Source organism: Chromobacterium sp. W521 (assembly GCF_052805975.1).
Genome location: NZ_JBRBAF010000006.1, coordinates 282,801 through 340,471, shown reverse-complemented (window position 1 = coordinate 340,471; position 57,671 = coordinate 282,801). Strand labels below are relative to the sequence as shown.

Sequence of the window (57,671 nt, the reverse complement as noted above, 5' to 3'; positions counted from 1 at the left end):
GCCGCTCAATTAACTATCGAGAACTACAGCCCAGGAACAGCAAAAAACATTGCTGGACAGGTTGAAAAAATTGCGAAATTCCTGGGCGAGCATCAATTAACTTTATTACCTGTTTACGACTGGAAGAACCCTGTAAGGCACAGGCAGAATTCAACTCGGGTTGGACAAGAGTTCGATGAGAAACGAGCCAAAAAAATGCCATCAACTGCTGCATTAGATTCCTTACCAAAGGCATTTAGGTTGGCAGAAGAAACTCCTTTCGTGCTTGTTTCATCCATTGCTGCCATACTGTGTTCGGCACCTGACCGAATAAATGAGATTCTGCTCCTTCCAATTTTTTGCGAAGCCCACCAAAGAGCAGCTGATGGCCCTGAAGCGTACGGCCTTCGGTGGTGGCCTGCAAAAGGGGCAGAGCCGATGGTCAAATGGATTGTTCCATCTATGGTAGAGGTAGTTGCCGAAGCATTGAAAAAAATTCGGAGGTGTACAGAGCGAGCTCGAGAGGTTGCTCGGTGGTATGAAAATAATCCGCATAAAGTCTATCTATTGCCAGAATATGAACATCTACGAGCAAAACCTTTACTGACAAATAGAGAGGTTGGCTTTATCCTTTTTGGCAAAGAGACGAACCGAAGCGTCATTAATGAGTGGTACAAAAAAAAGGGCATCAAAACTGTTGTTATTAAAGGAAAGCATTACGCTCAATTTGACGACATTGAACGCTTTGTGGTTTCGCAATTACCCCGTGGGTTTCCTTGGCTGAATGCCGAACTCGGTCTGAAATTTAGTGATGCGCTTTGCGTCTCACTTAAAAATGACTTAGCTACAGACAAAGCCTCTTGGGTGGGTATCATCCAAGGAATTAGTGTCAATCAAGTGAATAATCGGCTTGGCCCCAAACCAGGAAGCCATCACATAACCATTTTTGAGCGTTACGGATTTACTGAACCGGATGGTAGCCCAATAAAGGTTACCACACATCAGTTTCGCCATTATTTGAATACATTGGCACAGGCAGGAGGATTGAGCCAACTGGATATTGCCAAATGGTCGGGACGAAAAGATATTCGGCAGAATGCAACTTACGACCATGTCTCGGCGGATGAGCTAGTGCTCAAGATTCGAAATGCTCTAGGCGATGACCGCCAGATGTATGGCCCCTTGGCCAAACTCCCCCCGCGCACAGTCATCCGACGTGATGAGTTTGCGCGACTAAAAGTACCGACGGCACATACTACTGAGTTCGGCGTATGCATCCACGACTACACCATGGCACCGTGTCAGCTGCATGCAGACTGTCTCAACTGCAATGAACAGGTATGCATTAAAGGGGATGAAGTACGGACAGCCAGGCTGCGTGCCGAACTGGAGACCGCGAAAGAGAACCTCGAGACCGCACAGCAAGCTCATGGAAACGGCTTTTTCGGAGCTAGTCGTTGGGCGGAACATCATCAGTTAACCATCGAACGGCTTAGTCAGCTGTGCGCCATCCTAGACGACCCTCAGGTTCCTGTGGGTGCAGTCATCCAGTTATCAAACCTGCCCACGGCATCGCGGATTGAACATGCAGTAGAGACGAGAGCTGCGGTGGAGCATAAGCAAGTAGCGCCATCTCCCTCAACCACTTCGATGGACGCGATGCGCAACCTACTGGCTGGAATGGGGAACGTAAATGGCTAAGCAGCCCAAACCGCGGGCCAAGAACCTGGACGACGCCAGCATCGAGGCCATAGTCGGAATACTGGATGGATGGGATAACAAGCTGACTTGGGAGTTGCTGATTGAAGCCATCGAACTACGGTTGCGGGTTCGGTACACCCGCCAGGCCCTCAGTCAGCACACACGAATTAAGCAGGCCTTCCAATTAACGAAAGAACGCATCGCAGGCTCACCTCCGCACAAAGATGTTGCTCCAAAGGCACTTAGTGCTACAGAGACCCAGGCTCTCCTGGAGAGGTACAACCGACTGGAAGCGGAAAATGCGCGATTGAAGCTCGAAAATGAGCGCTTGCTGGAGCAATTCGTAGTGTGGGCGTACAACGCGAGCACTCGGGGCCTGGATGCTGCATTCCTTGGGAAACCCCTGCCTAGAGTTGACCGGGACCAGACACAGTTACTACGGCGGGCAGGCGGTAAATCGCGGGGCTAAACCACGAGAGGTATCTCTAGGCTTAGTCTGACATAGAACCGACTGAGTCGTACCAGCGATGCAACGATGAACCGTTGCCTGGGGAATTACATCCAGCTTGCGCTGTTCTCTGCATTCGGCCTACTCAGCAGTTGCATGGATTTGCGCACCTGGCCCTGCACGATGTCCGAAGAGGTTGTGGAGTGGTGAACCCGATAGGCCATAGCCGGCCAACTGCCGCCTCAAATCCATTTGGCATAACAACCATTCAAGCGACAACTTCACTATGAAACCTACCGAACAGCCAATGCGAATTCCTTGGCCACAGCCGACCTTGAGCCCCTGACCAGACTCGGGCGGCAATGCACCGGTCATCCCACGCTCAGCCAAAACAACCGTTGAAGCGAGACAAGGCGCAAGATTTTACTATATTATTCCGATGTACTTAAGAGGTTAGGTTGCGACAGCGGCGTATCAACCAAACAGCGAGAGCGCCGAGCGCAGCACATGATAAGTAAAACAAGCATCAACGTACGCAATCCGGATAGCCCGTAGCACATGTTGCCACATAACAGCACCGCCTTTTCAAGGCTCGTCAAATCAGTTGGAACCTTGAGGGGCGCTGGGGCCACCTCATCCGAAATCACTAAAAGCATCCTCGCACGCTGGATGCAGCAGTCCTTCCCAGACCTTAGACTCGAAAGCACTCCACCAGTGCATTTCTTCGAGGCCTCTGTTATCGAGTTTGCGGAGTGGTTAAGCAAATCCGACTTAATAACCGGAGCGTTCTGGTTGAGTTCGGCATACGCAGCCTTGCTTCCGAAAGAAAAACGCAAGAGCAGCGCCATGTATTTCACTCCTCCGCGGTTATAAGCCGCTACGAAACAGGTGTAATCGAACCCCCGTTTGGCATGGCCGTGAGGTTGGCAGAAGCACTGCATCTGCCCACTGCATACTTTTATTGTGAAGACGATGAGCTTGCCAAGCTGGTACTGGCTTGGGGTCTACTGTCGAAAAATGAACGTAAACATATCCAGGCAGCCGTTGACACTTTGATGGCCGGCAAACATGGCGAATAATGCATTTGAAATGCGCATACCTCTCCATGGTATCTGTTTTGATGGGGAAGCCAAGCTGTAAACAACTCTGTGTTTTTCTGATAAAAGTTTTCATTTTCTCAAAAAAATATCAAAAAAACTCATAAATACAATGGGTTAGTTTCTTGTTTACATTTTTGTTCCGCTTAAACCTTCTGATCCTCCCGGGTCAACTGTCGCACAAGACCGAAATGCATGGCGCCCTCAGCAAAGGGCGTCGAAATTTCGGTCTTTTTCTTTGCGCATTAAATTCAACTCAACGCAGGCGTCAACTGGATGGGGTTGAGCAGCCCATGCGCCGTTCTTGCCCGCCCGTCACACCACCTCCCTTTTGTCGCGCCGCGGCATGACCGCCCCGCCCGCCTTTCCAGCCCGCAGCAATTTTGCTGCGCTGCACCGTTTGCCACAGAGCTGCCACAGCCTTTAAAAGCGTGCATTGAGCAAGGTTAATGTTTTTTCAGCCGTCTCAAAATGTGCGTTTGCACAAATGAGACAAATCCCTCTTGCCGACATATGTCGAGTGAATTTTACTGTGTAAACTTCATGCCGTATTGATATAATTCCCCCGTATTATCAAAAAGACATATTCGACCTGTCTTATACGACATGTGCAGGGCAACCATGAAAAACGCCATAACGCGCACCTACCACACCCGCCCACGCCAATCCACGGCGTCGCCGACAGATCCCCCCTCCCCGCGCCCATCTGCCGCCAGTAAACCGAGCCATGTACTAAGGCGGCTAACAAACCCCTGATGCTGCGTTGCGCCGACTTGCCGTACTCAAGTACTGCCTGCGTCGGCGCGCCTTGCCCCAGCCCTAAAACTGATTTTTGTTAGCCGCTCTAGAGAGCCTGTTCAAAGCCTGCTGCGCTTCGTGGAGCGTTGCACGGTGAGTACAAGCTCAACATGCTCATGTACCACTCGACTATTCCGCTTTTTCGCTCGTTTTCGCCTTGTCTCGCTCTTGCTCGCGAGACTTTGAACAGGCTCTAAACCCGCCGCAATAGCGAAACACGCGCTTTTTCTGTCTTTGTAGCCACACCCGTATCTGCCATTGACTCAATTTTAAACAAATTAAATCAACTGTAAATACAATATATTGGAAACATCATGCTAGAAGATAAATCAATCTGCCCGCTGAGCGCCGCTCAGCAAGAAGTCTGCCTGGCCATCGGTCAAGAAGGCCGCAACCTTCATTACCACCTGTGCGATGTGATCGAATTCAACGGCGATTTGCAAACGCCCTTGCTGGAACAAGCCATCAGAACCGTGTGCCAACAGGTGGACACCCTGCGCGCCACTTTCGAAACGGACCCGTCCACCGGGCAATACCGGCAACGCCTCCGCCCCCAATTGCACGACGACTATTTTTCCTGGCACGACCTGTCCGCCAAACCGGATCCGGAGCAGGCCTACTCGGCCATGCTGGAAGAACTGCTGGCCGACGATATGGACCTGGCCGGGCAACCGCTGATCCGCTATCTGATCGTCAAGCTGGCCGACCGTCGTCATCGCATGATAGAGCTGGGCTCCCACCTGGTGGTGGACGGCTTCGGCCACGCCATCTTGTTCAAACACATTACCGACTGCTATGTCCGGCTGGCGCGCGGAGAAGCCATCGAGCCGCTGCCGGCGCAGCCGCTAAGTCAGGCGTTCGAAGCGGAGCAGGCCTATCGCCAGAGCGAGTCCTATCTCAAGGACCAATCCTATTGGCGCCAGTACTGCCTGGATCTTCCCGACCCCACCCAGCTGGTGCCGGGCGAAGCTCCCCTACGCAAACTGAACCGGCTACGCAAGGTCTTCTCCGGCGCGGCGGTGGACGGGCTGCGGGAAACCGCTTCCCTGCATCGGCTCCGCCTGTCCAGCGTGCTGCTGGCGGCCTGCGCCACCTATCTTCACAGAATGACCGGACAAAGCGAGCTGGCGGTGGGCATGCCGGTGGCCGCCCGCCAATTGAAAGCCTTGCGCGAGATTCCGGCCATGGTGGCCAACATCCTGCCGCTGCGCATCTCGTTTACGCCGGAATCCACGGTGTTGTCCGTCGCGGCGGACATCCAACGCCAGTTGCGGCGTCATCTGTTGCACCAGGGCTACCGCTCGGAAGCCATGATCCGCGACCTGTACGCGGAGCGCGGCCACAAGCCGCTGTTCAACACTCTGCTCAATATCGTGGCCTATGACCAGGAAGTGGACTTCGACGGCTGCGAAGCCACGGTTCAGAACGTCGCCAACGGCCCCGCCGACCATCTCGGCATAGACATCTTCGACCGCAACGCCGACGGCCGGCTGGAGATAGGCTTCAACGCCAACGCCGATCTTTACCCGCTCGAGGCGCTGGAGCTGCATTACGCGCGGATGACTTTGTTGCTGGAGCGTTTCGTCGACGCGCCGGAAACCTTCGCCTCAGACTACCAATTGCTGCTGCCCGGCGAGCTCGAGCGCTGCTATCCGCTGCCGGCGCGCGCCGACGCGCCGCCTGTCTTCGCCGACGCCTTCGCCGCCTCCGCGCGGAGCCACGGCCACCTGCCGGCCCTGCGCCAGGGCGAACGCGAACTCAGCTACGCCGAGCTGGACGACCGCGCCGACCGTCTGGCCAGCCTGCTGCTGACGCGCGGCGTGCGACCCGGCGACGACGTCGCCGTCATCGTATCGCGCAGCATCGAATGGGCGGTTGCGGCGGTGGCGCTGTTCAAACTCGGCGCCGGTTATGTGCCGGTTGACCCCGATCTGCCGGAAGCCCGCATCGAATACATTCTGGCCGACGCCTCGCCGGCCGCGGTCATCGTCGCCGCCGGCGGCGCCGTCAAAACCGAGCTTGCGCCGGAGAAACTGCTCTATCTGGACGCCGAGGCGCTGGACGCGCTGCCGCCTGCCGCTCTCCCGCTCCCTCGCGTGCCCCCCTCCGCGCCGGGCTATCTGATCTACACATCGGGCTCCACCGGCAAGCCCAAGGGCGTGGAAGTGACTCACCGCAACCTGGTGCCCATCGCGGATACCGCCATCCGGGCGGCGGGGTTGCAAGCCGGCCAGCGCGTGCTGCAATTCATCGCGGCCGGTTTCGACATGTCGGTTCTGGAAATCATGATGACGCTGCTGGCCGGCGCCACCCTGGTCCTCTGCGATAAAGTCTCCAGTGCGCCCGGCAAGCCGCTAGCCGCGCTGGTGAAACGGGAAAACATCAAACTGCTGGTGATGACGCCCAGCCTGCTGGCCTATCACCAGACCGAGGACTTCCCTCGGGACACCGTCCTGATGCTAGGCGGAGAGCCGTGCACCCCGGCGCTGCTGGCGCGCTTTTCCCACTGCCGTCTGCTCAATGTCTACGGTCCGACCGAAACCTCCTTCGCCACCTCGATCAACGCCGACTACGGCGACGGCGACCTGTCCATCGGCCCCGCCACAGCCAATACCCGGCTCTACGTGGTGGACCCGCGGCAACGGCTGCTGCCGCCCGGCGCCTGGGGAGACTTGTTCATCGGCGGACCCGGCGTGGCCCGCGGTTACCGCAACAGTCCGGAGCTGACGGCCAAAGGCTTCGTCCCCGATCTGCTGGACCCCGCCGACACCATGTACCGAGCCGGCGACCGCGTATTCTTTGACCACGCCGGCCGCATTCACTATCAGGGCCGCCAGGACAACCAGATCAAGCTGCGCGGGCTGCGCATCGAGCTGGACGAAATCAAAAACGCCCTGCTAGGCTGCGGCGGCGTAGAGGACGCCGTGGCCTTGCTGCGCGATCTGCCGCACGGCCCGGCCATCGTCGGCTATGTGGCCAACCAGCAGTTGGAGCTGGACAGCGAGGGGCTGAAACAGGCGCTAAGCCGTCAATTGCCCCATCACATGATCCCCAGCGTCATCATGGTGGTGCCGGCCTTTCCGCTCACGCCCAACGGCAAGCTGGCCACCAGCGAACTACCCACGCCGACGCTGCAGGACGACGGCGAGCAAGCGCCGCCGCGCACCCCGGAAGAAGAAATCATGTGCCGGCTGTTCGCGACAGCGCTGGAATGCGGGGAGGTCTACGCCAATCAGAATTTCTTCGCGCTGGGCGGGCATTCGCTGCTGGGTCTGCAGCTGATCAACACTATCAGGGAAACCTTCGGCGTCTCTCTGGGCATCGCCGACTTCCTGGCAGCCCCCACTCCGCGCCAACTGGCTCAGCGGCTGGAGCGGCCAGCCGCTTTCAGCGATCCCTTCGACGCCATGTTGCCGCTGCGCGTTCAGGGCGGCCGGCCCCCGCTGTTCTGCATCCATCCGGGCGGCGGCATCGCCTGGCCCTATGCCGGCCTGCTGCCCTTCCTGCCGGAGGATCAGCCGCTGTACGCCATCCAGTCTCCGATACTGCGCGACCCGGACCGCGTCATTGAATCGCTGGATGAGTTGGCGGAGGAATACCGGCAGCGCATCCAGGCGGTGCAGCCGCGCGGGCCGTACCAACTGGCCGGCTGGTCGGTGGGCGGCAACCTGGCGCTGCGCCTGGCCGCCATGCTGCAGGCCGACGGCCATGAGGTCAGCTTCCTGTGCATGTTCGACAGCTACCCGCTGCAAGGCGGGCCGGCTTCTCTGAAGCTGGACGACGCCACCATCATCACCCGGATGACGCGCGCCATCGTCGGCGCGCCGCGCGCCGGCATCAAGGGGCTGAAGAGCGCCATGGAGGAAGTGCTGGGCGGCAGCCAGGTTGGCGATGAGTTTCTGACCCGCCTGGTGAACGACTCCAAGCTGATGCTGGAGCTGCTCGCCCGCTGCCGCTATCAACGCTACGACGGCGACTTGATCTTCATCCGCGCCACCACCGACATCCTGCGCCCCGAGGATCAGCAGCCGTCGCTGTGGCAGCCTTACATCTCCGGCAAGCTGATCGAGTATGAAGTGAACGCGCCGCATGAATGTCTGCTGCAGCGCCAGTATCTGGAACAGTTCGGCGCTCAATTCGCCGCCGAACTACAACGGCGGACCTCGCTCGGCGTCGGCCAGGCTCAGGCGCAGCCGGCGTAGTCCCCCAGTATCAGCCTTGGCCCGCGGCAAGCCGCGGGCTTTTTCATTCCAACGAGGGCAGAGCGCCGCGTGCGGGGAACGGCTGCTAGCCGACTGCGCGCTTCACCGTCCAGCCGTGCTGCTTGAGCAGCCCAACCACCTGCTCGCAGTGATCGCCCTGGATCTCGATCACACCGTCCTTGACCGTGCCGCCGCTGCCGCAGGCGTTTTTCAGCTGCTTGCCCAGTTGCGCCAACTCCAGCGCGTTCAGCGGCGCGCCCTGGATCACGGTGACCGCCTTGCCGTTGCGGCCCTTGGTTTCTCTGCGCACCCGCACCACGCCGTCGCCGGCCGGCGTCTCTTGCTTGCCGCATTGGCATTGGGCAACGGCGAAGCCGCACTGCGGACACATGCGGCCGTGTTCGGTGGAGTACACCAAGCCGCCGGAAACATTGCGCGATTTCATGATTTCAAACCCTGGGCCATTGACGAAACGGCCTGCATCGTCGCGGTTTTGCCCGGTTTTGGCAAGCCCGTGCCGCTACCCCTGCATCAAAAGCGCTGGCAAACCCATCAGTCTTTTGGCATATTTAAAAACCACCCCAGCCCCTCCCAGACCATGGACCAACTCTACCGCGACCCGGCGCCGGAACGCGCCGAACTGGATGCCCAGCCCGGCGTCACCGTGCTGGAATTCGGCGCGCCCTGGTGCGGCCATTGCCAGGCGGCCCAGCCCTTGATTCAACAAGCGTTGTCGGAATGCCCCGGCGTCCGTCATCTGCAAATCGAAGACGGGCCGGGCCGCCGCTTGGGGCGCAGCTACCGCGTCAAGCTGTGGCCTACGCTGATTTTCCTGCGCCACGGCCAGGAAGCCGCCCGGTTGACCCGGCCCGCCACCGCGGCGGCCGTCAGCGACGCGCTGCGGCAATGCTTGCCGCCCGAAGCGCCTGTTTACGATATCGCGAGCTAAGAGCCTGTTCAAAGTCTCGCGAGCAAGGGCGAGACAAGGCGAAAACGGCTGAGAAAGCAGAGTGTATATGAGCATTTCAAAGATACGGTTCAACGCCGTATCGCCGACGCGCAGCAGATCGTGAACAGGTCCTGAAGCAAAGCCGGCCTCTCCCCCACCACCAGGAGTCTCTCTGATGAAAACCCTGCTGCCCTACATCAACTTCCACGGCCAGTGCGAACAGGCGCTGGCCTTCTACCGCCAATGCTTCAACGGCGAGATTGTGGCGCTGATGCGCTTTGGCGACGCGGACTTCCCCAGCCCGGACGAAGCCAAGAACAAGATTCTTCACGCGGAGTTCAAAGCCGAAGGCGTTCATTTCATGGCCTCCGACGGCATGCCGGGCCGCACGCCCGTTCTGGGAGAAAACATCACGCTGAACTTCATGCTGGACAGCGAAGCGGAGCAGACGGCGATCTTCGAAGCCCTGGCTCAAGGCGGCCAGATCAACGAACCGCTGCACGACGCCTTCTGGGGGGCCCGCTTCGGCATGCTGGTCGACCGCTTCGGCATACGCTGGATGAGCAACTGTCCGAAGCCGAGTTAAGCCTCCGCTCAATGCGGGCCGCGAGGCGGCAAGCGCGGCCCTTCGAACGTGTTTACGATCTCGCGAGCCAGAGCGAGACAAGGAGAAAACGGCTGAGAAAGCGGAGTGTACGCACGGTACATGAGCATTTCGAAGCGGGACTCACCCTGTCACGTCTCACAACACGCAGCAGATCGTAAACAGGTTCTTAAGCCGCTCGGCAACCATCCTCGCGCCGCTCCTTCCACATTTATCTATACAAACATAGCTATGCTAAAATAGCAGAATGCCACACCTGACCGTGACACCGGAAGCCGCTTCCCGGCTGCGCCTGCAGCTGATGGCCTTGACGCGCCGGCTGCGCCTGGAAGCGCAGGACGACGAACTGCCGTTCGCCCAACTCTCATTGCTCGCCTGCATCGAACGTGCCGACGGCGCAGCAACGCCGTCGGCGCTGGCTCGCGCGGAAAAGCTGCGCAGCTCCAATCTGGCCAGCCTGCTGCGCGAGCTCGAGACCGGGGGGCTGATTCTGCGCGCGGCCGATCCCGAAGACGGCCGCAAGGTCCGGATCCGTCTGAGCGAAGCCGGCCACAGCGTCCTTGAGGCTCACCGCCTGCGCAAAGACGATTGGCTGCGCGCCGCGCTGGCCGGGCTGCCGCCGCAACGCCTGGAGCTGCTGCTTGCCGCCGGCGAGGTACTGGCGGAGTTGGCCGCCGCTGAACCGCCGACCGCGCGCCAGCCTTGATCAATACATAATTAGAGCCGCTAACAAAACCTCACAGAGAACCTGAGCCAAGGCGCGCCGACGCAGAAAACGAAGTTTCTGCGAAGCTACAGTACAAGTGGTACGACAAGGAGGCGCAACGCAGGATCAGGGGTTTTGTTAGCGGGTCTTAAGGAGCTCAGCGATGAACACCGCTTTTATTGGTTTGGACTACATCCACGACATCATGGTCGACGGCGGCAAGGTTGCCCGCTGCGCCGAGCACGCACGCCGACGCGGCGTCATCGCCGCCGCCAACCAGGCCATTGCCGAGGCGCGCCGCCGCGGCTGGCTGGTGGTACAGGTGAAAGTGGGCTTCTCGCCCTCCTATGTGGAGCAAGCCAAAAACTCGCCGCTGTTTGGCCGCGCGCACGAATTCGGCGCGCTGGACCTGTCCGGCCCCGGCACCGCCTTCCATCCGGATTTGGACGTGAGGCCGGAAGACGCCATCGTGATCAAGCCCCGCGTCAGCGCGTTTTACGCCACCTCGCTGGAAGCCGTGCTGCGCGCCCACCGCATTGAACGCCTGATCCTGTCCGGGGTCAGCAGTACCTGGGCGGTGCAGGCCGCCGCGCGCGACGCTCACGACCGCGATTATCAGGTACTAGTGCTGGAAGACGGCTGCGCCGCCGCCAGCGAAGAAGAGCATCGAACCTCGATGCGTCAGTTGGAGACGATAGCGCGCATCATTCGCCTGGATGAGCTGGCCGCGCTATAAGAGCCTGTTCAAAGTCCCGCGAGCCAGAGCGAGACAAGGCGAAAACGAGCGAAAAAGCGGAATGGTCAAGGGGTAGATGAGCATTTTGAGGGTGTACTCACCGTGTAACGCTCCGCAACGCGCAGCTGATCGTAAACAGGCTCCAAGTCCCGATCAATACAAATAAATGCCCTGCTGCTCCGGCGCCGGCGCGGCCACGTCCTCGCCCTGCATCTCGCGCAGCGAGGCCTCAATGCCGTGGCACAGCGCGGACAACGGCAGGTCGTTGCCCTCCTTGCCAAACGGCTCTTCCAGCTCCTCGCCTATCACTTCCAAGGCCAGATAGGTGTAGGCGATGAAGACGGCGATCGCCGGCGTCAGCCAGCCTATGCTGGTGACCAGGCCGGCCGGCAGCAACAAGCTGTACACGGTGACGGTGCGGTTGAGCAACACCCGGTAAGTGAAAGGGATGGGCGTGGAGGCGATGCGCTCGCAGCCGCCCAGCACTTCGGACAAGGAGTTCAGATTGCGGTCCAGCGCATGCCATTGCATATCGCTCAACGCGCCGTCGCGGCGCATGCGCGCGGTCAATTGTCCCAACCAGGCCAGGATCAACGCCGGCTTGAAGCGTCCCGCCAACGCCTTGTCCAGGATCTCCTCCGGCAGCAGCCGCCGCAAATGCGCGTCGGCGTCGTCGCCGCGCAGCTGCGCCTTCAGCGCGTAAGCGAAGGCGCAACAGCCGTCTATCAAGCGCCGCGCGTCGGCGTTGTCCGGCGCCAGCGACAAGGCCTGCCGCGCCAGCGAGCGGTTGACGATCAGCAAGCTGCCCCATAGCTTGCGCGCTTCCCAGAAACGTTCGTAGCTGACCGAGTTGCGAAAGCCCAGAAAGATGGCCAGCGACACCCCCATCAGGGTGAAGGCGGGAATGCTGAGCGCCGAATCCGCGTGCTCGCTCAACCACCAGCCGCGCACAGCGGCGGCGGCGATGGAAATGAAGAAAACCAGCAACAGGCGCGGCATGATGCGCGGCAACACCGAACCGTGCCAGACAAACAGCAAGCGCAGCCAGGAAGAGGTGGATCTAACAATCATGGTGGGAATATGACGAAGTAAGAACGTGTTTACGATCTCGCGAGCTAAGGCGAGACAAGGCGAAAACCGCTGAGAAAGCGGAATGTACACACGGTGCATGAGCATTTCGAAGGGGTTTTCAACGCCGTATCGCCAACGCGCAGCTGATCGTAAACAGGTTCTAAAATGGTTGACCGGCCTACATGATAGGGCAGCTTGCCCCTGCGCCGCCATGTTTGCGCCGGATTCAGAGCAAGTGGGGCGCCAGCGCCTCCGCCAGCCAATCCATGAATACCCGCGCGCGGCGCGGCAGGTTGCGTCGATGGGCATACAGCAAGGTCACCGGCATCGGCGCGGCGCGGAATTCCGGCAAGACTTCCACCAGTTCGCCTCTGTCCAGCAAATGACGCACGCCGGACTCCGGCGCCTGGATCAGTCCCAAGCCGGCCAGGCAGGCCGCCTGGTAGGCGTCGGCGTTGTTGACGATGACGCTGCCCCTCATGGCCAGCCAATGGCTGCCGCTATCGTCCCGCCATTCCCAGCCGGCCGGGCGCGCCCCCAGGGTGGAGACATAATGGACCAACCGGTGCCGCGCCAGGTCCTCCAGGCCGGCCGGCGTGCCATGGCGCGCCAGATAAGCCGGGCTGGCGCAATTGAGCTGCCGGAAGCGTCCCAGCGGCCGCGCCACCAGGCTGGAGTCGCTGAGCTCCCCCACCCGCAACACGCAATCGAAGCCCTCGCGCACGATGTCCACCTTGCGATCGGTGCTGCTCAACTCCAGCTCCAGCCTCGGGTGGCGTTGCAGAAACTCGTCCAGGCGCGGCAACACCTGGTAACGCGCCACGCCGCTGGGCATATCCACCCGCAGCCGCCCGCTCAGCGCCTCTTCGCCGCGCTGAAACATGCCCTGCAGCTCGTCCATCTCCGCCAGCACATCCTTGCAGCGTTCGTAAAAAGCCTGGCCGTCCTGGGTCATCTGCACTTTGCGTGTGGTCCGATGCAACAAGCGCGCGCCCAGCCAGGCTTCAGCCTGTTTAACCGCCACCGAGATGCTGGCCTTGGGCAGGCCCAGGCTGTCCGCCGCCTGGGTGAAGCTGGATAGCTCGGCTACCCGGACAAAAATCTGCATTGCTTCCAGCTTGTTCATCTCCACCGCCAATTGTTATGAATATACGAACACTATAATTAAATAACCTATATTTGTTTATTGAAAACCACACAATAAACTGAGCTCATCGGGTCCAAACCTGCACCCGCCCCTACAGGAGATTCCCATGAGCAAGAAGATCGCAGTCATCACCGGCGGCAGCCGCGGCCTGGGCAAAAGCGCGGCCCTGCACCTGGCGCGCCAGGGCGTGGACGTAGTCCTCACTTATCAAAGCCGCGCCGCCGACGCCGAGGCGGTGGTTGCCGAAATCCGGGCCTTGGGCGGCAAGGCCGCCGCGCTGCCGCTGGACGTCGGCCAGAGCGCAAGCTTCGGCGCCTTTGCCGCCCAGTTGCGCCAGACGCTGAGCGAACAATGGCAGCGCGCCGACTTCGACTTCCTGGTCAACAATGCCGGCATCGGCATTCACGCCGCCTTCGCCGACACCAGCGAGGCGCAGTTCGACCAATTGATGAACATCCAGCTCAAAGGACCGTTCTTCCTGACCCAGACACTGCTGCCGCTGATCGCCGACGGCGGCCGCATTCTCAACGTCTCCACCGGCCTGACCCGCTTCGCCCTGCCCGGCTACGCCGCCTACGCGGCGATGAAGGGCGGCGTGGAAGTGCTGACCCGCTACCTGGCCAAGGAACTGGGTCCTCGCGGCATCGCGGTCAACGTCATCGCCCCCGGCGCGATTGAAACCGATTTCGGCGGCGGCCTGGTGCGCGACAACGAGCAGGTCAATGCCCATATCGCCGCGCAAACCGCGCTGGGCCGCGTCGGCCGGCCAGACGACATCGGCGGCGCCATCGCCACCCTGCTCAGCGACGGCGCGGCCTGGGTCAACGGCCAACGCGTGGAAGCCTCCGGCGGCATGTTTCTGTAAAAGTCCGCCCCATATCGGCGCATGCCAAACGGCGGCGTCAGGTTTTGTCAGTCGGCCAAGTGGAAGTACTTAGCGCGCGATCCGTCCCCCCGCGCAAGCCTTGCCAGGCAAGGCTTGCGCGGGGGGACGCCGCGGCACGCCAACCCCGCATTACGCATTCGACATGGCGGCGGCTTGCCCCCTTCTCCGGCAGGAACTAATTTTCGATTATTCCCTGTCCCGGAAAGTAGCCGCCACATGCGCGCAGGCCTAAACCGCACTCTGTCCGCCGTCAGCGGGCTGGGCCTGCGAACTCAATTACTGCTGTTCGCACTGGCCTGCCTCCTTCCCGCCGCCGTGCTGATTGGCATCGGCGCCTATGAATCCGCCCGCGATCTGCGCGACGCCGCGCAAATGCAAACCCGCATCGTGGCCAACCAAGTGGATCAAACCCTGGCGGACAAGATCGTCGAACTGGAACGGCTGCTGGCGCAACTGAGCCAACGGCCGCCGCTGCGCCGGCTCAACCCCGCCGAATGCGCCGACGCCTATCACGATCTCACGCTGAGTTTTCCCTCCATCACCCAGCTAACGCTCAGCAACGCCGCGGGGCAGCCGGTCTGCCGCCATGCGCAAAACCCCGCCATGCACGCGCCCCCGCCCAACCATGGATGGTTCTCCCGCGCGCTGGACGCCCCAGGGCTGATGCTCAGCGAACCGCTGCAAGAGCCCGCTACCCGGCGCTGGATCATCATGCCCAGTTATCCAGTGCGCGATGAACAAGGCCGCCGCGTGGGGCTGCTGACACTGCAACTGGATCTGCTGGCGCTGCAGTCGCACGTGCTGCCGGCCACGCTGGACCGCAAACTGACCATCGCGGTGCTCAGTTCGCAAGCGGCCTTTTTGCTGCGCTATCCGGACCCCTCGCTCTGGCACGGCAAAGCCTCGTCCAATGTCGTCCGCACCATCTCGCGCATCCGCGGCAACGCCTCCGGCTTCGAACTGGGCGTCGGCCGCGACGGCGTGTCGCGCCTCTACTCCTATCGCAAGTTCTCCCAAGCCGACTGGCTGATCATCGCCGCCTTGCCGGAACAGGATGTCTTCGCGTCTTACTACAACCGCCTGCGCTGGGGCGCCGCCAGCAGCATCGCCACCTTGCTGCTCTGCGGCTTGCTGGCGCAAAGCTTCAGCCGCGCGCTGACCCGCCCTGCAAGACAGCTGGCGGAGACGGCGCAAGCCGTGGCCAGCGGCGCCTCGCAGGCGCGGGCGCAGGAACTGGGGCCGCGCGAACTGCGCACGGTGTCTCGCCAGTTCAATCACATGCTGGACCAGCTGCAAGCTCACGAAGCCGCCATCCGCCTCAGCGAAATGCAACGCGCCGGCATCATCGACACTGCGATGGACGCCATCGTCACCATCGACGCCGATTTGAACATCATCTTGTTCAATCCCGCCGCGGAACGAGCCTTCGGCTACCGCGCCGAGCAAGTGCTGGGTCAACGGGTCGACATGCTGGTGCCGGAATCCTTTCGTTCCCACCACGCGCGGCTGATCCGCGATTTCGGCCGGAACGGCCCGATCAGCCGCCGTCTTGCGCCGGCCGGCGGGGTACGCGGCCTGCGCGCCGACGGCAGCGAGTTCTATGCGGAAGCCTCGGTATCCCAGCTTGAGGTGGGCGGCCAGAAATACTACACCGCCATCATGCGCGACATCACCGAGCGCCTGAAAACGGAACAGAAGCTCAAACGCCACAGCCAACAACTGGAGTCGCTGCGCGATATGGGGCTCACCCTGCTGTCCGCCGCCAGCCCGAAGCAAACCGCGCAGGAAGCGCTGCGCATGCTGGCGCGACTGGTGCCGTTCTGGGGCGCGTCAGCCACGGTGTTCGACTGGCGACACGAGGAGATCATCTTTTTGGCGTTGGAATGCGACGCCAAAGACGAAATCCCGATCGACAGCCGCTTCCCCTTCTCCAGCTTTGGTTTAAGCGACCTGGAGCAGCTCAAACGCGGCGAGCCCAGCTTCATGCACGACATCGCCACGCAGGCGCAACCGCCCGCGCTGGTCAAATGGCTGCGCAGCCACGGCGTGCGCGCCTATCTGCGGCTGCCGCTGATGGCGGAAGGACAGTTGCTGGGGTCCCTGAACCTCGCTTTTCAGACCATCGCCCGCCACGACTTTGAACATCTGGAGGTTTCGCGGGCCTTCGCCCAGCAACTAGCCATCACCCTGCAGCACTCCTTGCTGCGGCTGCGCATAGAACGGCTCAACCGCGTCTACGCCATCCTCAGCGGCATCAATATGCTGATCGTGCGCTGCCACGACCGCCAGGAACTGTTCCAGGAAACCTGCCGCATCGCCACCCATAGCGGCGCGTTCAAAATGGTCTGGATCAGCTTGATGGACCAGAGCGACGGCCAACACCGCCTCGCCGCGCTGCAAGGGCAAGCGGAACCGTCGCCCGACCCAGAGGCGCTGCTGCAGTTGTCCGCCGTCGCCATCAACAGCGGCTGCAACCTCGTCTGCAATCAGCTTGGCGCGCCGCTGCCCTACACGGCGCGCGAACAATTGCTGGCGCAAGGCATCCGTTCGCTGGCCTGCCTGCCCTTGCCGCTGCCCGGACAACACGCCGCCTCGTTGACGCTGTGCTCCAACGAGGCCAACGTCTTCGATCACGAAGAAATGCAGCTGCTATCCGAACTGGCCGGCGACATCGCTTTCGCGCTGGACCACATCGAAAAAGAGGAACGGCTGCATTTCCTGTCCTACTACGACGAGTTGACCGGCCTGGCCAACCGCAGCCTGTTCCACGAGCGCCTGGCGCAGCAAATCAGCTCCAGCCATCATGAACAACGCCGTCTGGCGGTGATCTTCCTCGACATTGAGCACTTCAAATCCATCAACGACGTCTATGGCCGCTGGGCCGGCGACCAAGTGCTGCGCCTGCTGGCGGCGCGGCTGGAATCGTTTACCGAGGAAGCCCGGCTGCTGGCCTGCGTCAAGATAGACCGTTTCGCGCTGATGATCCCCGAGGTCAAAAGCGAGGAGGACATCGCGCGACAAGTCATGCAATTGCAAGAACGCTGCGTCGCCCAGCCCATCGCCATCCTGGACAAGCAGCTGCGCGTTTCCGCCAAATTCGGCATCGCCACCTTTCCGGAAGACGGCGACAACGCGGAAAGCCTGCTGGAGAAGGCGGAAGCCGCGCTCAAGCTGGCGCAAAACACCAATGAGCGCTATTTGTTCTACCGCCAGGAGATGAGCGAACGCGCCGCCGTGACGCTGGAGCTGGAAAATCGGCTGCGTTTGGCTCTGGAGCGACAGGAGTTCGTGCTTCACTACCAGCCCAAAGTGGACGCGGTGTCGCGGCAGATCATAGGCGTGGAAGCGCTGTTGCGCTGGCAAAGCCCGGAGCGCGGCCTGGTATCGCCGGCGCAGTTCATCCCTTTGCTGGAAGAAACCGGCCTGATTCTGGAGGTGGGCGCCTGGGCGCTGCGGCAAGCCGCGCGCGACCATCTGCGCTGGCAGCAAGCCGGCTATCCGGCGCCGCGCATCGCGGTCAATGTTTCGCCGCTGCAATTACGGCAGGCCGATTTCTCCGAACAGCTGCAAAAAGCCCTGAGCGCAGGCGCCGCCGTGCCGGGCATCGACATCGAAATCACTGAAACCGTGGTGCTGGACAACCTGGATACTTGCGGCGAAACGCTGCGCCGCATCCGCGACATGCTGGTGGGCATTTCCATCGACGATTTCGGCACCGGCTACTCCTCGCTGTCCTACCTGGCCAAGCTGCCAACCCAGGAGCTGAAGATCGACCAGTCCTTCGTGCGCGCAATGCTGGAGGATCCGGACGCGATGACTTTGACCGGCGCCATCATTGCGCTGGCCCATTCCCTGCAGCTCAAAGTGGTGGCGGAAGGCGTGGAAACCGATGAACAAGCCACCGCCTTGACTTATATGTTCTGCGATACCCTGCAAGGGTACCTATTTTGCAGGCCTCTGCCGGCCGCGGAATTGGAGCGCCGCTTCTGGCTGGAGCGGCCCGACCCGCGCGCGCCGCTGCTCAATATCGTGCAAGAGCCCGCCGTCACGCCGGCCGCCGGCTAAGAACCTGTTTACAATCTGCTGCGCGTCGGCGATACGGGGTTAAAAACCGCTTCGATTCGAAATGCTCATGTCCCATGTACACGCTCTGCTTTTTCAGCCGTTTTCGTCTTGTCTCGCCCTTGCTCGCGAGATCGTAAACAGCTTCTAAGCACGCAAAAAAGGGAGGCCTCGGCCTCCCTTCATCCCCGTTTGGGCCGCGCTGCGCGCGCCCTCGTTCTTCAGCTTACTTGGCTGCGGAAGCCGCGGCTTTCTTGTGGGTTTTCTTGGCGGCGTGCTGCTTGTGCTGAGCCGGCTTCTTGGCGGCCTTGGCCGGAGCGGAGGCTTCCGCCTTGGCGGCTTGAGCCTTTTGAGCCGGAGCCGAAGCAGCCTGCTTGTGGGCTTTCTTGGCGGCGTGCTTCTTGTGCTGAGCCGGCTTCTTGGCGGCCTTGGCCGGGGCGGAGGCTTCCGCCTTGGCGGCTTGCGCTTTCTGCGCCGGGGCGGAAGCGTGCTTCTTCACAGCCTTGTGCTGCGCTTTCTTGGCGGCGGGCGCGGCTTTGGCAACCGGGGCGGAAGCCGGCTTGGCGGCTTCGGCGGCGAAGCCGGCGGCGGAGCTCAGGGCGAAAGCGGCGGACAGTACGATCAGGCTCAGTTTTTTCATGGTGACATTCTCCAGTCGGGTCAGGGGGGCGTCCGTCTGCTCAAGTGCTGCCGTGACGCCGGGGCTTTGGTGTTTCCTTGCTGCGTATCCTAGGCGTCCCGGCTCGCCCCCGTCTGTGAGTCAGTTGTAAAGGCATGTAACGCAAAGTAGCCTTCCTACTGAGTCTGCACCTCAAGCTCGCTGATCCGATACTCTCCATCCAGCCAGGCCACCACCTCCCGCGCGCAGGGATGATCCACCGCCGCGTAACGCGCGCGCAGCGCTACGGCGCGCTCGCCCAGCTGATCCAGCCCCACGTCTTGCAAGGTCAGCAAATCCCGCCACAACATGTCGGCCAGCTCCTCCCCGGCCACCACCTGAGCGGCGCGGCGCATCGAAGCGCCGTATTGATAGCGCGGCCCCAGCCTGTAGCTGTCCGCCAGCGTCAACGCGGGAATCAGGCTGAGCGCGGCTTGCTGCGCCGGATTGATCCCGTGCGCGGCCAGCAGCTCGGCGTTGGCCGCGGACCGGCCGGTGAAACCGCGCACATGCAGGTATTGCGACATCCGCGCGCCGTCGTTCACCGGGTAGTTGTCCCACAGCACCGGCTTGCGGCCCAGCCATTTGCCCACTTGCAGCAAATGTCCAGGCGAGATTTCACGGGAGCACACCTCCTCGCCGGTCCAGAAAATGTCGATGTCCGGCGCCAGCCACTGGCCCAGTTGCTGCAGATAACCGGCGGGACGCTGGCCGAACACCCGGTCCAGTACCGGGTCGCTGGAGTAGTAGCTGGGGCAAACCAGCAAGCGTTCCACTTCGCAGCGCTGGCGCACCCAGGCGACGATCTCCGCCTGGCGCTCCGCCAGATCAGGCAGATCGCCGCGCATATCGTCGAACAGGATGGCCAATTGGCGGATGCCGATGCGCTGCATTTGCTCCAGCTTGCGCGCCAGCGCCCGGCGGGCCTCGTCGTTGAAGTTCAGATACGCTTCGTAGGGGCTGAGCCCCATGCCGAAGCTGACTTCCTGCCGCTGGCAATGAACGGCGAACGCCGCTAACCGCGCCTCCTGCTCCGCCGGGTAGTCCTGTTGCCACTCGCGGCGCAGATACGCGTCCGCTTTCGGCGCGTACAGATAGAAACGATAGCCGTGCGCCGCCAGCGTGGTGACCAACAGCTCGCGCTGCGCCCAATTCCATGGCTTGCCGTAGAAGCCTTCGATAATGCCTAAAGGGATATTCATTTAGTGAAACCTTCCGCGTCCTCGATGCATCGGGGCCAGGCTGGCTCTTCGCGCCCGACCGGCAGCCGGGCTGGCCCGCCAGTCATCGGAAAATGATGACTTCATGCTATTGATTGACTCAATAAGCAGCGTCAAGTTGCATTAAAAGTCGAGAACATGCCTCGCTTATGCCATAGCCGGCAATGCGTCCAATGCCGCGCACAAGGCGGTCAGTTCGCGGCCCAAGGTCTGGATGCGGGCCGGGGTCGCGTCTTCGGCCCGCCCTTGTCTCAAAGCGGCTTCCAGCGCGGCGGCCTCGGCCTGAACGCGGATCAGCCCCAAGGACCCTGCGGCCCCTTTCAGCGAGTGGGCGATGCGGCACGCCTCCTCGCTTTCTTCCGCGCGCGCCGCGTCCTCCAACTTGGCCGCGTCGTGGCGATGAAGGTCCGCGAACTTGCGCAGCAAACGTTCAAAACGCTCCAGATCGTTCCCAACGGTGCGCAGGCCCGCCGCCAGATCCACACCGGGCAGGCCCATCAACTGCTCGCGTCGCCCGGCGACCGGCGGCGGATCGGGCGGCATGATCCCAGGCTGCGCAAGCGACGGCAGCCATTTCAACAGCAATCCGAACAGTTGCTCCGGGTCCACCGGCTTTGCCACGAAGTCATTCATGCCGGCAGCCAGACAGCGTTGGCGGTCCTCTTCGAAAGCGTTGGCGGTCATGCCCAGGATAGGGATGTGCTCCCAGCGCGGCAAAGCCCGGATCCGACGCGTCGCCTCCAATCCGTCCAGTTCCGGCATCTGCACGTCCATCAGCACCAGATCGTATACTCCGGCGGCGGCGCGCTCCACGGCCTCCCGGCCGTTGCGCGCCAGCTCGGCCTTCAGACCAACGCTGTCCAACAGCCAGAGCGCCACTTCCTGATTGATGAGGTCGTCCTCCACTACCAGCACCCTCGCGTCCGCGCGCAGCCGTAATTCGGCCTCAACCTTGTCAGGCTCCACGCTAGCCGGCTCGGCGGCAACGCTGTCCCCCTCCGTCAGCCAGGCGGTCAGCCAAAACACGCTGCCGTGCCCCTCTTGGCTTTCCGCGCCCACTTCGCCGCCCATCAATGCGGCCAGGCGCTGGGTAATCGCCAAACCCAGGCCGGTGCCGCCGTATTTGCGGGTGGTGGAATCGTCCGCCTGCTGAAACGCCTGAAACAGGCTGGCCAGTTTGTCGGCGGGAATGCCGATGCCGGTGTCGCGCACCTCGAAACGCAGCAGCAGGCGCTCGCCCTCGCTCCGCAACAGCCGCGCACGCATGGTGATCGTTCCCCGCTCGGTGAATTTGACCGCGTTGCCCGCGTAATTGAGCAAAGCCTGGCGCAAGCGGGTGGAATCGCCACGCAGACACGGCGACACGCCGGCGTAATCGATCTCCACGCGCAAACCCTTGGCCTGCGCCGGCTCGTCGATCAGAGAACGCACATGATCGAACAGCGCGCCGATGGAAAAGTCGGTCCGCTCCAGCGACAACTTGCCGGCTTCGATCTTGGACAGGTCCAGAATGTCGTTGATGATGCCAAGCAGATGCCCGCTGGCCACCAGCACTTTTTCCAGCTTGGCCTGCTGCTCCGGCCGCGGCTGGGTGCGCATCAGCAAATGGGTGAAACCAATGATGGCGTTCAAGGGCGTGCGGATTTCATGGCTCATATTGGCGACGAAGGCGCTCTTGGCCAGATTGGCCGCCTCCGCGTCTTCCTTGGCGCGCACCAGGGCCTGCTCGGTCTCCTTGCGCCGGGTGATGTCGGTGACGAAGCCGATGATTTTGTCCGAGCCTCCCGGCCTGTCCGGCAGGTAGTACGCCGTCATTTCCACTGCCACCAGCCGCCCGTCCCGGGTTCGTTGCTGGGTTTCGAACTGCGCCCGGCTTTGCTGCCGCAGGCGCTCCACGGTGTGCGCGTAGATTTCGGGCGTGGTATTGGGCACGATGTCCGATACGTTCAGCCTCAACATCTCATCGACGCCGTAGCCCAGCAGCTCCGCCGCGTAACGGTTGACGTAGATCAGCCGTCCGCTCGCCGCATCCACCCAGTGGATGCCGATGCCCACGCTGTCCATGGCGAACTGGGTGGTTTGCAGCTTGGCGCTGGTGGCGCGCACCTCCGCGGTGCGCACCGCCACCAGTTCTTCCAGGTGATGACGGTGCTGATCCAGCTCCATGGCCAGCCGCTTTTTCTGGGTGATATCCTCTTGCAAGGACAGGTAATGACTGATCCTGCCGTCCGGTTGACGGATAGGCGAGATGTGGGCGAAGTCGACGTAATCGCTGCCGTCCTTGCGCCGGTTGAACAGCTCGCCTTTCCATGGCTGACCGGCCCGCAGCGCGCTCCACAGCTCCGCATAGGTGTCCGCTGGAGTCAGGCCGGACTTGAGCAGATTGGGCGTCTGCCCCATCACCTCTTCCCGGCTGTAACCGGTATTGCGGACAAACGCTTCGTTGACGTATTCAATTCGCGTTTCCAGATCGGTGATGACGATGCTCTCCGGACTCTGCTCCACCGCCATGGACAGCTGGCGAATCCGCTCCGCCGCCTGCCGCCGCAAGGTAATGTCGCGGAAAGCGCCGTAGACGCCGCCATCCGGCAGGCGGATCGCGTTCACCTCCACCGGCACCTCGGCGCCGTCCTTGCGCCGCAGCAGCATCTCGGCGCTCAACTGCTCGTTGGACAGCAAGCGCTGGAACAAAGACTGCGCATTATCCGCCGCGGAGCCCGCGCTGAAATCGCCCACCCGCATCGCCAGGATTTCCGGCTCGTCATAACCCAGCAACTGACAGGCCTGCAGGTTGGCGTATTGATAGCGCCCCTCCGCATCCGCCACCAACACGGCATCGGCGGCATGATCCAACACGCTGCGATAGCGCGCTTCGGCGCTGGCCAAGGCCTGGGTTTTTTCGCGCAGCGGCCGCAAATCGTTATAGGTGCCGAAAAAGCCGCAGAACGTGCCGGACAGATCGTGCATGGCGGTGACGCAGGCGTAAACCGGAATGATTTCGCCGTTGCTGGCGACGCGCGCCTGCTCGCCGGTCCAGCGGCCCTGCTGTTTCACCTGCTGCTCCAGCGCCGCCCGCTCCTCCCGGCTAACCGGATCGTCCGGAATAAAGCGTGAGATCGAGGTGCCCAGCAGTTCGCCAATCGAATACCCCATCAATTCGCCAAACGCGGCGTTGACGTACAGGATATTCTTGGATGCATCGGTCATCACCACCGGCTGCGCCGACTGATCCAGCGCCTCCGCCAACTGGTGACGCTCTTCTTCAACGGATTTGCGCGCGGAGATGTCCTCGGTGAAGATCACAATGCCGCCGATGGCGCCGTCTCGCGCGTGCCATGGCCGCACTTCCCAACACAGCCACTGCGCCGCGCCGTTCTGACGCAGAAAGCGGTCTTCCTCTTCGCGCACCACCTCCCCGGCCAGCGCCCGGCGATGAATTTCCCGCCAAGCGTCGGGGATCTCCGGGAATACCTCGTAGTGGGATCGGCCGATGATGTCCTGGCCGTCCAGTTGGTAATCGTCCAGCCAGCGACGGCTGGCCGCCAGATAACGCATATTGCGATCGAACATCGCCAGCGCCGCCGGGGCGTGTTCGATGAACAGCGATAGTCTTTCCTCGCTTTCCAACAGAGCGGTTTCCATGGCTTTTCGGTCGGACACGTCCTGCATTGCGCCCCGCACCGACACTACCTTCCCGCCCGCCAACACCGGTCTCCCGGACACTCTCACCCACTTGCGCCGGCCAGTGGCGCTGAGCAATTGCAGCTCCAGATCATAGGGCTCCGCCTCCGTCACGACGCGGCGCACCGCTTCCTCTATCCGCCGGCGATCCTCCCCATGGAAAAAATCCAACCCAATGCAGGTGTTGGCCGGAGCATCCGCCGGCAGGTCATGGATGCGGGCCACTTCCGAGGTCCAGCCGCAGTCCCCGCTTGCGGGATCAAACCACCAGCCGCCCACCCGGGCGATGGCGCTCATTTCCTGCAGCAATTGCTCGCGCTTCCCCTGCTCCGCTTCGGCGCGCTTGCGCGCGCTGATGTCCGACGCGATGCCGCACACCGCGTAGGCGCGCCCCTCGGCGTCGAACAAGGGAAATTTGTACACCAAGTAAGTATGCGGGCCATCGTCGTGCGGCACGGTTTCCTCGTATTCGCGCGCCTGACCGGTGTTCAGCACTTCCAGATCGGCCTCGCGCAACTTGGCCACCACATCGGGCGGGAACAAGTCCTCGTCGCGCAGACCGCGCATGGCCTCTACGCTGATATGGAACAAATCGGGATAGCGTTGATTGACCAGCAGATAGCGGCCATGCATGTCCTTGACGAAGATGACCGCGGTGGAGTTGTTGATGATGGCGTGCAATAAAGCTTGCTGGCGCGCCAGTTCATTCTCCGCCCATCGCGAGCGGCGACTGATGAGACGCTGGCTGAACAGGCTAAACATCAAGCCGCACAAGGCGAACAAGGCAATGGAGGCGGCATCGGACGTCCGGATAATGACGAAGCTCCACTGTGGGGGCATGAACAGATACCAGACCAGCAAAGTCGACAAGACGGTGGCGACCAGACCGCCGGTCAGCCCGCCCAGCATGGCGGATACGAAGACCGCTGGATAGAACAGGAACCAGACGTATGGGTGGATCCAGTCCCAAAACCGCCACTGCGCGGCCAAGGCCAGCAAGGGCACCAGAACCCCCACCCCCCACGCGCGCCATGGCAGGGAGGCGAGGAAAGCCCGGAATAGAGCTTTTCCCGCCTCTTGTTTTAAATCCGTCAATTCTGGGCCTCGACTCGAAAGCTGGCTTGGTTTTGTCAGTTCTCACGATAGACCATGCCCCCTACGCAGGACAAACCGCCTACTGCCGACGCAAGCGTCTGGTCTCCCCCTCGGCATCGCGCCATTGCAGCGTTCCGCCCTCAATCAACAGAGTCTCCGGCAGCACGGCGCTGCGCGCCAGTTGCGGCGTCTGCGCCTCCACGGTCAGCGGATAGGCGATTGGCACGCCGTAGCGGCGCGGGCTGCGCGCATAGCAGCCGTGCTCGTTGTAAAACAACTCCAGCCAAGCGCCATCTCCACTCTCATAACGCCCCGGAACGAACAACTGCTCGTCCGGCTGCTGCCGCCCCGGCGCCGGCAAGGCTTCCCACTCCTCTCCGCTGGCGATGCGGGCCAAATCCCGTCCCAGGCGCTCCACCGGCGAGCCGAAGGCATTGGCCAACACCACCACGCCGCCCCCGCCGGGCAAGACGCTCATGAAGGAGAAAAAGCCGTTGACGTCGCCAAAGTGCTGGGCCAGCCGCAACTGGCGGCCGGCCAGCACCCAGTCCTCCCCGTAAAACCCGTAGGCGTACTCCAAAGCGCTCACATCCAGCATCAGCGCGGCCAGCCTGGCCGGCAAGGCCTCGCCCCGCTGCAGCGCCTCCAGCCAACGGCACAGATCACCCGCGCTGGAGGCCAGATCGTAGACGCCCCACGCCACCGACATGTCCATTGGCTCCGCGTAGCGCCACGGCGCTCCGGGATGCAGGCCGCGCGCGGCCTGCGGCAGAATGACGCGGCCATCGTCGACGAAAGTGCGCTCCAGACCCAGCGGCCGAAACAGGTACTGCTGCCGATAGCTGGAGAAATCCTGATCCGCCACCCGCTCCACAATGGCCGCCAATAATAAATAGCCGGTATTGCTGTATGCGTGGGCAATGCCGGGCGGGCAAGCCGGCGGCAAAGCGTGCGCCCAATCAAGCAGTTCCTGCGGCCGATGCGCCAACCGCATCCGCGTCGGCCAATACTCCGCCGCGCTGGTGAAGTTGGCGGTGCCGGCGCTGTGATTCAGCAATTGATGCAGGCTGATGCCCGCCGCATTGGGAAAGTCGGGAAAAAACCGCTCCAGGCTGTCGCTCAGCTCCAGCCGCCCCTGTGCCACCTGCTGCAGTACCGCGGCGGCGGTAAAGCTCTTGCTCAACGAGCCGATGCGAAACACCGTGTCCGGCTCGTTGGCCACCGCCAAACCCGGATCGGCCATGCCGCCGGCCACCGCCACCCGCTCGCCGTCGGCCAGGCAGACGGCGGCCACGCCGTGCAGGCAGCCCGCCGCGTTCCAAGAACGCAGATACGTTTGCAACGCGGCCACCGTGCTCATGCCCATGCCCACCCCCTCTGTTCAGGATCGTTTCGACGACAAGCAGCGTCTCTCCGCCTCATCATCACTATGGTTTGTTTCCCCGCCGCTCGCCATGCGATCCGCGCCGCGACAGCCGCCTCCAAGCCGGCTCACGACCTCAGTAAAAGTAGTCGACCAGCAATTGCCAGACCCGCCGCGCCGGGCTCGCGCCGTAACGGCTGTCCGGCGCTCCGTCAAAACGCTGCCACTGCAAGGCCAGGTCCGCCGCGCCCAGATGATAGCGGACCTCGGCCCAATTCATGCCGCTATGATCCACCAGGTCGAAACTGCGCATCGCGGTCAGATCCAGGTCATCCACCAGCGCATCCTGCCAATGCGCTCGCAGCAAGGCGGCGCGCCGGGTGGGCAGGCCGCCGCTTGCGCCGACTCCAGCCCGATAAGCGCCATAGAGCGCCGGCTTCTCGCGCAGCGCGCGCCATTCATCGCCATCCGGCGCAGCGCCGTCCTGCTGCCCCTCCAAGGTCAGGCTCAGTTTGTTGGCGCCGGTCCAGGTCAGGCCGCCGGCCAGACGATCGCGCCAAGCAGAATCCGGCAGCCCCAGGCTTTGCCTCCAAGTAGTCTGCTGCCGCCCGCCGGCCCATTCCAGATAGACCACGGTGGCGTCGCCAAGCACGCGCGACACATTGAAGCCCAGTTGCGGAGAACGGCCTTGCTCTTGCAGCAACAGCCATTGCGGATTCAGGTTTTCAGCGAAGCGATAGCTGCCGGCCAGCAGCAGCCGCTGTCGGGGATTGCTGGCGCCCCAGTCCAGGCTGGCGCCGTCCGGATTAGGCCCCGAACCCAGCTTTGGCGACCAGATCGCGGTCAAGGAAGCCCGATCCCACAGCCGCTGCCAGCGCAACATGGCGTTGCCGAGACGGTTCTGACGCAGGCTGTCCGGGTCCGCCGACACCACCGAGCGCACGGTGCCGGCGCCGAGAAAATCAGTGGGGTTGTAGCCCACGGCCACGCCGTAGCGGGTATTGACGCGCCCCAAGTCCAGCATCGCGTCGACGCCGAACTCGCGGCTCAGATAGGCCTCTTTCAGGGTATTGACGCCGTGGTCCCGCTGCGGCGAGCCGGCGAAGCGCCAATCCAGCCGGTTGGCCAGCACGCCGCGCCAGGCCGGGCTCAGGCGGCCGTCCCAGCGCAAATCGAAAGACAGCCGCTGGCTATCGTCTCCCGGCCGCGGCGACAACGCGGACGCCTCCAGTTGAAGCTTCAGATCACGCGGCTTCTCTTCCTCCATCCGGGTTTGATCGGCCAAGCGCAACGCTTCCTCGTCCAGCGGCGCGTCGGCGCCCCGCGCGGCCGCGCACGCCAGCAGCAACCACCCAAGCGCCAGCTTCCGCATCGTCATTCGGCCCGAAAACGCGGCAGATAGTCGCGTTGCAACCAAGCTTCCGGCACCTCGCGCCAAGCGAACTGGCTGTTGCGCAACACCGTTATCCAGCGCGGATTGAGGCCGTCTATGATCACGGTTTCCGTCGGGCGCTCTCGTCCCAACACTGGCTGATACGCGCGGTAGTACGCGGTCTTCAGCAGGCTTCCGCTCTCTGCGTAGAATTGCGCCTTGCGGCTGCGATAGCCATCGCGGTCCACCCACAGATCAATCGCGTGGTAGGTGACGCCGGGATTGCGCGCGCTGAGCCGCAGCTTGTAGCAAAGCCGCGTCTGGCGGTCCCCGTCCTGTATCGTCTCCTCGCCGGCCAGCACCGCTTGATAATCCAGCGCCAGGTTGACAGTGACCACGTCGCCGTTGGCCGCCTGGCCCAGCAGCCGCTGCTGCGGCGAAATCGGCACGCTGGCCTTGCTCGCCGGATCGAAAAACCACAGGTCGTTGCCGCTTTTGAGCATCAGCTTGCCGGCGTCCCGCTTGGGATTGATGAAACGCAGCAGGCTGCGGAACTGGCCGCTTTTCGGATCGGCGCGCGAATACACCGCCAGCGCGCTGGCCTCGTTCTGCTTGCCGTCCTTATAACTGACCAAGGACACCACCAGCCCGAAGGAGCGCTCCGGATTGCGCACCGCGTCGCTATTGGCCAGGATGGTCTGCGCGTCGGGCGCCGCCAGCGTCGTCGCCGCCCACAAGGCAACGCTCAACGCGGCCCAGCGTACCGTTCTCACTCTCTTGAAAATTACAAGCCTGTCACGCATGACGCAAAGCCTCCACTATATTAGCCGCGGCCGCGCGCCGCGCCGGCCACCACGACGATAGCAGCGCCATTGCCATCAAACCGCCGGCGGTCACCGCCATCATCCGCCACTCGCCCCATACCCGCACCAGGATGGGGCTGGGGTCCACCTGCCCCGGCGGCAGCCAGGTCAGCCCGGCGTGATTGATCAGCCAGGCGAGCAACAGCGCCAGCGCGATGCCCAGCACCCCGCCGCCAAGGCCTAACAGACAGCCCTCGCACAGGAACAGCCGCTGGATGCCGCGGCGGCGCAACCCTATCGCTCGCAGAGTGCCGATCTCCACTGTCCGCTCCAGCACCACCATATTCATGGTGTTGCCTATGGTGAACAGCGCCACGCAGGCGATCAACACCGCCAGAAAGCCGAAAATGGTGCCGAACATGCCGGTGATTTGGCCGTATTGCGGCTGCAGCGTGGCAAAGTCGTGCGCCGCCAGCGGCTGGCCGCGCAAGCGGGTGGCGAACAGCTGGCGCAAACGCGCCTCGGCCGCCGGAATCTGCGCGGTGTGCCTGAGCTGCAGCACGATGGCGGTGGCCATCGGCTCGCCCTGGCCGTACACCAGCTGCTGAGCCTGGCGCAGATGCAGGCCGACATACATATCGTCCAGCTCCTTGATGCCTTGGCTCTCCACCTTGGCCACTTGCAAGCGGGCCACATTGGGCGCGCCGGCGGCGGTGGCGGCCAAAAGCTCGATCTGATCGTCGCGGCCGCCGGCCGGCGGCACCGCCGCGGACAAGGCCGCCAGATCGGCCGGCAAATCGTCGCCGCCGGCCGGAACCGGCGGCGGCGCGCAATCCTTGAGCTTGAACGCCGCGCACAATTGCAGCACTCGCGCCACGCCGGTGCCGATCACCGCCGCGTTCGGCGCGGTGCCGGTCAGCGCCACCGGTTTGCGCTTATCGTTGAAGCCATAATCGTCCCAGCGCCGCAACCGGTTCTGCGCGTCCACTTCGCTGCCGCGGGCGATCACCGTTCGAGAGGCGCCGGCCGCGTAATGGCCGGCAATGCCGCCCAAGCTCAACGTGGGGGTTACCACCGTCAACATCGGCCGCAGCACCGGATCGTTCTCGATCTGCCTCATCACGGTCCGGTAATCGCGGATGCCATAAGCGGCGGGGTTGCCGCTGCCGTACAGAAAATAATCCCGATGCTGCACCTGCAGATGGCCGCCGGCGCGCACCATGCCGGTTTGCAGCCCATATTGCACCGTGCGGTTGTAACCGCCGAACAGCAATACCGCCACCAAGCCGATAATCATCGTGGACAAGGTCGCCAAGGTGCGGCGGCGATTACGCAGCAGATTGCGCCAGGCCAGCTTCAAGGTATTCACGCCAAGGCCTCCTCTGCGTTCAGCGCGCCGACCCGGCCATCGCTGACCAGGTAGCGGTCATCCGCCGCCGCGATCACCTGCGGATCATGCGAGGAGAACACCACCGCCACCCGGCGTTCGCGCTGCAATTGGCGCAACAAGGCCAGAATGGACGCCCCCGTCTGGCTGTCCAGATTGGCGGTGGGTTCGTCTGCCAGCACCAAGGCTGGCTCGTGCACCAGCGCGCGCGCAATCGCCACCCGCTGGCGCTGACCGCCGGACAGCTGGCCGGGCCGGTTCGCAGCCTTGTCCGCCAATCCCACCGCCGCCAGCATCTCCAATACCCGCTCGCGTCGCCGCCGCGCCGGCACCCCCTGCAATTGCAACGGGTACTCGACGTTCTCAAACGCCGACAGCACCGGCATCAGATTGAAATTCTGGAAGATGAAACCGATGTGACGCGCGCGAAAATCGCTGAGCGCGTCGTCGCTCAAGCCACCCAAATCCTGATCCGCCACCATGATCTTTCCGGCATCGGCGCGGTCTATGCCGCCGATCAGGTTCAGCAAAGTGGTCTTGCCGCTGCCGGACTGGCCGGACAGCACGGTGAAGCGCGCCGAGGAAACTTTGAGGCTGACCTCCGCCAGCGCCGGCACGCGCACCTGTTCCATCCAATAACTCTTCGACACCCCGTTCAACTCCACCGCCCACATAGCTCCCCCCATCGCTCAAATCCAACGGCATCAATATGCATGAAATCGGCATAAAAAGCTTTGCCTTGCGACAAAACGCCCATGACGGGCGCCAAATGCGTGCCATCCACGCCAAGCAATGCGCATCGACACCGGTTTTCCATGGGAGTAGCATGGTTTTATCCCCCGCAAAGGAGCTTGCATGACACAAGACAAAACCCCGCCCCAAGCCCCCCTGCCCTCGGAAGCGGTCGCCGACGCACATCCGCCGGCCGTCAAGCCGCCGCCGCGTCGTGCCGCCGCCCACCGCCGCACCAATATGGAACGCGCCCACCAGGAATCGGTGCAAGCCATCGAAACCGTCAGCCAACAGCCGGTGGCCTTGCAAGTGGCCGCCGCGCCGCAGGGCAGCGCTGAGGACAGCGTCAGCGCCGAGCTGCCGGCCAGCTATCCTTACCGCACGCGGATGCGCCGCCCGGAGTACGAGCAGCAGAAACAGGCGCTGCAGATCGAGCTGCTGAAAGTGCAGAACTGGGTCAAAGAAAGCGGCCAGAAAATCGTGATCCTGTTCGAAGGCCGCGACGCCGCCGGCAAGGGCGGCACCATCAAACGCTATATGGAACACCTGAACCCGCGCGGCGCGCGCGTGGTGGCGCTGGAAAAGCCTTCGGACCGCGAGCGCGGCCAGTGGTACTTCCAACGCTATATCGAACACCTGCCCACCGCGGGCGAGATCGTGTTCTTCGACCGCTCCTGGTACAACCGCGCCGGAGTGGAGCGGGTCATGGGCTTTTGCCATCCGCACGAGTATCTGGAATTCATGCGCCAGACGCCGCAACTGGAACGCATGCTGGTCAACAGCGGCATCCGCCTGTTCAAGTTCTGGTTCTCGGTCAGCCGCGAAGAGCAGCTGCGCCGCTTCATCTCGCGCCGCGATGACCCGCTGAAACACTGGAAACTGTCGCCTATCGACATACAGTCGCTGGACAAATGGGACGACTACACCGCGGCCAAGGAAGCGACCTTCTTCCACACCCATACCGGCGACGCGCCGTGGACGGTGGTGAAGTCCGATGACAAGAAGCGCGCGCGCCTCAACTGCATCCGCCACTTCCTGTCCCGGCTGGACTACCCAGGCAAGGACGCGCACGTCGCCAGAGCGGCGGACCCGCTATTGGTGGGCGAACCGCACAACATGGACGCCGAGGACGGCGACGCGCCACTGCGGATTTGAATGGCCGGCGCCACTCACTCCACCCTGAAGCGCGGCAGATAATCCCGCTGCAGCCAGGCCTCGGGCACCTCGTGCCAAGCGAAGCCGCTCTTGCGCATCACCGTCACCCACTGCGGATTAAGACCGTCGATGATGACGGTTTCCGTGGGGCGGTCCCGGCCCAGCGCCTGGCGATAACCGCGGTAATAAGCGGTTTTCAGCAGCTCACCGCTGGCGGCGTAGAACTGTGCCTTGCGGCTGCGATAGCCGTCACGATCCACCCATAGCTCAATGGCGTGGTAAGTCACATCCGAGCGCCGCGCACTCAGCCGCAGCTTATAGCTGGCGCGCGGCTTGCGATCACCATCGATCACGGTCTCCTCCGCCACAAGCGTGGCCAGATAGTCCAGGGCCCAGTTCACTGTCACCACATCGCCGTTCGCCGCCTGGCCCAACAGCCGCTGCTGCGGCGAAATCGGCACGCTGGCCTGGCTCGCGGGGTCAAACACCCATAAATCCTTGCCGCTTTTCAGGGTCAATTTGCCCGCGTCGCGGCTGGGGCTGACAAAGCGCAACAGGCTGCGAAACTCGCCGCGCCGCGGATCGGCCCGTGAATACAACACCAAGGAGCTGGCGTCGCTGGGCTTGCCTTGCTTGTAGCTGAGCAAATCCACCGTCAGGCTGAAAGACTTGCCGGGATTGCGCACCTCGTCGCTCCAGGCCAGTATCTGCTGCGCGTCCGGCGCCGCCTGGGCCTCCCCCAGCCAAACAAGCGCGATCACCCCCAAAATGTGCGGGCACTTCATGCTCCGTTCCCCTCCCTCTTCCGCCATACCGGCTCAGGTCTGCCTCAAGGCGTCTACTATGTTCCAACGCGCCGCCCGGCGCGACGGCCACCAGGACGACAGCAGCGCCACGGCCATTCCTCCTCCCATGCACGCGGCCACCATGCGCGTCTCGCCCCAGACCCTGATCAAAATCGGACTGGGCTCCACCACTCCGGGAGGCAACCAACTCAGATCCGCGCGGTTGATCAGCCAAGCCAGCCCCAGCGATAGCAGCAGGCCGCTCAGGCCTCCAATCGCCCCCAGCAAGGCGCCCTCGCATAGAAACAGCCGCTGGATACCGCTGCGTCGCACGCCGATGGAACGCAGCGAGCCGATTTCGCGGGTGCGCTCCACCACCGCCATATTCATGGTGTTCCCAGTGGTGAACAGCGTTACGCTGGCAATGAGCGTCGCCATAAAACCGAAGATGGCGCCGAACATGTCAACGATCCGCTGGTACAGCGGCTGCAGAGCGGCGAAATCGTGCGCCGTCAGCGGCTGCTCGCTCAGACCGGATTGAAACAACTGTTGCAGCCGCTGGCGCGCCGCCCCAATCTGCCCGCTGTTCTTCAACTGCAGCAGGATCGCCGTCACCATCGGCTCCCCCTCCCCATACAGCAGCCGCTGTGCCTGAGCCAAATGCAAGCCCACATAGACATCGTCCCACTCCCGAGCGCCCTGCCGCTCCACCCCCAGCACCTGCAAACGGGCGACATTGGGCGCGCCGGCAGCCGTGGCCGTCAGCAGTTCGATCCGCTTGCCGTCGTCGGTTCGCGCAGGCCCAGTCAAGGCGGCCAGGTCCGGCGGCAGTCGCTCGCTCTCCACAACGGCCGCCGTGCAGCCGCGGTCGCCACCGGACAGGCACAGCCCCAGGGTTCTGGCAACGCCGCTGCCCAATACCACCGCATTGGGGCTGCTGCCGGTCAGGGCCATCGGCTTGGCCGCCTGCCGAAGGCCGTGGGCGTCCCAGCGCCGCAAACGATCCTGGCCTGCCGGCTCGCTGCCTTGCGCCAACACCGTGCGCGACGCGCCGGTAGCGTAATAGCCGGCAATGCCGCCCAGGGTCAGGGTCGGTGTGACTGTCACCAACATGCCCGCCAATACCGAATCCGACTCGATCATGCGCTGGATGCGCCGATAGTCGCGGATGCCATAGGCAGCCGGATTGCCGCTGCCGTATTGCAAATAATCACTGTGCTGCACCTGCAAATGGCCGAGCTCGCGAACGAAAGCCGTTTCCAAACCGTACTGGACCGCTCTCTGATAGCCGCCGAACAACAACACACCCGCCATGCCCACCGCCATGGTCAGGACGCTTGCCCAAGTTCGCCGACGGTTGCGCAACAGATTGCGCCACGCCAGTTGCAGGACGTTCATGCCAGCGCCTCCCCCTCCGCCAGTGCGCGGACTCTTCCGTCACGGACTTGGTAGCATTCGTCCGCCGCCGCGATCACCAGCGGATCGTGCGAGGAGAACACCACCGCCACGCCGCGCTCGCCTTGCAAGCGCCGCAGCAGCGCCAGGATGGAGGCTCCGGTGCCGCTGTCCAGATTGGCGGTGGGTTCGTCGGCCAACACCAGCGCCGGCTTGTGCACCAGCGCACGCGCAATCGCCACCCGTTGACGCTGACCGCCGGACAGCTGCCCGGGCCGATGCGCCGCCTGTTTCAACAAGCCCACCTCGGCCAGCATCTCCAGCGCGCGCGCCTTACGGCGCCCCGCCGATTCGCCTTGCAAGTGCAGCGGGTATTCCACGTTCTCCAGCGCGGACAGCACCGGCAGCAAGTTGAAACTTTGAAACACAAAACCCAAATGGCGGGCGCGGAAATCGCTAAGTTCGTCATCACTCAAGGCGGCTATGCTTTGTCCAGCAATAACGATATCCCCGCTGTCGGGGCGATCCATGCCGCCCAGCAAATGCAGGATCGTGCTTTTCCCGCTGCCGGAGGGGCCGGCCAAGACGGTGAATCTGGCTGCGGCCACTTTCAAATTCACATTCAACAAAGCCGGCACCTTTATTTGATCTAGCCAGTATTGTTTAAATACGCCACGCATTTCCGCCCCCATGAATCCGCTCCATAAAAATTGGCGCCACCCATTGATGATCCAAAGCCAAGCCGCCCACTTTCCAACCGAATATATCTTAAAAAACGCCACGTTTTCACTAAGGACAAACAAAGCAATAAATCAGCAATTTAACGGCAAAATCAAATAATTAAAATCTTAAATAAAATTACAATTAATATTAAAAATTAAATAAATCATCAGGTAAAAGCCGGAGCTTGGATTGACGAGCAGCGCCAAGCCGGCAGTCGCTGGCCGGCTCAAAAAGACAATGCCTCAATAAGTATTGAGGCATTGCATACGACGCTTGGACTTGCCGGGAGTCAGGAACGCTGCCGCTTCCACTCGCGCCGCGCGTCGCAGGCGGCGCGCAAAGGCGTGGACGACAGGCTGGTGGCGGCGAAATGCCCCACTTGGCGTGAAACCTTGGACAAGGCGGAACCGGACAGGCTGCCCACCTGCCAGGCATGCCGCAGAGGGTGCAGCGATGGCGAGTCGTCGCTGGCCGCGTCCAGACGCGCCTGCACATCGCGGTTTACCTCGGACAGCCAGCGCTCGGTCAGCAGCATCCAGTCGCGCTGAGTATCCGCTTGCGCTTGCAACAGATTGGCGCCCACCAACAAGGTGTCATCCAGCCGGCGCTCCAGATCGCCCTGCGATATCGGATAAGCCGGCGCAAAAGCCGACCACCAGCCGACACAGGCTTCGTGCTGCGCTTCCAACAAGCGCTGCTGGCCGCGCTCCACCGCGTTGCGGTAGCTCTCCATCGCGCCGATCAACCAACTACGGGTCATTGCCACTCCTTCGGTCAAACCAGGCGGCCAGCGCGCTTTCGCGCGGCAACCGCCTCAGGAGCCTGCTTACGGTGACAAAGCGTTGCGGCTGAAAAAAGACGCGCAGCGTCGTAAACAGGTTCTAAGCCGCAACAGCGGGCAAACGCCACACTTGCAGCAATTCTTGCAACAAGGTTTCCAGCACCGGATCGCCTCCCCGGTCCGATGGGTAAACAAATTGCAACTCAGCCAATTTGCGCACATCCGGCAGTACTGTCAACCTGCCTGCGTCCCGCCAGGCTTGCGCCGCCTCTTCCCGCGCCAGCGCCACCCCCACTCCAGAGGCCACCAGTTCCAGGATAGCGTCGAGATGATCGCACTCCGCTACCTTCTTAGGCGAAATGTTAAGTTCCCGCCACAACTCCGCGGTGATTTTGGAAAGGCTGGAGAATTGCGAAATGCCTATCCACGGCAATTTGCCCAATTCCTTCAAACCGCCGGCCAAACGCGGCGCCCAGGCGGCGGGCAAAACGATTCGGAACGGCAATTCCGCCAACTTGACCGTAGAGACGTTCACATAAGGGTTCTTGCCCAGGTAGAAGCCCGCGTCCAGCTCCTTCTTGCGGACCAGGTTCAGCACATCCACCGTCACCCCGTGGCGCAGTTGGATGTCCAGCAAGGGATAGCGCTCCACCAAACCGGCCACCCAAGGCCCGATTTTCAGCGTGTCCGGCGTCAGCGTGATGCCTATCCGCGCCTTGCCGGACAACTGACCCTTCAATTGTTTGGCATGATTGATGATGCCGCTGGCCGCGCCCAGTATCGCCTGCGCCTGCGGCAACAGCTCCTGTCCGATGCGAGTGAGCGACACGCCTCCCGCGCTGCGCTCGAACAACTGCATGCCCACTTCTTCTTCCAGCGCCTTGATTTGCGCGGTGACCGCCGGCTGCGACAGATGCAGCAATTCCGCGGCCTGTGTCAGGTGCCCTTGCTGAGCGACGGTGACAAAGGTGCGCAACTGATAGATTTCCATGTTCTCCCCTGACTTGGATGCCAGACGGCGGACCGGATCGCCGCGTGCCGGTCATGGGCGGCATGACGGCGGGGCTCCGACGCCCGTTTGAGCACTACCGCGCAACGCGGCGGCATGGCGGCCTGAGCAAAGCTTGGCCGATGGCGGGTTTTTCTTGTGCGAGCCATTTTCAGCGTAATGCCGGCTAAATAACAAGCGTTTTGTGCCTCGCCACCGCCCTGTCCAAGCATTTGCGCAAAGGCGTTCGGCCGCCAAGGCAACCAGGACAAACCCCGGTCGCACTGACAACAGGACAACAATTTCACACCAGACAAAGAGTAAAAATTCTAATGTAAATACTTGATTTTACTTGATTTTTGCATCGCAACATCGGTCTGAATAATTTTACGCATCAAAAAAAGCGATTAGATTCGCCGCCACAGCCTCCCTTATGTTTTTAGCAGCGGCACTCTAAGCCGCGATCACAAAGGAGGATGCAATGAACGAGGACATACTCAAGAAAGTGCAGTCCAATCCCAAATTCAAGGAACTGGTGCACAAGAAAACCAGCCTGGGTTGGCAGCTCACTTTGATCATGCTGGCCATCTATTACGGTTTCATCCTGGTGCTGGCGTTCTCGCCGGCCACGCTGGGCCATCCGATCAGCGCCGGCGCCACCATGACCATAGGCATTCCCATCGGCGTGCTGATCATCATCTCGGCCTTCGTGTTGACCGGCATCTACGTCCGCCGCGCCAACACCGAATTCGACCTGCTCAACCAGCAAATCGTCGAGGAGTCCAAACAATGAAGCAACGCGTCTTGCAACTGGCCTGCGTCGCCGGCGTTCTACTGCCCTCCTTGGCCATGGCGGCCGGGGCCATTGAGGGCGATGTCAAACAACAGGCCACCAACTGGCACGCCATCATCATGTTCCTGCTGTTTGTGGCGTTTACCCTGTGTGTCACCTATTGGGCGGCTCGCCGCACCAAATCCGCCAGCGACTTCTACGCGGCCGGCGGCGGCATCACCGGTTTTCAAAACGGCCTGGCGATCGCCGGCGACTACATGTCCGCCGCGTCCTTCCTCGGCATTTCCGCCATGGTGTTCGAAAAAGGCTACGACGGCCTGATCTACTCGATGGGCTTCCTGGTCGGCTGGCCGGTGATCCTGTTCCTGGTGGCCGAACGCCTGCGCAATCTGGGCAAATACACTTTCGCCGACGTCGCCTCCTACCGGCTGCAACAAACGCCGGTGCGCAGCTTCGCCGCCACCTCCACACTGGTGGTGGTAGCCATCTACCTGATTGCGCAGATGGTGGGGGCTGGCAAGTTGATCCAGCTCTTGTTTGGCATGAGCTACACCTCCGCGGTGCTGATGGTGGGCGTGCTGATGGTGTGCTACGTGCTTTTCGGCGGCATGCTGGCCACCACTTGGGTGCAAATCATCAAGGCGGTGCTGCTGTTGTCCGGCGCCACCTTCATGGCCATCATGGTTCTGGCCACCGTGGGTTTCAGCCCGGAACTGATGTTTGAAAAAGCGGTGGCCGCGCATAGCAAGGGCGTCGCCATCATGGCGCCGGGCAAAACGGACCCCATCGACTCGATCTCGCTGGGTCTGGCGCTGATGTTCGGCACCGCCGGCCTGCCCCACATCCTGATGCGCTTCTTCACCGTGTCCGACGCCAAAGAGGCGCGCAAATCGGTGTTCTTCGCCACCGGCTTCATCGGTTACTTCTACATCCTCACCTTCATCATCGGCTTCGGCGCCATCATGCTGGTGCTGAACCAACCGGGCATGATGGAAACCGTGGTCAAAAACGGCAAATCCGTCACTCAGCTGATCGGCGGCAACAATATGGCGGCGGTGCACCTGGCCGAGGCCGTGGGCGGCGACATGTTCCTGGGCTTCATCTCCGCGGTGGCCTTCGCCACCATCCTGGCGGTGGTGGCCGGCCTGGCGCTGTCCGGCGCCTCCGCGGTGTCGCACGACCTGTACGCCAGCGTGATCAAAAAGGGCAAAGCCAACGAGGCCGACGAAATCCGCGTGTCCAAAATCACCACCGTGGTGCTGGGCGTGGTGGCCATCGTGCTGGGCCTGGTATTCGAGAAGCAGAACATCGCCTTCATGGTGGGCCTGGCCTTCTCCATTGCCGCCTCGGCCAACTTCCCGGTGCTGTTCCTGTCCATGTTCTGGAAAGGACTGACCACGCGCGGCGCGGTGATCGGCGGCTTCATCGGCCTGCTGTCCGCGGTGGTGCTGATCGTTCTGGGGCCGACGGTCTGGGTGGAGGTGCTCAAGCACGAACACGCGGTGTTCCCGTACAAGAACCCGGCCATCTTCTCGATGACCCTGGCCTTCGTTTCCACCTGGCTGATCTCGGTGCTGGACAAATCCCGTCAGGCCGATGAGGAAAAAGCCAAATTCGAAGCTCAGTTCGTGCGCGCGATGACCGGCATCGGCGCATCCGGGGCCTCCAAGCATTGACATTGACATAAGGCCGGGCCGAGGATGTCGGCCTGCCTTAAATACCCCACCGCGCCGCTCCAGCGGTTCCGGAGCGGCGGCATGACAACAAAGCTAATCCAGGAGAAGTTTATGTCCACGCTAGAATCCGTCCTCAAGGAAACCCGCAGCTTTCCGCCTTCCGACGATTTCCGCCAGAAAGCGGCAATCTCCGGAATGGAGGCGTACAACACGCTGTGCGAGCAGGCGGACGCAGATTACCTGTCGTTCTGGGGCGACCTGGCGCGCGACCTGATCACCTGGAAAAAACCGTTCACCCGCGTGTTGGACGACAGCCAAGCGCCGTTCTTCAAATGGTTCGACGATGGCGTGCTGAACATCTCCTACAACTGCCTGGACCGCCACCTGGCGGTCAACGCCAATCGCATCGCGCTGATTTTCGAGGCCGACGACGGCGCGGTCACCCGCGTCACCTACGCGGAATTGCACCGCCGCGTCTGCCAGTTCGCCAACGGCCTGAAGAGCCTGGGCGTGTCCAAGGGCGACCGCGTGGTGATTTACATGCCCATGGTGATCGAAGCCATCGTGGCGATGCAGGCTTGCGCGCGCATCGGCGCCATCCACTCCGTGGTGTTCGGCGGCTTTTCCGCCGGGGCGGTGCGCGACCGCGTTCAGGACGCCGGCGCCAAACTGGTGATCACCGCCAACGAAGGCCTGCGCGGCGGCAAGAGCGTGCCGCTGAAAGCCACGGTGGATGAAGCGCTGGCGATGGGCGGGTGCGACAGCGTCAAACACGTGATCGCTTATCAGCGTACCCAAAACGCGGTCGCCTGGAGCGAGGGCCGCGACGTATGGTGGCACCAGCTGACCAGCGGCCAGCCGGAGCAATGCGAACCGGAATGGATGAACGCCGAGGATCCGCTGTTCATCCTTTACACCTCTGGCTCCACCGGCAAACCCAAGGGCATTCAGCACAGCAGCGCCGGCTATCTGCTGGGCGCCGCCAACAGCTTCCGCTGGGTATTCGACTACAAACCCAACGACGTGTTCTGGTGCACCGCCGACGTGGGCTGGATCACCGGCCACAGCTATATTTGCTACGGCCCTTTGGCCAACGGCGCCACTCAGGTGATCTTCGAAGGCGTGCCCACCTATCCGGACGCCTCACGCTTCTGGCGCATGATAGAGCAGCACAAGGTCAGCATTTTCTACACCGCGCCCACCGCCATCCGCTCGTTGATCAAGCTGGGCGCGGACCTGCCCAAGCAGCACGACCTGTCCAGCCTGCGCCTGCTCGGCACCGTGGGCGAGCCGATCAACCCCGAAGCCTGGATCTGGTATCACGAAACCGTGGGCGGCGGCCGCTGCCCCATCGTGGACACCTGGTGGCAGACCGAAACCGGCTCCATCCAGATTTCGCCGCTGCCCGGCGCGGTGGCCACCAAACCCGGCTCGTGCACGCTGCCGCTGCCCGGCATCATGGCCGACATCGTCGATGAATCCGGCGCCCAGGTGGACCCTGGCCGCGGCGGTTTCCTGGTGATCAAGAAGCCCTTCCCCAGCCTGGTGCGCACCATCTGGAACGATCCGGAGCGCTTCAAGAAAACCTATTTCCCGGAAGAGTTCAACGGTCAGTACTACCTTGCCGGCGATTCCGCCAACCGCGACGAGAACGGCTATTTCTGGATCATGGGCCGCATCGACGACGTGCTGAACGTGTCCGGCCACCGCCTGGGCACCATGGAGATCGAATCCGCTCTGGTGGCCAACCCGCTGGTGGCCGAGGCCGCCGTGGTCGGCAAGCCGCACGAGGTCAAGGGCGAGGCGGTTGTGGCCTTCGTCGTGCTCAAAGGCGCGCGCCCGCAGGGCGAGGAAGCCAAGAAAGTGGCGGCCGAGCTCAAAAACTGGGTGGCGCACGAGATTGGCAAGATCGCCCAGCCGGACGACATCCGCTTCGGCGAAAACCTGCCCAAGACCCGCTCCGGCAAGATCATGCGCCGCCTGCTGCGCTCCATCGCCAAGGGCGAAGAGATCACCCAAGACGTATCCACGCTGGAAAACCCGCAGATTCTGGAGCAGCTGCAACATCCGCTGTGATCAAGCCATCGTCCGCCGCACCCGCAGGAGCCGTCGCGCAAGCGACGGCTTTTTCACTCCTTCCGCGCCCTCATCCGCCATCCGGGTGTTGAAGCCATTCGCCGTAGCGTCGATAATTAGCGGTTTTTCAAGTGGAATCCGACAGCATGCCCGTTATCCCCCTGGTCGAAAGGATCGACGCCCTGCTGCCCCAGACCCAATGCGGACAATGCAGCCACGCCGGCTGCCGACCGTATGCGGAGGCGCTGGCGGAAGGCCGCGACCCGATCAACCGCTGCCCGCCGGGCGGCGACGACGGCATCCGGGCGCTGGCGGAGCTGCTGGGCCGGGACGTCATTCCCTTCGCCCCCGACGGCCCGCAGCCCAAACCGCGGGCGCTGGCCGTGATACGCGAAGACAGCTGCATAGGCTGTACGCTGTGCATCCAGGCCTGCCCGGTGGACGCCATCGTAGGCGCCGCCAAGCAGATGCACACCGTCATCGCCTCCGAATGCACCGGCTGCGAGCTATGCCTCGCGCCCTGTCCGGTGGACTGCATCGACTTGGTCCCCGTGGCCGACCCAGCCGACGGCGAGCGCGACCGCGTGATGGCGCGCGCCGCCCAGGCCCGCATGCGCTACGAACGACGCCAAGCGCGCAAAACGCGCGAACAAGAAGACAAGGCCAGACGCCTGGCCGAGCGCGCCGCGGTAAGCGCCGCGTCGTCGCCTCCGGCCGCAGCGCCGGTCGCCGCGGCCGCTTCCGCGCCGGCGGCCGACAAAAACGAATTGATCCGCAAGGCGATGGAACGCGCCGCCGCGATGCGCGCCGCCCGCGAACAAGCAGACAAGGACAAGCCGTGAACGCCGTCAAACGCAAAGAAATATTCGCCCGTCTGCGCGACGCCAACCCGCACCCCACCACCGAACTGGAGTACAGCAGCCCGTTCGAACTGCTGATCTCGGTGCTGCTGTCGGCGCAAGCCACCGACGTCAGCGTCAACAAGGCCACGCGCCGCCTCTACCCCGTGGCCAACACCCCGGCGGCCATGCTGGCGCTGGGAGAAGAATCGCTGGCGGACTTCATCAAGACCATAGGCTTGTACAAGACCAAGGCCAGAAACGTGATCGCCACCTGTCGTCTGCTGCTGGAAAAGCACGGCGGCGAAGTGCCGCAAACCCGCGAGGCCTTGGAGGCGCTGCCCGGCGTCGGCCGCAAAACGGCCAACGTGGTGCTGAACACTGCTTTCGGTCAGCCTACCATCGCGGTGGACACCCATATTTTCAGGGTCGCCAACCGCACCCGGATCGCGCCCGGCAAAGACGTGCGAGAAGTTGAGGATAAGCTGGTAAAATACATCCCCGACGAATTCAAAATCGACGCGCACCACTGGCTGATCCTGCTCGGACGCTATGTCTGTAAAGCCAGAAAGCCTGAATGCGAGCGTTGCGTCATCGCCGATCTCTGCGAATATCCGGCAAAAACCGTTATGATTAAAGACAACTGAATCAAATACTGGAAAAACTCCGGTTCCGCCCTTATTTTCCGCATAGACATCAACCTAAAAGGATAGCCTGTGACAACGTATCTGCGCACCCTGGTTGGCGCCTTGCTCGCAGCCTCGTTGCTGTCCGGCTGCGACAAGGTCGAGCGCTTCTTCAAAGGCAACTCCCAACCCGCGCCGGTCGCCATTCCCGCACAACAGGATGGCCGCGTCGCCATGCTGCTGCCGGACTTCACTCAATTGGTCACCCGCGACGGACCGGCGGTGGTGAACATCCAGGCCAGCCGCGAAGAAAGCGGCGGCGCCCAAGCCAGCAACCTGCCGATTCCCGTACCGGAAGACGATCCGCTGTACGACTTCTTCCGCCGCTTCATCCCCAATCATCCGCCTCAACGCGAACAGCCGCAGGAAGAAAGCGTCTCCTTCGGCTCCGGTTTCATCATCAGCGCCGACGGCTACATCCTGACCAACGCCCACGTAGTGGCGGACAGCCAGCAGGTCAAAGTCATGCTGACCGACAAGCGCGAGCTGCGCGCCAAGCTGGTGGGCGTGGACAAGCGCACCGACGTGGCACTGCTGAAAGTGGCGGCGGCGGACCTGCCGGTGGTCAAGATAGGCAGCCCGGCTGACTTGAAGGTCGGCGAATGGGTAGCCGCCATCGGCGCGCCGTTCGGCTTCGACAACACCGTCACGGCCGGCATCGTTTCCGCCAAGGGCCGCAGCCTGCCGGACGAGAACTTCGTCCCCTTCATCCAGACCGACGTGGCGATCAACCCCGGCAACTCCGGCGGCCCGCTGTTCAACCTGCGCGGCGAAGTAGTGGGCATCAACTCGCAGATTTACAGCCGTTCCGGCGGCTTCATGGGCATTTCCTTCGCCATCCCCATCGACTTGGCGATGAGCGTGGTCGATCAGCTCAAGGCCAAGGGCAAGGTCAGCCGCGGCCAGTTGGGCATCAACATCCAGGAAGTCACCCAGGAACTGGCGCAGTCCTTTGGCCTTCAGCGCCCCAGCGGCGCGCTGGTGGTGCGCGTCGATCCCAAGGGACCGGCCTCTCGCGCCGGCCTGCAAGCCGGCGACATCATCCTGAAGCTGGACGGCAAAGCGATAGAAAGCTCCAAGGATCTCCCGGTGCAGGTTGGTTCCTTGCAACCGGGCACCAAGATCAAGCTGACGGTGTGGCGCAAGGGCGTGGAGAAGGAGCTGGAAGCCACGCTGGCGGAACTTGCTCAGGACGCGCCAAGCACGCAGCAGCCTCAGGAGGAAAACACGCCGCAGGGCTTCCAGTTTGGCAAACTGGGGCTGACGCTGAGCGAACTGACGCCTAATCAGCGTTCGGAGTTGGGCGTGCGCGGCGGCTTGCTGATCCAGAAAGCGCAAGGCCCCGCCGCCCGCTCCGGCCTGCAGGCGGGCGATGTGATCCTGGGCTTGAACCAGGTGGAAGTGTCCACCATCGCACACTTCGAAAAAGCATTGGCCAGCGCCAAAGGCCATATCGCCCTGCTGGTGCGACGCAACGAGGCCGTATTGTTCGTGCCTCTGCGGCTGGAATAACCCCCGCCTCAATACGCAACGCCCAAAGCCGCCGTCAGGCGGCTTTTTCATTTCTCCGGCATATCGCCCGCGCGCTCGCGCTGCTAGGATTAAGCTTTCGCCATCCGCCCACAGGAGAGCCGCCATGGACTTTCACACAGCCGATCTATGCGATCAGTTCGACGAGCAACTACAGGTGTTGACGCCCGCGCTGCAACGCTACGGCGGGCAGACCCGCTTTTACGGCCGCATCGAAACCCTGAAGCTGTTTGAGGACAACAGCCTGGTGCGGGAAGCGCTGAGTCAGAACGGCGCCGGCAAAGTGCTGGTGGTGGACGGCGGCGGCTCGCTGCGCTGCGCGTTGCTGGGCGATCAACTGGGCGTGCTGGCGGTGGCCAACGGCTGGGCCGGCGTGGTGATCAATGGTTGCATTCGCGACTCCGCCGCCTTGAACAAGCTGGCGCTGGGCATACGCGCGCTAGGCGTCCATCCGCGAAAGTCGGTGAAGCGCGGCGAAGGCCAGCGCAATCTGAGCGTGGAGTTCGGCCAAGTGCGCTTCAGCCCCGGCCACTGGTTGTACGCAGACGAGGACGGGGTGGTCGTCGCGCCGGGCGCGCTGCACCCCGCGCCGTGACGCGAGGACTCCTTCAGCCCTCTTCGCTCTTGCTCGCGGGAGCGTAAATGCGCGGTTCAAGCCTCGCTGCGTTGATAGATGGGCAGTTCTTGCTGCGCGGCGGGGCTGCCCCAGGGCAGGTGATGCTCCCACCAGATATGTCCGGCCGGCACCACCCGTTCCGGATGGTCCAGCGAAGACACGGTGATGTCGAGCTCCTCCGGGTCCGATTCGTGGCGGTAAGTCAGGGTGGAGCCGCAATGCGGGCAGAACCCCCGGCTGACCGCCGCCGAGGAGTGATACAGCACCGGTTTTTCACCGCGCCAGTCCAGATCGGCCACGCGAACGGTGAACCAGGTCACGAAGGCCGCGCCGCTGGCTCGGCGGCAGCTTTTGCAATGGCAGTGCACCACATCGTAAGGCTCGGCGCGCAAACGGTAACGCACCGCGCCGCACAGACAACCTCCAGTCAGATTCTGGCTCGCGCTCATGATGCCTCCCTCGCTGCTGGGTTGACGATGGATTAAGAAACGGCCGTCCCCGCCAGCCCAAACCGGCAGTCAGACACCTCCGCTTTTTAAATATGATTCACCGCCGCCGCCAACGACAAGCTCAACCGCCAAATTAAGCGGGCCGCCGCCGCCAAGCTGATGCTGTGCCGCAACAAAACACAACGGCCGCCCTGAGGCGGCCGCTAATGGGCGAAACCGGAGACGGATCAGGCCGCCTGCGTCGGGGTTGCGCCCTTGACCTCGGTCATCTGGTTGTCGGCGTCGACGAATACCAGCTTGGGCTGATGATTCTTCAGCTCCGCGGCCTCGTACTGGGCGAAGGAGGCGATGATCAGCAGATCTCCCGGCGCGGCGCGGCGCGCGGCGGAACCGTTGACCGAGATGGTCCCGGAACCGCGCTCGGCCTTGATCGCGTAGGTGGCGAAACGCTCGCCGTTGGTGACGTTCCAGATCTGCACTTCTTCGTACTCCAGAATATCCGCCGCTTCCAGCAGGTTCTCGTCAATCGCGCAGGAACCGATATAGTGCAACTCGCTGTGCGTGGTGGTTACACGGTGGAGCTTGGATTTGAGCATATTGCGCTGCATGATTGCATCCTTCGTCCGCTGATCAGCGGAACACTTCGATGTTGTCGATCAGGCGGGTGCGCCCCAGTCGGGCGGCCGCCAGCACCACCAGGCGTTTTTCGCCGGCGTGCGCCACCGCCAGGGTGTCGGCCTGGCGAATTTCCACGTAATCCACTATCCAGCCGGCTTGGGCCAGATCGTCGCGCGCGGCCTGTTCCAGCGCCGCGTAGTCATGATCGCCATCCTGCAGCCGCTGCCGTATCTGCTCCAGATTGCGGTACAAACGCGGCGCTTCGGCGCGCTCTTCCGCGCTCAGATAACCATTGCGCGAGGATAGCGCCAGGCCGTCGTCGGCGCGGCCGGTGTCCACCGGCACGATCTCGATCGGCGAATTCAGGTCGTCCACCATTGCTCGGATCACATGCAGCTGCTGGAAGTCTTTCTTGCCGAAGCAGGCCAGATCCGGCTGCACGATGTTGAACAGCTTGGTCACCACGGTGGCGACACCGCGGAAGTGGCCGGGGCGGAAAGCGCCGCACAGCTCGTTCTGAATATTCGGCGGCTCCACGTTGAAGTCCTGACGCACGCGCGGATACAACTCCTGCTCCTCGGGGAAGAACAAGGCATCCACGCCGGCAGCGCGCAGCTTATCGCAATCGGCGTCGAAGGTGCGCGGATAGGCGCCGAAGTCCTCGCCCTGGCCAAATTGCAGCCGATTGACGAAGATGCTGACCACGACCTTGTCGGCGCGTTCGCGCGCCGCCTTGACCAGGGCCAGATGCCCTGCGTGCAGATTGCCCATGGTGGGCACGAAGGCGAGCTTGCCCGCCTGGCGACGCCAGGCGCGCATCTCCGCCACGGTACGAATGATTTCCATTATTTGATGTCCTGGGCAGAGCCGATCAGAAAGTATGTTCCGCCGCCGGGAAGGACTTATCCTTCACCGCCTGCACATAGGACTGCACCGCGCCTTGGATGCTGCCGGCCTCAGCCATGAAGTCCTTGACGAAACGCGCCTTCTTGCCTGGGTACACGCCCAGCATGTCGTGCAGCACCAGCACCTGGCCGGACACATCGACGCCGGCGCCAATGCCTATGGTGGGCACGGAAATCGACTCGGTGATCTCGCGCGCCAGTTCCGCCGGCACGCACTCCATCAGCACCAGACTGGCGCCGGCTGCGGCATGCGCCTTCGCGTCGTTGACGATGCGGCGCGCATCTTCCTCGCTCTTGCCCTGCACTCGATAGCCGCCGAAAGTGTTGACGAACTGCGGCGTCAGGCCAATGTGGGCGCACACCGGCACGCCGCGCTCCACCAGGAAGCGTGTGGTATCGGCCATATAAGCGCCGCCTTCCAGCTTCACCATGTGCGCGCCGGCCTGGATGATGCGGGCGGCGTGGGCGAAGGCCTGCTGCGGGCTTTCCTGATAAGCGCCGAAAGTCATGTCGCCCAGCACCATGGCCTGCTTGGCGCCGCGCGCCACGCAACGCACGTGGTAAAGCATTTCTTCTTCGGCCACCGGCAGCGTGGAGTCTATGCCCTGCACCACCATGCCCAGCGAATCCCCCACCAACAGAATTTCCACCCCGGCTTGCTCCAGCAAGGTGGCGAAGCTGGCGTCGTAACAGGTCAGCATGGCGATCTTTTGCCCTTCCTGAGCCATTTTCTGCAGGGTGTTGACGGTAATTTTCATGCCCGTTCTTCCTCGTTCAGTCGTCCATATCAACCGGCGGGGCGCTTAAAACCTGTTTACGATCTGCTGCACATCAGCGATACGGCGTTGAAAACGGTGACGCACCCCTTGTACATTCCGTTTTCTCAGCCGCAAGGCCTTGTCTCACTCTAGCTCGCTAGATCGGCAAACAGGCTCTGAGCGCGCGGCGGCTCAGACGCTCTTGTTGAAATAGTTGCGCTGGCCTCGCGCTTCGCTGATGCAGCGGATCAGCAGTTCGAAGTCCTCGTCTCCATCGACCAGATTCAGGTGATCGGTATTGACGATCAGCAGCGGCGCGGCCTCGTACTGATGGAAAAATTCGCTGTAGGCCTGATGCACGCGCTTCAGATAGCCTTCGGGGAAATTGACTTCGTACTCCGCCGCCCGCGCGGCCACCCGGCTCAGCAGGTTTTCCTCGGACGCCTGCAAATAGATCACCAGATCCGGCACCGGATGTTCCGGCATCGCCAGCGACGCCAGGCGCTTGTACAGCGCCAATTCGGCCTCGTCCAGATTGATCTTGGCGAACAGCGCGTCCTTCTCGAACAGGAAGTCCGACACCAGCGGGCTGGCCAGCAGTTCGCCGTTCAGCATGCTCTTGGCCATATCGGCGCGTTGCAGCATGAAGGACAGTTGGGTGGACAGGCCGTGAGCCGGCAGGTTGCGGTAGAAGCGCGGCAGGAAAGGATTGGCGGCGGGGTCTTCCGCCAGCATGCGCACGCCCCAGTATTCCGACAGCCGGCGCGCCAGAGAGGATTTGCCCGCGCCGATCGGCCCTTCGACCACGACATAACGCAATTGACTCATCGCTCGCTTCCTCTTAGCTAGTTGTTTCGAGACGCTCCACGCCTTGATCGGCGAGTCCGGCGGCCAGTTCGCCGGCCGTGCCCAGCTCCGGCAGCGTCAGATCAGGAGCGATCTCCGCCAGCGGGATCATGACGAAGCCGCGCAAATGCATGCGCGGATGCGGCAGGGTCAAGTCTTCGTCGGTCTGGGCGACGCCGCTGTAATACAGCAGATCCAGATCCAACACCCGCGGCGCATTGCGGAAAGTGCGCACCCGGCCAAACTCGGCCTCGATCGCCAGCAGCCTGCGCAGTAATTCGCGCGGAGCCAACGCGGTGCCCACTTCCGCAACGGCGTTGATGAAGTCCGGTTGATCGGCATAGCCCACCGGCGCGGTGCGGTACAAGGCGGACTGCCGCGTCAACTCGGTATCGGGCAAGGCGGCGATCGCGGCCAGCGCGGCGCGGATTTGCGCCGCCGGCTGTTCAAGGTTGCTGCCCAGCGCGATGAAAGCCTGCGCCACTTAGGCCTCTCCGCCGGATTCGCCCGCGGCTTTGCGGCGATTAGCGGGACGGCGGCGGCGGCGTTTCTTGGCCGGATCCGGCTCGCCGCTGGCCTTGGCGATTTCCAGCAGTTGCTCGCGCTCTTCCTCGTCGGCGCGCTGGAAGTCGTTCCACCAGCCCACCAACTTCATGTCCACCTCGCCGGCTTCTCCGCGCAGCGCGAAGAAATCGTAAGCGGCGCGGAAGCGCGGCTGCTCCAGGAAGCGATAAGCGCGCTGGCCGCTGCGGCTGTCGAAACGCGACTGCAACATCCAGATTTCGCGCATGGTCACGCTGAAGCGGCGCGGAATGGCAAAATCGTTGTCCTGCTCGGACTCCACGTCGGCAATCGCTTGCGCCAGCGCGTACACCGCGCGGTCGCCGGCGTTCAAACGCTTCTGCCAACGCTGATACACCTGCTTCCACAACAGGGTGGCCAGCAGGAAACCCACCGACACCGGCTTGTCGGCGCGGATGCGCTGATCGGTGCTTTCCAGACCCAGCTTCAAGAACAAATCGTCGCCCTTGTCGTCCAGCACTGCGTCCAACAGTGGAAACACACCGCGCGCCATGCCTTCCTCGCGCAGCTTCTTAAGGCAGCCGTAGGCTTGGCCGGACATCAGCAGCTTGAGCATTTCATCGAACAGGCGCGCCGGCGGCTCCTTCTTCAGCAGATGAGCGTGGGTGCGGATGGGCTTGCGGGTGGCGTCGTCGATCTCGAAACCCAGCTTGGCCGCCAGGCGCACCGCGCGCAGCATGCGCACCGGGTCTTCCTGATAACGGCGGGCCGGCTGGCCTATCATCACCAGCTTGCGGGCGCGCAAGTCCTTGACGCCGTGATGATAGTCGATGACGGTTTCGTCGGACGGATCGTAGAACAGCGCGTTCACGGTGAAGTCGCGACGGTGGGCGTCCTCTTCCTGGCTGCCGAAACTGTTGTCGGCCATGATGCGGCCGGTTTCATTGGTGTCGTCCACAGAGCCGCCGCGGAAGGTGGTCACCTCGATGGTTTCCGGCCCCATCATCACGTGGACGATGCGGAAACGCCGGCCAATGATGCGGGAACGGCGGAACACCCGGTGCACTTCCTCCGGCGTTGCGTTGGTGGCAACGTCGAAATCCTTCGGTGACACGCCCAACATCAAATCGCGCACGGCTCCGCCCACCACATAGGCGGAAAAACCGGCCTCCTGCAGTCGGGTGGTGACTTTCAGCGCAGCGGAGCTGAGCTGGTCTCGGCGGATGCCGTGTTGCGGCAGAGGAATCACGCGCGCCTTGGTGCGGCGCTTGCCCATGCCGGCGGGCAGGTCCAGTACTTTACGGATAAACTTGCGGATCATTATGAGAAAGATAGTCGACTTGGAATGCCAGGATTCGCAAGACTAGTAGGTAGTCAAGCCGGCGATTATATCCCTATTCTTTGCAGAAAATACAATTCGCCGCCATATCCCGCCCCATGGCCGCCTCCACGGCCGCCAATTGCCCCCTATCGATGATAGGCATACAATCGCTGCCGATTCGCCGACTCCGACAAGACCCCTCCCGTGCGCCCTACTCTCAGCTTTCATCTCCAGACCATTCCCAACGTGCCCGCCATCCGCCAGCTTTATGAGCTGGATGGCGAAATCGGGGAGGCCGACGTCGCCGATTTCGTGCTGCAGCGCTGCCGCGCCCAAAGCGGCACCGACTTCATTCCCTTCCATTTGCACCGCGTGGTCGCCATCGCCGGCGTACTACAACAGGATGGACACACCCGTCTCGTCCAGCGGCTTGCCGTCGATGCCGGCGACGAAGCCGCGATGCTGGCGGACTGGCTCACCCTGCTGCGCGACAGCCGGGCGCAGTTGATCAGTTGGGACGGCTCTCGGCTGGACTTGCCGGTGTTGCTCCATCGCGCGCTGGCGCTGGGCTTGCAACTGCCGGAACAGCTCCGCGCCGGCCGGACGCCGGACGCGCATTGCGCGCTAAGCGAGATCCTGAGCGGCGGCCATGCCGAACTGGCCACTCCGTTGGGCGAGCTGGCCCGTCTGTGCGGCCTGCCCGGCGAAGCCGAACTCAACGGTCCTCGGCGCTGGGAACTGTATCGAGCCGGCAACGCCGACGCGCTCGCCGAACACAATGCCCGCCAGGCCGCCAGCTGCCACCTGTTGTGGCTGCGCCAGCAATGGGTGGAAGGCGCGCTGACCCCGGCCACCCATCAGGCCTGTAGACAAAGCTTGCGCGCCGTCATCGCTGCGCAACCGGAGCCGCACTGGCGCGGCTGGCTGGCCGAGTGGCGCGAGGAGGCCGCGCAAGGGGATTGACAGCCAAAAGCCAAAAGCATAGGCTGACATGCATGCGCCGATTTGACACAGCTTGCGGGCGCTTAACAAATGCCAGCTAAAGCGTCAAACCGGTGAACCCGCTTGCGCTCTTAGTCGTAGGCGGGTTTTCTTTTACCCGTACAGGCAGTTAAGCAGACCAATCGCTTCGGATCGATGCATGAGCCGCGCCCCGTTTCCGTTTCGGGCATGCGCGGCAGGCGCCGAGTTAATGACAACTTGCAGGGCGCCCAAAAATCCTGCTAAAGCGTCGCCGGCGAAACCCAGAACCGGCGCGCCAACTGCGACCGAACCCTCTGGAGAACCGCCATGTACGACTGCCTGCAAGATAGCTATACCGATTTCTCTTTTGCCAATTTCGACGCCGTGGGAAGACCTCGCCCCCTTTGCGGCAGCCTGAGCGCCTCTCCGCTCACGCCGGCCGACACCCCCGCCCTGCAACAGCTGGCGGATTTCGCCCATGAGCTGGGCTATGACCTGGAACGCAACGGCGAACAGCTAACCGTACAGGACATTTCGCTGGTGGACGCGCTCAGCATCAACGCACGCTTTGGCGGCGAGTTGCTGATCAGTTGCGATCTGCGCCGCGACCCGCCCGCGCGCTTCTGATCTGGAGGCACTGCGCTCCCGCTTCGCCGGGGGCGCTTCCGCGCGTCCGCCTTACTCTTGCCGCCCCATTGTCATGGCGCGGCAAAGACAAGGCAGACCCGCAGCCGGTATAATGGCCAGTTCTCCGAGCCATCCCGCCCTACTCCCATGCTGTTTGAAATCAATCGCGCCCCGCGCGGGGCCGTGCTGCTGGAAGCCCGTCAAATCAGCCGGCTGGCCTTGCCGATGATGATCGCTCAGATCGCGCAGGTGGCCACCGCCTTCGTCGACACCGTGATGGCGGGCCGCGTCAGCACCGACGACCTGGCCGCCGTCTCCCTAGGCGCCAGCGTTTTCATCACCTTCTACGTCACGCTGATGGGCATCGTCACCGCGCTCAACCCCATCCTGGCCCACCAGCTGGGGGCCGGCGAGCACGACAAATTCAAGGACACCGCGCGCCAGGGGCTGTGGTTCGGCCTGCTGATCGGCCTCTTGGGCGCGGCGATGATGGTGGCGCTGGAGCCGGCGCTGCGGCTGTGGCTGCACCTGCCGCCGGAAGTGACCGACAAGGTGATGCTGTTCATCACCGGCGCCGCGGTGGGCATGCCGGCGGCGATGACCCACCGGGCGCTGCACGCCTACGCATCCAGCCTGGGCCGCCCCAAGGCCATCATGGTGGTCAGCCTGTTGGCGCTGGCGCTGAACATTCCGCTCAACTATATCCTGATCCACGGCCTCTTCGGCCTGCCCAAGCTGGGCGGCGCCGGTTGCGGCTGGGCCACCGGCATCGTGTTCTGGTTCAACTGCCTGGCCCTGCTCGCCTATGTCAGCTGGCATCGCAATTTCCGCCAGTTCCGCCTGCTGGAGCGACTGCGCGGTCCGGATTGGCGCATGTACCGCGGCTTCCTCAAGCTGGGCGTGCCAATCGGCCTGTCCTTCTTCGTGGAAGTCAGCCTGTTCTCCTTCATCGCGCTGCTGATCGCCGAACTGGGCACCGTGGTGGTCGCCACCCATCAATCCGTGCTCAATTTTTCCAGCATCATCTACATGTTGCCGCAAAGCGTGGCCACGGCGATGTCCGTGCGCGTCGGCCATCATGTCGGCGCCGGCGACTACCGCGCCGCACGCTTCAGTTCCGGTGTAGGCCTGCTGCTGGGCTTGAGCATGGCCTTTTGCGCGATGCTCGCGGTGTTGCTGTTCCGCGAACCCATCATGCGCATGTACACGCCGGACCCGCGCGTGATCGCGATGGGCTCCACCCTCTTGCTGTTCGCGGCGGTCTACCAGTTGACCGACGCCGCCCAAACCATCGCCTCCGGCGCCTTGCGCGGCTACAAGCTGACCACGGTGCCGATGATTATTCACATCCTGTCGTTCTGGTGCGTTGGCCTGGGTCTGGGCATCACCCTGGGCCTGACTGACTGGCTGACCAAGAAGCCCATGGGCGTGTTTGGCTTCTGGACCGCGCTGGTCATCAGCCTGAGCGTGGCCGCGCTGTTCCTGACTCGCTATCTGGCGAGCGAAAGCCGCCGCCGCCTGCATCGACAACTTCAACCGGAACCGGCGCAATGAGCCTGACCTTCAGCCACCACTATCCGCTCAAACCGCTGAACACTTTCGGCATGGACGCGCGCGCGCGCGACTTCTGCCAGCTGGACTCGCTCTCTGATCTGCCGGCGCTACTGGAAAGCCCGGCCTACCGCGCCGGCCCCGTACTGTGGCTGGGCGGCGGCAGCAATCTGCTGTTCACCCGCGACTATTCCGGCCTGGTGGTCAAACTGGGGCTGCGCGGCATCCGCCTGCTGGAAGAAAGCGGCGACGATGTGATTGTCGAAGCGGCCGCCGGCGAAAACTGGCACGGCTTCGTGCTCCACACCCTGAGCCAGGGCTGGTACGGACTGGAAAATCTGAGCCTGATCCCCGGCACCGTTGGCGCCAGCCCAATCCAAAACATCGGCGCCTACGGCGTCGAGGCCAAGGACCACATCCATCAAGTGGTCTGCGCCGACCTCGATCACGGCGGCGCCGCACTGACGCTGGACAAGGCCGACTGCCGCTTCGGCTACCGTGACAGCGTGTTCAAACACGATGCCGCCGGCCGACTGCTGGTCACCGCGGTGCGTTTCCGCTTATCGCGCACGGCTCGGCTGCGCACCGGCTACGGCGATATCCAGCAAGAACTGAACGCCGCCGGCATCGCCGCGCCCACGCCACAAGACGTCAGCGACGCGGTGATTCGCATCCGTTCCAGCAAACTGCCCAACCCGGCCGAACTGGGCAACGCCGGCAGCTTCTTCAAAAACCCGGTTCTGCCGGCGGAGCAGGCGCAAGCTCTGCTGGCGCTCCATCCCGCGTTGCCGCACTATCCGGCAGCCGACGGCAAGGTCAAGCTGGCCGCCGGCTGGCTGATCGACCAGTGCGGACTGAAAGGCTATCGCGACGGCGACGCCGGCGTGCACGCGCGCCAGGCGCTGGTGCTGGTCAATCACGGCGCAGCCAGCGGCGACCAGATGCGCGCGCTGGCCGACAAGGTGCGCGCCGAGGTCCGTCAACGCTTTGGCGTGGAGCTGGAGCCGGAGCCCATCATTCTCTAAACAGCTGGCGCGAAACCCTCGCGCTCTCGACAAAAGGCGAAACGATGAATTCAAGCGTAGATGTGCTGGTATTCGATCTGGGCGGAGTATTGGTGGACTGGAACGGCATCGATCCGCTGGTGCGGCTTTCCCAGGGCAAGCTGAACCCGGAACAGGCCCGGCGCTTCTGGATGGAAACGCCGTGGATCGCCGAACTCGACACCGGCGCCTGCACGCCGGAAGCGTTCAGCGCCGCGATGGCAGAACACCTGGGGCTGGACATCGACGCGACGGAAATGACCGCGCAACTGGACAGCTGGCTGCGCGGCGCCTTCCCCGGCGCGGCGGAGATGCTGGCCCAGCTTGGCGCGCGCCATCGCCTGGCCGTGCTCAGCAACAACAACGCGCTGCACTGGGACAAAATCGAACGTGAATTCGATCTGCTGCACCGTTTCGACCGGCTATTCGCCTCCCATCTGATCGGCCTTCGCAAGCCGGACGACGAGGTATACCGTCATGTACAGCAAGAGTTGGACGTCCCCCCTCAGCGCATCGCCTTTTTCGACGACAACATAGAATGCGTGGACGCCGCCCGCCGCGCCGGCTGGCAAGCGTTTCACACCAAGGGCTTGGACCAGGTGCAGGCCGCTCTGCGCGCCAACGGCTGGCTGGACGCCGTCTAGCACTAGAACAGACCGCCGGCCTTGCAGAAGATCGCCACCACCGTCAGCAGCCCAATCAGCCAAGACAATGAGCGCAAGCTGGCCTGGTCAGCCAGGTACAACAAGCCGTGCGCAACCCGCGCCGCGATGAAGACCGCGGCGGCGGCATCCAGAAATGCCGGCGGCACATGCATTCCCCACCCCACCAGCACCGCGGCGGCGAAAGTTGGGAACGCCTCCCAGGCGTTCTGCTGCGCCCAATTAGCCCGCTGCCGATAACCGCTGGCCAGGGCCATCGCCTCACGCGGCTTGTGGTTGTCCACCCGCGAACCGGCTTTGGCCACCCCGGCCCAGATCAATGGCAGCAGAGCGGCCAGCAAAAGGCTCCATAACGCGAACGGCATATCATTCTCCTATGTTGATCCAGCCTCGAACAAAAGCTGCTTAAGATTTGCGAGTTAAGCGAGACAAGGCCTTGCGCCCAAGGACACGGAATACGCGGTTGGCTCATCGGCATAATGAAGCATGCTCGCCGCCCTCAAGGCGAAACGGATGATAAACAGCTTCTCACGGCGCGCGGCGCCTATGTCCCAGATAGCGCCCGTCGTCAAAGGTGGCCACCCATTCCGGCCGGTAAACCACCAGCACCGCAGCCAGCAAACCCGTGGTGAAAGCCTCCGACCATGATAATAAAAAATAGAACGGAAGCGTCTCTTCAAGCAACTGGTCCCAGGGATAGGCGCCAGCCAGCCCCAAGGCCAACAAGCCGGACAGGCCGGCGGCGAACATGCCGGCGCCGCCGGCGAGGAAGCCGTTGACGAAGACATAAACGAACAGATTACTGGGCAAGACGCGCTGACTCAAGCGCAGCGCCGCGGCGGACAGCGCCACCGGCGGCGCAATCATGCTCAAATAATTCAGACCCAGCGCCAGCGGATCGGCTTGTCCGCTCAAAGCCAGCGCCAGCAAGGGCAGCGCCAGCGCCAGCAAGGCCAGCCAGGGCCCCATCATCAAGGTGAACAAGCCGGCGCCCAGCAAATGGAAAGACAAGCCAGGCGCCACGCCGCCTCGCAACAGCCACAGGGCCAGCGCCAACACACAGGCGCCCATCCAGGCGTTGCAGGCAGGCAAGGGCAAAGCGCGCCAGGCCACCTGCCGCGCCGCCAGCGCCAGCAAAGACAAAGCCCCGCCATTGCTCAGCCAAAGCGCGACGTCGGGAAAAAATGATGCGGGCAAATCCATGACCTACCTACTGGCTTTATTATCCATTTCGAATGATACCAGAGGGTGCGCACCAACCCGTCTCCATTGGGTACAATGACGTTTTATTGGAGAGTTCCGCATGCCCGCTTTGCCCGCCCCTCACCTGATCGCCCAGCACGTCGCCGCCGCCCTGACCGAAGACATCGGCCGTTGCGACTGGACCGCCCTGCTGATTCCCGAACACAGCGCCGGCGCGGCGCGGGTGGTCGCGCGCGAGGCGGCTACCTTGTGCGGTCAGGCCTGGTTCGACGAATGCTTCCGCCAGGTTGACCCTGATTGCCAGGTGGAATGGCTGGCCGCCGAAGGTGAGCAAGTCGCCGCCGGCGCCGTGCTGTGCACTATCTCCGGCCCGGCGCGCGCGCTGCTAAGCGCGGAGCGCTCCGCGCTCAACTTCCTGCAAACCCTGTCCGCGGTCGCCAGCGAAACCCGCCGCTACGTCGACGCCGTGGCAGGCACCCGCGCCCGGATTCTGGACACGCGCAAGACCATGCCCGGACTGCGGCTGGCGCAGAAATACGCGGTGACGGTGGGCGGCGGCGACAATCAGCGCATTGGCCTGTTCGACGGTATCCTGATCAAGGAAAACCACATCATGGCCGCCGGCGGCATCGCCGCCGCGCTGCGGGCCGCGCAACAGCTGGCCCCCGCCGACGTCAGCCTGCAGATCGAGGTGGAAACGCTGGAACAACTGGAGGAAGCGCTGCGCCATGGCGCCAAGCTGGCGCTGCTGGACAATATGTCGCTGGAGCAAATGCGCGAGGCGGTGCGCTTGACCGCCGGCCGCGCTCTGTTGGAGGCCTCCGGCGGCGTGGACTTCGACACCGTGCGCGCGATTGCTGAAACCGGGGTCGACCGCATTTCCGTGGGCAAGCTGACCAAGGATATCCAAGCCGTCGATCTCTCGATGCGATTCACCACGGCCTGACGCCCCCGGACCCGCCCGCTGGTGGCGGGTTCCTGTCATACTTCGCCGCCTAGCGCTATAACTGGTTCATAACCCCCAATAACGAGCGTCATGGACTTCAACCTCCGCAAACGGAACAAACGCCCGGCACGCTATGCGATCTGGGGCTCCATTTTCTTCCTGCTAGCGACTCTGGCGTTGGTGGCTCTGGAACTGCTGAACACCTACCAACAGGAAGAGGAAAACGCGCTGCGACAGGCTAACGGCCTCAGTCAATTGCTGGCCGAGCGGCTGGCCGCCGGCGTCAGCGAAGCCGGGCTGATCCTGCAAAACACGAGTCAACTGCCCCAAGTCCAAACCCTGCTGCACACCGGCAAAAGCAGTGAAGACGGACAACAAAAACTGTATCAACAGCTGCAACAGCAACTGCAGCTGGCGCCCTATCTGAGCCGAATCGAAATCATAGACAGCGCCTGTCAGGCCATCTTCACCAGCCGCCAGGCCGCCATCGTGCGGCAGCCGCACAATGAATTCTGCC

At 62.7% G+C, this 57,671-nt stretch carries 50 protein-coding genes (2 of these 50 cut by a window edge); 25 read left to right on the top strand and 25 right to left on the bottom strand.

Features of this window, described 5'->3' with window-relative positions; translation table 11 throughout:
* From ACUXV1_RS11940 to ACUXV1_RS11925, 4 genes are all read left to right on the top strand, one after another.
* On the top strand, nt 1-1,680 hold the 3' portion of the coding sequence (locus ACUXV1_RS11940) for an integrase (protein ID WP_446016644.1). 411 nt of this gene lie to the left of the window's left edge; only the last 1,680 of its 2,091 coding nucleotides appear in the window; its start codon lies beyond the left edge, outside the window; it ends in the stop codon at nt 1,678-1,680.
* Complete coding sequence (locus tag ACUXV1_RS11935; RefSeq protein WP_446016645.1) at nt 1,673-2,149, top strand: hypothetical protein; 477 nt, start codon at nt 1,673-1,675, stop codon at nt 2,147-2,149. Before ACUXV1_RS11940 ends, ACUXV1_RS11935 begins: the two co-directional genes overlap by 8 nt.
* A gap of 731 nt (nt 2,150-2,880) precedes the next feature.
* Nucleotides 2,881-3,207 (top strand): helix-turn-helix domain-containing protein, encoded by a 327-nt coding sequence (locus ACUXV1_RS11930; RefSeq protein WP_446016646.1) that lies wholly within the window; start codon nt 2,881-2,883, stop codon nt 3,205-3,207.
* Nucleotides 3,208-4,337: 1,130 nt separating this feature from the next.
* On the top strand, nt 4,338-8,225 hold the full coding sequence (locus ACUXV1_RS11925) for an amino acid adenylation domain-containing protein (protein WP_446016647.1): 3,888 nt from the start codon (nt 4,338-4,340) through the stop codon (nt 8,223-8,225).
* Between the two features lie 85 nt (nt 8,226-8,310).
* Here the strand turns inward: ACUXV1_RS11925 and ACUXV1_RS11920 are convergent, their stop codons facing one another.
* Nucleotides 8,311-8,670, bottom strand: a complete 360-nt coding sequence (locus ACUXV1_RS11920; RefSeq protein WP_446016648.1) for a translation initiation factor Sui1 — start codon at nt 8,668-8,670, stop codon at nt 8,311-8,313.
* 69 nt (nt 8,671-8,739) lie between these two features.
* Here ACUXV1_RS11920 and ACUXV1_RS11915 point away from each other — a divergent pair, with 69 nt between their 5' ends.
* From ACUXV1_RS11915 to ACUXV1_RS11900, 4 genes are all read left to right on the top strand, one after another.
* Entirely contained in the window at nt 8,740-9,174 is a 435-nt protein-coding gene (locus ACUXV1_RS11915; protein ID WP_446016828.1) for a thioredoxin family protein, read from the top strand.
* Nucleotides 9,175-9,349: 175 nt separating this feature from the next.
* The gene (locus ACUXV1_RS11910) at nt 9,350-9,760 is read left to right on the top strand and encodes a VOC family protein (RefSeq protein ID WP_019102151.1); all 411 of its coding nucleotides are present in this window, start codon (nt 9,350-9,352) and stop codon (nt 9,758-9,760) included.
* A gap of 265 nt (nt 9,761-10,025) precedes the next feature.
* Entirely contained in the window at nt 10,026-10,484 is a 459-nt protein-coding gene (locus ACUXV1_RS11905; protein ID WP_043633708.1) for a MarR family winged helix-turn-helix transcriptional regulator, read from the top strand.
* A 163-nt stretch (nt 10,485-10,647) separates the two neighbouring features.
* A complete protein-coding gene (locus ACUXV1_RS11900) occupies nt 10,648-11,220 on the top strand; it encodes a cysteine hydrolase family protein (protein WP_081556148.1) in 573 nt (190 codons plus the stop codon).
* Nucleotides 11,221-11,373: 153 nt separating this feature from the next.
* Here ACUXV1_RS11900 and ACUXV1_RS11895 read toward each other — a convergent pair whose 3' ends face one another.
* Both ACUXV1_RS11895 and ACUXV1_RS11890 read right to left on the bottom strand, forming a co-directional pair.
* A complete protein-coding gene (locus tag ACUXV1_RS11895) occupies nt 11,374-12,291 on the bottom strand; it encodes a bestrophin family protein (RefSeq protein WP_039755311.1) in 918 nt (305 codons plus the stop codon).
* Between the two features lie 226 nt (nt 12,292-12,517).
* Nucleotides 12,518-13,417, bottom strand: coding sequence for a LysR family transcriptional regulator (locus ACUXV1_RS11890; RefSeq protein ID WP_446016650.1), 900 nt, complete (start codon nt 13,415-13,417; stop codon nt 12,518-12,520).
* Nucleotides 13,418-13,544: 127 nt separating this feature from the next.
* Between ACUXV1_RS11890 and ACUXV1_RS11885 the strand changes: the two genes are divergently transcribed.
* Together ACUXV1_RS11885 and ACUXV1_RS11880 are read left to right on the top strand one after the other, a co-directional pair.
* Complete coding sequence (locus ACUXV1_RS11885; RefSeq protein WP_043591582.1) at nt 13,545-14,303, top strand: SDR family NAD(P)-dependent oxidoreductase; 759 nt, start codon at nt 13,545-13,547, stop codon at nt 14,301-14,303.
* A 237-nt stretch (nt 14,304-14,540) separates the two neighbouring features.
* Entirely contained in the window at nt 14,541-18,389 is a 3,849-nt protein-coding gene (locus tag ACUXV1_RS11880) for an EAL domain-containing protein (RefSeq protein ID WP_446015483.1), read from the top strand.
* A gap of 223 nt (nt 18,390-18,612) precedes the next feature.
* Here ACUXV1_RS11880 and ACUXV1_RS11875 read toward each other — a convergent pair whose 3' ends face one another.
* The 8 genes from ACUXV1_RS11875 to ACUXV1_RS11840 all read right to left on the bottom strand — a co-directional run bounded on the left by ACUXV1_RS11875 (nt 18,613) and on the right by ACUXV1_RS11840 (nt 30,651).
* The gene (locus tag ACUXV1_RS11875) at nt 18,613-19,026 is read right to left on the bottom strand and encodes a hypothetical protein (RefSeq protein WP_043633721.1); all 414 of its coding nucleotides are present in this window, start codon (nt 19,024-19,026) and stop codon (nt 18,613-18,615) included.
* Nucleotides 19,027-19,181: 155 nt separating this feature from the next.
* Nucleotides 19,182-20,246, bottom strand: coding sequence for a beta-N-acetylglucosaminidase domain-containing protein (locus ACUXV1_RS11870; protein WP_446015482.1), 1,065 nt, complete (start codon nt 20,244-20,246; stop codon nt 19,182-19,184).
* A 165-nt stretch (nt 20,247-20,411) separates the two neighbouring features.
* Nucleotides 20,412-24,962 (bottom strand): PAS domain S-box protein, encoded by a 4,551-nt coding sequence (locus ACUXV1_RS11865; RefSeq protein ID WP_446015481.1) that lies wholly within the window; start codon nt 24,960-24,962, stop codon nt 20,412-20,414.
* 157 nt (nt 24,963-25,119) lie between these two features.
* Complete coding sequence (locus ACUXV1_RS11860; RefSeq protein WP_446015480.1) at nt 25,120-26,406, bottom strand: serine hydrolase domain-containing protein; 1,287 nt, start codon at nt 26,404-26,406, stop codon at nt 25,120-25,122.
* A gap of 133 nt (nt 26,407-26,539) precedes the next feature.
* Nucleotides 26,540-27,775 carry a hypothetical protein gene (locus ACUXV1_RS11855; RefSeq protein ID WP_446015479.1) on the bottom strand — a complete coding sequence of 412 codons (1,236 nt, stop codon included), beginning with the start codon at nt 27,773-27,775 and terminating at the stop codon, nt 26,540-26,542.
* Between the two features lie 2 nt (nt 27,776-27,777).
* On the bottom strand, nt 27,778-28,578 hold the full coding sequence (locus ACUXV1_RS11850) for an outer membrane lipoprotein-sorting protein (protein ID WP_446015478.1): 801 nt from the start codon (nt 28,576-28,578) through the stop codon (nt 27,778-27,780).
* Nucleotides 28,571-29,947: an ABC transporter permease gene (locus ACUXV1_RS11845; protein ID WP_446015477.1), complete on the bottom strand. Its 1,377-nt coding sequence runs from the start codon at nt 29,945-29,947 to the stop codon at nt 28,571-28,573. The genes ACUXV1_RS11850 and ACUXV1_RS11845 overlap by 8 nt, the downstream gene beginning before the upstream one ends.
* A complete protein-coding gene (locus ACUXV1_RS11840) occupies nt 29,944-30,651 on the bottom strand; it encodes an ABC transporter ATP-binding protein (protein WP_231138219.1) in 708 nt (235 codons plus the stop codon). Before ACUXV1_RS11840 ends, ACUXV1_RS11845 begins: the two co-directional genes overlap by 4 nt.
* Before the next feature lie 349 nt (nt 30,652-31,000).
* Here ACUXV1_RS11840 and ppk2 point away from each other — a divergent pair, with 349 nt between their 5' ends.
* On the top strand, nt 31,001-31,852 hold the full coding sequence (gene ppk2 / locus ACUXV1_RS11835; protein ID WP_203391094.1) for a polyphosphate kinase 2: 852 nt from the start codon (nt 31,001-31,003) through the stop codon (nt 31,850-31,852).
* Nucleotides 31,853-31,866: 14 nt separating this feature from the next.
* On the opposite strand, the gene ACUXV1_RS11830 is transcribed toward ppk2, so the two are convergent.
* From ACUXV1_RS11830 to ACUXV1_RS11810, 5 genes are all read right to left on the bottom strand, one after another.
* A complete protein-coding gene (locus ACUXV1_RS11830) occupies nt 31,867-32,637 on the bottom strand; it encodes an outer membrane lipoprotein-sorting protein (RefSeq protein WP_446015476.1) in 771 nt (256 codons plus the stop codon).
* 33 nt (nt 32,638-32,670) lie between these two features.
* Nucleotides 32,671-34,035: an ABC transporter permease gene (locus ACUXV1_RS11825; protein WP_446015475.1), complete on the bottom strand. Its 1,365-nt coding sequence runs from the start codon at nt 34,033-34,035 to the stop codon at nt 32,671-32,673.
* Complete coding sequence (locus ACUXV1_RS11820) at nt 34,032-34,652, bottom strand: ABC transporter ATP-binding protein (protein WP_232060604.1); 621 nt, start codon at nt 34,650-34,652, stop codon at nt 34,032-34,034. The genes ACUXV1_RS11825 and ACUXV1_RS11820 overlap by 4 nt, the downstream gene beginning before the upstream one ends.
* Before the next feature lie 392 nt (nt 34,653-35,044).
* Nucleotides 35,045-35,515 carry a hypothetical protein gene (locus ACUXV1_RS11815; protein WP_019104524.1) on the bottom strand — a complete coding sequence of 157 codons (471 nt, stop codon included), beginning with the start codon at nt 35,513-35,515 and terminating at the stop codon, nt 35,045-35,047.
* A gap of 121 nt (nt 35,516-35,636) precedes the next feature.
* Nucleotides 35,637-36,527, bottom strand: coding sequence for a LysR family transcriptional regulator (locus ACUXV1_RS11810; protein WP_019104525.1), 891 nt, complete (start codon nt 36,525-36,527; stop codon nt 35,637-35,639).
* A 478-nt stretch (nt 36,528-37,005) separates the two neighbouring features.
* Between ACUXV1_RS11810 and ACUXV1_RS11805 the strand changes: the two genes are divergently transcribed.
* The 7 genes from ACUXV1_RS11805 to rraA all read left to right on the top strand — a co-directional run bounded on the left by ACUXV1_RS11805 (nt 37,006) and on the right by rraA (nt 44,719).
* On the top strand, nt 37,006-37,317 hold the full coding sequence (locus ACUXV1_RS11805) for a DUF485 domain-containing protein (RefSeq protein WP_019104526.1): 312 nt from the start codon (nt 37,006-37,008) through the stop codon (nt 37,315-37,317).
* Nucleotides 37,314-38,993, top strand: coding sequence for a cation acetate symporter (locus ACUXV1_RS11800; protein WP_019104527.1), 1,680 nt, complete (start codon nt 37,314-37,316; stop codon nt 38,991-38,993). Before ACUXV1_RS11805 ends, ACUXV1_RS11800 begins: the two co-directional genes overlap by 4 nt.
* Before the next feature lie 111 nt (nt 38,994-39,104).
* Nucleotides 39,105-41,069, top strand: a complete 1,965-nt coding sequence (acs, locus tag ACUXV1_RS11795) for an acetate--CoA ligase (protein ID WP_194426711.1) — start codon at nt 39,105-39,107, stop codon at nt 41,067-41,069.
* 131 nt (nt 41,070-41,200) lie between these two features.
* Complete coding sequence (gene rsxB / locus ACUXV1_RS11790) at nt 41,201-41,911, top strand: electron transport complex subunit RsxB (RefSeq protein WP_446015474.1); 711 nt, start codon at nt 41,201-41,203, stop codon at nt 41,909-41,911.
* Nucleotides 41,908-42,555 carry an endonuclease III gene (nth, locus tag ACUXV1_RS11785; RefSeq protein WP_043633752.1) on the top strand — a complete coding sequence of 216 codons (648 nt, stop codon included), beginning with the start codon at nt 41,908-41,910 and terminating at the stop codon, nt 42,553-42,555. The genes rsxB and nth overlap by 4 nt, the downstream gene beginning before the upstream one ends.
* A 69-nt stretch (nt 42,556-42,624) precedes the next feature.
* Entirely contained in the window at nt 42,625-44,106 is a 1,482-nt protein-coding gene (locus ACUXV1_RS11780) for a DegQ family serine endoprotease (protein WP_043633755.1), read from the top strand.
* Between the two features lie 124 nt (nt 44,107-44,230).
* On the top strand, nt 44,231-44,719 hold the full coding sequence (rraA, locus tag ACUXV1_RS11775) for a ribonuclease E activity regulator RraA (protein WP_043633757.1): 489 nt from the start codon (nt 44,231-44,233) through the stop codon (nt 44,717-44,719).
* Nucleotides 44,720-44,775: 56 nt separating this feature from the next.
* On the opposite strand, the gene ACUXV1_RS11770 is transcribed toward rraA, so the two are convergent.
* From ACUXV1_RS11770 to pcnB, 7 genes are all read right to left on the bottom strand, one after another.
* Entirely contained in the window at nt 44,776-45,189 is a 414-nt protein-coding gene (locus tag ACUXV1_RS11770) for a GFA family protein (protein ID WP_446015473.1), read from the bottom strand.
* 227 nt (nt 45,190-45,416) lie between these two features.
* The gene (panD, locus tag ACUXV1_RS11765) at nt 45,417-45,797 is read right to left on the bottom strand and encodes an aspartate 1-decarboxylase (RefSeq protein ID WP_019104534.1); all 381 of its coding nucleotides are present in this window, start codon (nt 45,795-45,797) and stop codon (nt 45,417-45,419) included.
* Between the two features lie 22 nt (nt 45,798-45,819).
* Complete coding sequence (gene panC, locus ACUXV1_RS11760) at nt 45,820-46,653, bottom strand: pantoate--beta-alanine ligase (RefSeq protein WP_019104535.1); 834 nt, start codon at nt 46,651-46,653, stop codon at nt 45,820-45,822.
* Between the two features lie 25 nt (nt 46,654-46,678).
* Nucleotides 46,679-47,470 (bottom strand): 3-methyl-2-oxobutanoate hydroxymethyltransferase, encoded by a 792-nt coding sequence (gene panB, locus ACUXV1_RS11755; protein ID WP_019104536.1) that lies wholly within the window; start codon nt 47,468-47,470, stop codon nt 46,679-46,681.
* A gap of 192 nt (nt 47,471-47,662) precedes the next feature.
* Nucleotides 47,663-48,298, bottom strand: a complete 636-nt coding sequence (locus ACUXV1_RS11750) for a deoxynucleoside kinase (protein ID WP_019104537.1) — start codon at nt 48,296-48,298, stop codon at nt 47,663-47,665.
* A gap of 13 nt (nt 48,299-48,311) precedes the next feature.
* Entirely contained in the window at nt 48,312-48,800 is a 489-nt protein-coding gene (folK, locus tag ACUXV1_RS11745) for a 2-amino-4-hydroxy-6-hydroxymethyldihydropteridine diphosphokinase (protein ID WP_446015472.1), read from the bottom strand.
* Nucleotides 48,801-50,159 carry a polynucleotide adenylyltransferase PcnB gene (gene pcnB, locus ACUXV1_RS11740; protein WP_043591604.1) on the bottom strand — a complete coding sequence of 453 codons (1,359 nt, stop codon included), beginning with the start codon at nt 50,157-50,159 and terminating at the stop codon, nt 48,801-48,803.
* Nucleotides 50,160-50,363: 204 nt separating this feature from the next.
* Between pcnB and ACUXV1_RS11735 the strand changes: the two genes are divergently transcribed.
* The 5 genes from ACUXV1_RS11735 to ACUXV1_RS11715 all read left to right on the top strand — a co-directional run bounded on the left by ACUXV1_RS11735 (nt 50,364) and on the right by ACUXV1_RS11715 (nt 54,987).
* Entirely contained in the window at nt 50,364-51,122 is a 759-nt protein-coding gene (locus tag ACUXV1_RS11735) for a hypothetical protein (protein WP_114152530.1), read from the top strand.
* A 327-nt stretch (nt 51,123-51,449) separates the two neighbouring features.
* On the top strand, nt 51,450-51,749 hold the full coding sequence (locus tag ACUXV1_RS11730; RefSeq protein ID WP_081556130.1) for a hypothetical protein: 300 nt from the start codon (nt 51,450-51,452) through the stop codon (nt 51,747-51,749).
* Nucleotides 51,750-51,896: 147 nt separating this feature from the next.
* Nucleotides 51,897-53,303 (top strand): MATE family efflux transporter, encoded by a 1,407-nt coding sequence (locus tag ACUXV1_RS11725; RefSeq protein ID WP_019104542.1) that lies wholly within the window; start codon nt 51,897-51,899, stop codon nt 53,301-53,303.
* Complete coding sequence (gene murB / locus ACUXV1_RS11720) at nt 53,300-54,325, top strand: UDP-N-acetylmuramate dehydrogenase (RefSeq protein ID WP_043633778.1); 1,026 nt, start codon at nt 53,300-53,302, stop codon at nt 54,323-54,325. Before ACUXV1_RS11725 ends, murB begins: the two co-directional genes overlap by 4 nt.
* A 44-nt stretch (nt 54,326-54,369) precedes the next feature.
* Nucleotides 54,370-54,987 (top strand): HAD family hydrolase, encoded by a 618-nt coding sequence (locus ACUXV1_RS11715; protein WP_446015471.1) that lies wholly within the window; start codon nt 54,370-54,372, stop codon nt 54,985-54,987.
* 2 nt (nt 54,988-54,989) lie between these two features.
* Here ACUXV1_RS11715 and ACUXV1_RS11710 read toward each other — a convergent pair whose 3' ends face one another.
* A complete protein-coding gene (locus tag ACUXV1_RS11710) occupies nt 54,990-55,370 on the bottom strand; it encodes an MAPEG family protein (RefSeq protein WP_019104545.1) in 381 nt (126 codons plus the stop codon).
* Nucleotides 55,371-55,533: 163 nt separating this feature from the next.
* A complete protein-coding gene (locus ACUXV1_RS11705; protein ID WP_043633784.1) occupies nt 55,534-56,208 on the bottom strand; it encodes an energy-coupling factor ABC transporter permease in 675 nt (224 codons plus the stop codon).
* A 100-nt stretch (nt 56,209-56,308) separates the two neighbouring features.
* On the opposite strand from ACUXV1_RS11705, the gene nadC reads away from it, so the two are divergent.
* Together nadC and ACUXV1_RS11695 are read left to right on the top strand one after the other, a co-directional pair.
* Entirely contained in the window at nt 56,309-57,154 is an 846-nt protein-coding gene (gene nadC, locus ACUXV1_RS11700; protein ID WP_203391000.1) for a carboxylating nicotinate-nucleotide diphosphorylase, read from the top strand.
* 90 nt (nt 57,155-57,244) lie between these two features.
* Nucleotides 57,245-57,671 carry the start of a sensor domain-containing diguanylate cyclase gene (locus tag ACUXV1_RS11695; protein WP_043633790.1) on the top strand. 1,454 nt of this gene lie beyond the right edge of the window, so only the first 427 of its 1,881 coding nucleotides appear in the window; the start codon lies at nt 57,245-57,247; its stop codon lies beyond the right edge, outside the window.

Coding starts and splice junctions, on each gene's coding strand:
- ACUXV1_RS11935 (WP_446016645.1), top strand. CDS start 1,673: ATGGCTAAGCAGCCCAAACCGCGGGCCAAGAACCTGGACGACGCCAGC.
- ACUXV1_RS11925 (WP_446016647.1), top strand. CDS start 4,338: ATGCTAGAAGATAAATCAATCTGCCCGCTGAGCGCCGCTCAGCAAGAA.
- ACUXV1_RS11920 (WP_446016648.1), bottom strand. CDS start 8,670: ATGAAATCGCGCAATGTTTCCGGCGGCTTGGTGTACTCCACCGAACAC.
- ACUXV1_RS11910 (WP_019102151.1), top strand. CDS start 9,350: ATGAAAACCCTGCTGCCCTACATCAACTTCCACGGCCAGTGCGAACAG.
- ACUXV1_RS11905 (WP_043633708.1), top strand. CDS start 10,026: ATGCCACACCTGACCGTGACACCGGAAGCCGCTTCCCGGCTGCGCCTG.
- ACUXV1_RS11900 (WP_081556148.1), top strand. CDS start 10,648: ATGAACACCGCTTTTATTGGTTTGGACTACATCCACGACATCATGGTC.
- ACUXV1_RS11895 (WP_039755311.1), bottom strand. CDS start 12,291: ATGATTGTTAGATCCACCTCTTCCTGGCTGCGCTTGCTGTTTGTCTGG.
- ACUXV1_RS11890 (WP_446016650.1), bottom strand. CDS start 13,417: ATGAACAAGCTGGAAGCAATGCAGATTTTTGTCCGGGTAGCCGAGCTA.
- ACUXV1_RS11885 (WP_043591582.1), top strand. CDS start 13,545: ATGAGCAAGAAGATCGCAGTCATCACCGGCGGCAGCCGCGGCCTGGGC.
- ACUXV1_RS11880 (WP_446015483.1), top strand. CDS start 14,541: ATGCGCGCAGGCCTAAACCGCACTCTGTCCGCCGTCAGCGGGCTGGGC.
- ACUXV1_RS11875 (WP_043633721.1), bottom strand. CDS start 19,026: ATGAAAAAACTGAGCCTGATCGTACTGTCCGCCGCTTTCGCCCTGAGC.
- ACUXV1_RS11870 (WP_446015482.1), bottom strand. CDS start 20,246: ATGAATATCCCTTTAGGCATTATCGAAGGCTTCTACGGCAAGCCATGG.
- ACUXV1_RS11860 (WP_446015480.1), bottom strand. CDS start 26,406: ATGGGCATGAGCACGGTGGCCGCGTTGCAAACGTATCTGCGTTCTTGG.
- ACUXV1_RS11855 (WP_446015479.1), bottom strand. CDS start 27,775: ATGCGGAAGCTGGCGCTTGGGTGGTTGCTGCTGGCGTGCGCGGCCGCG.
- ACUXV1_RS11850 (WP_446015478.1), bottom strand. CDS start 28,578: ATGCGTGACAGGCTTGTAATTTTCAAGAGAGTGAGAACGGTACGCTGG.
- ACUXV1_RS11840 (WP_231138219.1), bottom strand. CDS start 30,651: ATGGGGGGAGCTATGTGGGCGGTGGAGTTGAACGGGGTGTCGAAGAGT.
- ACUXV1_RS11830 (WP_446015476.1), bottom strand. CDS start 32,637: ATGAAGTGCCCGCACATTTTGGGGGTGATCGCGCTTGTTTGGCTGGGG.
- ACUXV1_RS11825 (WP_446015475.1), bottom strand. CDS start 34,035: ATGAACGTCCTGCAACTGGCGTGGCGCAATCTGTTGCGCAACCGTCGG.
- ACUXV1_RS11815 (WP_019104524.1), bottom strand. CDS start 35,515: ATGACCCGTAGTTGGTTGATCGGCGCGATGGAGAGCTACCGCAACGCG.
- ACUXV1_RS11810 (WP_019104525.1), bottom strand. CDS start 36,527: ATGGAAATCTATCAGTTGCGCACCTTTGTCACCGTCGCTCAGCAAGGG.
- ACUXV1_RS11805 (WP_019104526.1), top strand. CDS start 37,006: ATGAACGAGGACATACTCAAGAAAGTGCAGTCCAATCCCAAATTCAAG.
- ACUXV1_RS11800 (WP_019104527.1), top strand. CDS start 37,314: ATGAAGCAACGCGTCTTGCAACTGGCCTGCGTCGCCGGCGTTCTACTG.
- acs (WP_194426711.1), top strand. CDS start 39,105: ATGTCCACGCTAGAATCCGTCCTCAAGGAAACCCGCAGCTTTCCGCCT.
- rraA (WP_043633757.1), top strand. CDS start 44,231: ATGGACTTTCACACAGCCGATCTATGCGATCAGTTCGACGAGCAACTA.
- ACUXV1_RS11770 (WP_446015473.1), bottom strand. CDS start 45,189: ATGAGCGCGAGCCAGAATCTGACTGGAGGTTGTCTGTGCGGCGCGGTG.
- panD (WP_019104534.1), bottom strand. CDS start 45,797: ATGCAGCGCAATATGCTCAAATCCAAGCTCCACCGTGTAACCACCACG.
- panC (WP_019104535.1), bottom strand. CDS start 46,653: ATGGAAATCATTCGTACCGTGGCGGAGATGCGCGCCTGGCGTCGCCAG.
- panB (WP_019104536.1), bottom strand. CDS start 47,470: ATGAAAATTACCGTCAACACCCTGCAGAAAATGGCTCAGGAAGGGCAA.
- ACUXV1_RS11750 (WP_019104537.1), bottom strand. CDS start 48,298: ATGAGTCAATTGCGTTATGTCGTGGTCGAAGGGCCGATCGGCGCGGGC.
- pcnB (WP_043591604.1), bottom strand. CDS start 50,159: ATGATCCGCAAGTTTATCCGTAAAGTACTGGACCTGCCCGCCGGCATG.
- ACUXV1_RS11730 (WP_081556130.1), top strand. CDS start 51,450: ATGTACGACTGCCTGCAAGATAGCTATACCGATTTCTCTTTTGCCAAT.
- ACUXV1_RS11725 (WP_019104542.1), top strand. CDS start 51,897: ATGCTGTTTGAAATCAATCGCGCCCCGCGCGGGGCCGTGCTGCTGGAA.
- murB (WP_043633778.1), top strand. CDS start 53,300: ATGAGCCTGACCTTCAGCCACCACTATCCGCTCAAACCGCTGAACACT.
- ACUXV1_RS11715 (WP_446015471.1), top strand. CDS start 54,370: ATGAATTCAAGCGTAGATGTGCTGGTATTCGATCTGGGCGGAGTATTG.
- ACUXV1_RS11710 (WP_019104545.1), bottom strand. CDS start 55,370: ATGCCGTTCGCGTTATGGAGCCTTTTGCTGGCCGCTCTGCTGCCATTG.
- ACUXV1_RS11705 (WP_043633784.1), bottom strand. CDS start 56,208: ATGGATTTGCCCGCATCATTTTTTCCCGACGTCGCGCTTTGGCTGAGC.
- nadC (WP_203391000.1), top strand. CDS start 56,309: ATGCCCGCTTTGCCCGCCCCTCACCTGATCGCCCAGCACGTCGCCGCC.